Raw genomic sequence first — 55512 nt, 5'->3', positions numbered from 1 at the left:
GAGTTGGGACGGGTGGCTGGTCCCGCAGATCGCCGATGAGCTGCGGTGCAGTCAGAAGACGGTGCGCCGCTGGCTGCACCGCTTCAATCGCTTGGGGCTGGAGGGACTGGAGGATCTGGGCGGGCAAGGCCGCAAGCGAAGGATCACCGAGGCCGAGCGCTCGAGGATCGTCGGCCTGGTCAAGCTGACGCCGCCAGGTCGGCTGGAGGTTCAGCCGTCGAATGAGATGTGGGCGCCGGACGAGACCAGGCCGGCGGAGTGGACCCTGGACGCACTGGCCGCAGCCGCTCAGGAGCTGGGCATCCAGGTGGGCCGTTCCCAGGTGCGCAGGATCTTGCTGGCCGAGGGTGTGCGCTGGCGCCGGACGCGGTCCTGGACCCGGTCGAAGGATCCGGACTTCGAGGGAAAAGGACGCGGATCGTCGAGCTCTACACCAGCCCGCCCGACGGCGCGACGGTGGTCTGCGCCGACGAACTCGGCCCGGTGATCCCACGCGCCTTCCCGCCGGCACCGGGCTGGTCACCGGACGGACACCGCATCAAAAAACGAGATCGACTACTCCCGCGGACCGGAGAAAACCTGGGTCTACGGCGCCTTATGTGTCCGGGACGGCCACGAGGTCACGATGACGGCCACCTCCCGTAACAGTGTCTTCTACCAGCAGTTCCTCCAACTGGTCGAGGACGCCAACCCGCACGGGGACATCTACGTGATCACCGACAATCTGTCCTCGCACAACAGCGGGTCCACCCGCACCTGGCTGGAGGACCACCCACGCATCAGGCACGTGTTCATCCCGGTCGGCGCCTGCTGGCTCAACCTCCAAGAAGGCTGGTGGCGCACCTTCCGCAAGACCGCTCTGGCCGGACGCTCCTTCGGCGACCGCGACCACATCACCCACGCGACCAGCGTCGCCACCGACCAGCTCAACGCCCGCTCCAGACCCTGGATCTGGGGCAGACCCGCAGCACCCACCAGGCGCTTACGCCGCCGCTATGTGTACATCGTTTGAGGAATCCAGCACTAGCTCGGGGGGTTCGGTTCGGTGGCGCGTGCGGGTTGTCAGTGGTTGCTCGCGCAGTTCCCCGCGCCCCTTTGGGGCTCGGGGGCTTCGAAATGTGCGCGTACTCTCTCGTGGGCCTCTGTTTTCGCGCCCGTTTGGTCCAGGCCCAGTAGGGCCGCGCCCAGTACGGGGGACGCTGTGACCACCTCGGGGACGGCCTTTGGGGCTATGGTGGCCAGTAGGGCGCGTACTCGGGTGTTGAGGTGGGGGTGGCGGGCCGCCAGGACGCTGCCGCCGAGGAGGACGGGGGTCTCCTCCTCCAGCAGGTCCAGGCGGGTGAGGGCCACCGTGGCCATGGTGACCACCTCCTCGGCGAGGCGGTCGATCAGGGAGCGGGCCAGCGGGTCGCCGGAGGCCGCCGTCGCGAAGAGCACCGGGGTCAGCTCATGGCGGCGGGCGGACGGGATGCGCTCCAGGTGGAGGGCCTCGATCAGGGCGTACATGGAGTCCAGGCCGAAGTGGGCGGGCAGGGTCCGGGCGAGGGCGGTCGGGCCGCCCCGGCCGTCCTCCGCGCGGGCCGCGTGCCACATCGCCTCCTCGGCGAGGCCCCAGCCGCCGCCCCAGTCGCCGGAGACGCGTCCAAGTGCGGGGAAGCGGGCGGTACGGCCGTCGGGGCGCATGCCGACGCAGTTGATGCCGGCGCCGCACACCACGGCCACCCCGCGCGGCTCGGCCACGCCCGCCCGCAGGATCGCGAACGTGTCGTTGCGGACCTCGGCCGAAGCGCCCCACGCGCGCGTGTGCAGCGCGGCGGCCAGCCGTTCCTCCTCGACGGGGAAGTCGGCGTTGGCGAGACAGGCCGACACATGGTCGACCGCCTCGACGCCCGCCGAGGCGAATGCCGCCCGCACCACCTCCGCCAGGGCGTCCACGGCCGCCGGCACCCCCACCGCCGGCGGCCGGAACCCGCCCCCGCGAGCCGTGCCCAGCACCTCCCCGTCGGCCGCGATCACCGCCACGTCGGTCTTGCTGTTGCCCGCGTCGATCGCGAGGACACTCCCGGTCGGACCCGCGCTCACGCCCGCGCTCACCCCAACGCTCATGCCCACGCGAGGTGCTCCCGGATGTGCGCGATCAGCTTGTCGGTGAGGGCGTCGGCGTACTCGTACTGGCCGATCAGGGGGTGGGCCAGCAGCGCCCGGAACACGCGGTCCCGGCCGCCGCGCAGCGCCGCGTCGAGCGCCAGGTCCTCGTACGCGGTCACGTTCGCCATCAGGCCGGCGTACAGCGGGTCCACGGACGGCACCGGCAGCGGGGCGGCGCCCTCGCCGCTCACGGACGCCTGCACCTCGATCACCGCGTCGGCGGGGAGGAAGGGCAGCGTGCCGTGGTTGTACGTGTTCACCACCTGGTACGTGCTGCCGCCGCCGCCCAGCAGCGACGCGGCCAGGTCGACGGCGGCCTCCGAGTAGTACGCGCCGCCGCGCTTGGCCAGCAGCGCGGGCTTCTCGTCGAGCGCCGGGTCGGCGTACATCTGGAGCAACTCGCGCTCCATGGCGGCCACTTCGGCGGCCCGCGAGGGCTTGGTGCGCAGCTCCCGTACGACCTCGTCATGGGCGTAGAAGTAGCGCAGGTAGTAGGAGGGGACCACGCCCAGGCGGTCGAGGAGAGGACGAGGCAGCCGCAGATCGGCGGCGATCGTGTCGCCGTGGTCGGTCAGCAGCTGCGCGAGGACGTTCTCGCCCGCGGGGCCGCCGAGGCGGACTCCGGTCTCCCAGGTGAGGTGGTTGAGGCCCACATGGTCCAGATGCACCTCGGCCGGGGTCACGCCCAGCAGATTGGCGAACTTCCGTTGCAGTCCGATCGCCACATTGCACAGTCCGATCGCCTTGTGACCGGCCTTGAGCAGGGCGCGGGTCACGATCCCCACCGGGTTGGTGAAGTCGATGATCCAGGCGTCGGGGTTCGTACGGCGGACCCGTTCGGCGATGTCCAGGACCACCGGGACCGTGCGCAGCGCCTTCGCCAGGCCACCGGCACCGGTCGTCTCCTGCCCGACGCAGCCGCACTCCAGCGGCCAGGTCTCGTCCTGCTCCCTGGCCGCCTGTCCGCCGACCCGGAGTTGCAGCAGTACGGCGTCGGCGTCCGCCACGCCCGCGTCCAGGTCGGCCGTCGTCACGATCCGCCCGGGGTGCCCCTGACGGGCGAAGATACGCCGGGCCAGACCGCCGACCAGCTCCAGCCGCTCGGCGGCCGGATCGACGAGCACCAGCTCCTCGATCGGCAGCGTGTCCCGGAGCCGGGCGAACCCGTCCACGAGTTCGGGTGTGTAGGTCGAGCCTCCGCCGACCACGGTGAGCTTCATACAGATATCAACCCTTAACTCCGGTCAGAGTGACGCCCTCGACGAACGCCTTCTGCGCGAAGAAGAACACGAGGATCACGGGGGCCATGACCAGCACGGTCGCGGCCATGGTCAGATTCCAGTCGGTGTGGTGCGCGCCCTTGAAGGACTCCAGGCCGTAACTCAACGTCCAGGCGGCCGGGTTCTCCGACGCGTAGATCTGCGGGCCGAAGTAGTCGTTCCAGGCGTAGAAGAACTGGAAGAGGGCGACGGCGGCGATCCCCGGCTTGGCCATGGGCAGGACGACCCGCACCAGGGTGCGCAGTTCGCCGCAGCCGTCCACCCGGGCCGCGTCCAGATACTCGTTCGGGATGGTCGTCAGGAACTGCCGCAGCAGGAAGATCGAGAACGCGTCCCCGAACGCCATCGGGATGATCAGCGGCCACAGCGAGCCCGACAGGTCCCACTGCTTCGCCCAGAACAGGTACATCGGGATGACGACCACCTGCGGCGGCAGCATCATCATCGAGATGACCAGCATCAACGCCAGATTCCGGCCCCGGAAGCGGAACTTGGCGAGGGCGTACGCCACGGGGAGGGACGACACGACGGTGAGGACGGTGCCGAGGCCCGCGTAGATCAGGGTGTTCTTCCACCAGGTCAGGAAGCCGGGGGTGTCGAAGACCTGCCGATAGTTGCTCCACTCCCAGGTGTCCGGGACGAGGTCGCGGGTGAGGGCCTGCTGGTCGCTCATCAGCGAGGTGAGGACGACGAACACGAAGGGCAGTGTGAAGAAGAGCGCGGCGGCGACGCCGAGGGAGTGGACGGCGATCCACTCCAGGAGCACGCGCCGGCGCGCGGTGCGCTCACTCGCGACGGTGGCGTCCGCCAGTGCGGGCTTGTCGAGTACCTGGGTCATCAGTCGGCCGCTCCGATCAGTCCGCCCCGGCGCCGCATGAGCAGCGCCGTGAACACCATCGACAGGGCGAACAGCACGAGGGCGACCACGCAGGCGGCGCCGTAGTCGAAGCGCTGGAAGCCCAGGTTGTAGACGAGCTGGGGAAGGGTGAGCGTCGACTTGTCCGGGTAGCCCGGCTCGAACTGCTGCCCGGAGCCGCCGATGATCCCGGAGGCGACCTTCCCGGCCACCAGCGGCTGCGTGTAGTACTGCATCGTCTGGATCACGCCCGTGACCACGGCGAACATCACGATCGGCGAGATGTTCGGCAGGGTCACGAACCGGAACCGCTGCCAGGCCGAGGCCCCGTCCAGCTCGGCGGCCTCGTACTGCTCCTTCGGTACGTCGAGGAGTGCGGCCATGAAGATGACCATGAGGTCGCCCACCCCCCACAGCGCGAGCGCGGTGAGCGCCGGCTTGGACCAGGCGGGGTCGGTGAACCAGCCGGGCGTCGGCAGCCCGAGGCCGTCGAGGACGGAGTTGACCGGCCCGGTCCCGGGGTTGAGGAGGAAGACGAAGGCCAGGGTCGCGGCGACGGGCGGGGCCAGGTACGGCAGGTAGAAGAGGGTACGGAAGACGCCCGCACCCGTCTTGATCTTTGTGATGAGCAGACCGACGCCGAGCCCGAACACCACCCGGCAGGTCACCATCACCAGCACCAGCCAGAGGGTGTTGCGCAGGGCGGGCCAGAACATCGGGTAGTCGGTGAAGACGTAGGCCCAGTTGCCCAGGCCGCGGAAGACCGGTGTGCCGAAGCCGTCGTACTTCATCAGGGAGAAGTACACGGTGGACACCAGCGGATAGGCGAAGAAGACGCCGAACCCGATGAGCCACGGTGCCAGGAAGGCCACCGTTCGAAGCGCCGACCTGCGGCGCTTCGCGCGGAGAGTGTGCGTGGTCATCGGGACGCTACTTCGCCTGCTCGATGTCCGTGTCGATCTGTTCGGCGGTCTTCTCCAGACCGGCCTCGAGGTCCTTCACCTTGCCGGACTCGTACTGGTAGCCGAAGTCCTGGAGGGTCGTCTGGTACGTCGAGCCGTTGATGGACGCCGGCGGGGTGTTCGACTCCGGGTGCTGGGCGATGTCCAGGAACGTCTGGAAGCCCTCGTCCACCTTCAGGTCGGGCGACTTGAGAGCCTCGAAGGTGGACGGCACGTTGTGGATGGCGTTGGCGAAGGAGACGACGGCCTCGGTGTCGGTCGTCAGGTACTTCACCAGCTCCCAGGCCGCGTTCTGCTTCTCGCTCTGCGGGGCGATCCCGATGATCGTGCCGGAGAGGAAGCCCTTGCCGTACTCGGCGGCCTCGTCGTCGGCGACGGGCATCGGGGCGGTGCCGATCTCGAAGTCGACGCCGGCGTCCTTCGCCATCCCGAGACGCCACTCGCCGTCGAGCTGCATGGCCACCTGCCCGGTGTGGAACGGGTGCTTGGCCCCCCACTCGTCACCGAAGGTGTTCCGGTACTTCTCCAGCTTCCCGAAGCCGCCGAGCGAGTCCACCAGGCTCTTCTGGTACGTGAACATCTCCGCGAACGCCGGGTCCTTGGCGATGTTCGACTTGCCGTCGGCGTCGAAGTAGGCGTGGTCCCACTGGGACATGTAGTGGTCCACGACCGTCTCGTAACCGTGGTAGTTCGGCATGAAGCCCAGCTGCGAGTAGCTGTCCCCCTTGGCGACGGTCAGCTTCTTCGCGACCTTCGCGAACTCCGACCACGTCTTCGGCGGCGACTTGATGCTGGCCTTCTCGAACGCGTCCTTGTTGTAGTACAGCCCGTACGCGTCCCCCAGCAGCGGCAGGGCACACCGGGTGCCCTCGAACTGGGTGTAGTCCAGCATCGGCTTCGGGATGGTCTTGTCGAGGTCGAGCTTCGACTTCTCGATGAAGGGCTTCAGGTCGAGGAAGGCGCCGGAGGAACAGAACTTCCCGATGTTGGAGGTGGTGAAGGACGACACGACATCCGGACCGTTCGAACCACCGGCCCGCAGCGCCTGGTTGAGCTTGTCGTCGTTGATGTTCCCGACGACCTTGACGGTGATGTTCGGGTGCGCCTTCTCGAACCGGTCGACGTTCTCCTGGATGGCCTTCACCTCGGTGGGCGCACTCCAGCCGTGCCAGAAGGTGATGGTCGTCTTGGCGTTCGGGTCGTCGGAGGCCGCGGTGTCCGACTGTCCGGTGCAGGCGGTGACGAGGAGGGCGAGGAAGACGGAGGCGGCGAGAGCGATCGCCGCGTTCTTGGATATTCCGGGCATGGCGGGGTCTCCTGAGGGCAGGGATGGGTGACTTCGCGTTGGGGGTTGAGGGGGCGCGCCCCTTTAGGGGCGCGGGGAACTGCGCGACCAGCCACGGACGGCCGGCAGTTTTCAGACGGCCTTTCAGACGGCCTTCTCAGCGGAGCGTCAACGTGTCGAAGACTTCGTCACGAGTAGCGGCGAGCGCGCTCTCCAACGCCCCGCGCAGCGCAGGGCGTTCAAGCACGGCACCGAGAACCAGCCGAGGCCGGGAAGCTGCCAGCTCCCTCAACTCGGCCTGGACCAGCCCCCGAAGCGGCTCACCGCCGGAGGTCAGCGCGGCACCGCTGAGGACGATGAGTTCGGGATCGAGTACGGACACCAGCGCGGCCAGACCGGTCGCGAGCCCGGTCGCGTATGTTGCCAGAAGTTGTCGGTGTGCGCCGGAGCCGATGTCGGCGGCCCGCGCGACCAACGCCGCCGCGACCTCGGCGTACGGCCCGTCGGGGATGTCGAAGATGCCCAACTCGCGGGCCAGCCGGGGGATGACCTGGGACCCGGCGAGCTCCTGGAAGCCGCCGCTGTTGGCCTTGGTCACCTGCCGAACCAGCGGAGCGCCCGGTACCGGCAGGAAGCCGACCTCTCCCGCACCCCCGGTGAACCCCCGGTGCAGCCGTCCGCCCAGGACGACGGCGGCGCCGAGGCCGCCCTCGTTCCACAGCAGGACGAAGTCGTCGTGGCCCCTGGCCGCGCCCAGCCGTTGTTCGGCGAGGGCGACGAGGTTGACGTCGTTCTCGTACTCCACCGGCATCGGCAGCGCGGCGGCGAGTTCGTCGAGGAGGGTCGGGGAGTGCCAGCCGGGGAGGTGGGAGGCGTACCGCAGCCGCCCGGTGCCCGGGTCGAAGGCGCCGGGGGTGCCGATGACGAGGCGGCGCACGTCGGACCGTACGAGCCCGGCTGCCTTGACCGCGCCGTCGAGCGCGGTGGTGACCTGCCGTACGACGGGCTCGGCCGGTCGGCGTCCGGGGGTGGGGACGGCGTACTCGCCCACCGTGCGGCCGGTGATGTCGGCGACGGCGGCGAGGACGCGTTCGGGAGTGACGTCGAGGCCGGCGGCGTACGCGGCGGTCGGATCGACCGCGTACAGCTGGGCGTTGGGCCCGGGGCGGCCCTCGCCGACGCCGGTTCCGCCGGTGCCCGTGGCGACCACGAGCCCGGCGGCCTCCAGCCGGGCCAGCAGTTGTGAGGCGGTCGGCTTCGACAGGCCGGTGAGCTTGCCGAGCCGGGTGCGGGAGAGAGGTCCGTGCTCCAGCAGCAGATCGAGCGCGGCACGGTCGTTCATGGCGCGCAGCATGCGAGGGGTTCCTGCCATGGGTACGCCACTCCCCAACTGTTAGGAAACTTTCCTATCGGATGTCGATGGCAGGAAACGTAGGACTAGACCAGTCGTGCGTCAATATCCGGCCACGAAAAAGCCCCCGGGCAACGGAGTCGTTACCCGGGGGCGGTGCGCGCCACGAAGGCGGTGGTGTTACTTCACGTCGACGTAATCGGCGGCCGAGGTCTTCGCCGCGGTGGTGGACGTACCCGCGAACTTGTAGCGGTACGAGCCGTCCTTCGACGCCTTCACGGTGGTGGCCAGGGCTCCGCCCGTGCCGGAGGTGACCGTCTTGACGTCGGTGTAGGCGGTGGCGCCCTTGGCCTTGAACTGGAGGGGTGACCGTCTGGCCCTGGTAGCCGGTGAAGGTGCCCTTGGCCCAGTCGGCGCGGGTGAGCTTGCCCTTGACGGTCAGGGTCCTGCCCTTGACGACCGGCTCCGGCGTCGCGTTGGTACCGAGCCCCGCCTTGCGCTGCAGCTTGGCCGTGCCGAGGTTGACCCACGCGTCGACGCCGGTCTCGAAGCTGATGTGGCCGTCGGAGTCGTCCATGTCCGTGTACGAGCGGACGTAGACGGCGGCGGCCTTCCAGGTGGTGGCGTCCGCGGCGCTGAAGAGCTGCTCGCGCGGGTCGAGGGTCTGTCAAACGAGCGGCTCTGGCCCGTAGTCGGTGGTGACGCTGGGTGTCCGTCAGGGCAGGAGGATGCGGTGACGGAGGAGGTCGAATCCGGCGCGTCCGTGCATCTGTCTCATGATCCTCTTGGTGCGGGTGTTGACGCCTTCGGTGCGGCCGTTGTGGTAGGGCAAGGTGAGGCCGGCATCCACGGCGGACCGGTCGATTTCGAGTCCGTTGGTGAGGCTGCGCAGGTGGGGCAGGTCGACGGCGCGGGCGGCCGTGATCCACTCGGTGAGTTTCACGTCGTTGCCCTCGGCCGGTTTCAGCAGGGCGGCGAAGTCGCGTACGAGATCGGCGAGTGCGGTCATCTCCGGGCAGGCCGCGGCGACCTTCTCCAGCAGGGTCGTTTCCTTCGGGCGCAGATTCTCGGGGTTGGTGAGTAGGAGGCGGCTGGCGTGGCGCGGGGTGGTAACGGGGCGGTCGCCTTCGGCGCGACCCTGGTTGAGGTAGCGAACCAACAGGTTGGCGCTGCCGGTGTAGCCCCGTTCTCGGATCTCCCGCAGCAGTTGGGCGACGGGGACTGCGGGGTTGGCCGCACGGCGGGCGCGTAGATGGTCGCGATAGGGGTCGACGAGGGTCGGCCGGTAGGCGGGGGCGATGCGCAGGGCCTGAGGTTCGGGCATGCGGGCGTAGCGTTTGACAGTGTTCAGGGCCAGGCCGAGGCGGCGGGAGCAGTCGAGTAGGCCGACGCCCTGGCCGAGGAGATCGTGGATTTTGTTCCAGCGTTCGCGGGTGGTCTGCTCGCGTAAGCCGCCGGGCCGGGCGGGGTTCACAGCGGTGGCCCAGCAGGCGGCGTGGGCACGGACCTCGAGCAGGACTTTGTCGCACAGGTTGTGCCAGAGGTGCCATCGGTCGCTGACCTGCAACGCGTCGGGCAGGGCACGGCGGACGGCCTCGGCGTACGTGGCCGAGCCGTCCCGGCACACGACCTCGACACCAGGATGGTCGCGCAGCCAGGACTCCAACGTCATAGCCTCGCGGTCGGGCAGGACCGCGACGCGTCTGCCGGTCTCAGCATCCGTGATAATCGTGGCGTAGCGGTGGCGGCGGCGCAGGGCGAAATCGTCCACGCCTATTACCCGCGGGACCGCCTGTTGCGGCAGCGGCAGGCGCCTCAGATGGCGCAGCGCGGTGCTGCGTGAAACGGGCACGGCCAGCCAGCCGGCGAGGCGGGCGGCCGCCCGGCCGCATAACTCCCGCGCCACCTGGGATATCTGCCCGGCAAGCCGCACGGCGCGGCGCTGATGGCGTTCCAGCAATCCGGGAATCTGCTCGCGGAAGGTCTGCCGCCGACAGGCCAGGACCGGGCAGACCAGCCTCCGTATGCACAGGCGCACGACGACTTGGCGGCCGTCGACCGGCACGTCCGTCACCGTCCGGCCGTGGTACCCGTGCACCTTCGCCGTTGGCGTCCCGCACACCGGACACGGCACCGCGTCCTCCCGGGTGCGGGCCGTGACCACCACCGCGTCACCGCCGTCCGCCACGTCCTCGACGACCAGCGCCGACAGCCCGGAAAACACTGTCATCACAAGGGAGTTGACGTCCATCACAAGATCATGATCACGGATGGCTACTCGACGTCACCACCGACTACGGGCCAGAGCCATCTTTCTGACAGTCCCCACAAGGAGCTCCAGGCTGATCAGGACGGTTTCGCGGCCTGTGCTTCAGACCCGCAGATCTTTCACCATAACGGCGTACAGCGGGGAGTCGGCGAACGGTCGCTGCTCCCCCGCCTTGGCGTAGCCCCACGACTCGTAGAGTTCCTGCACCTTGGGGTGGGTCACGTCGACCAGGAGCACCGCGAGGTCTTCGGTGCGCTCCTTGAGTAGCGCTTCGTGCAGCCGCTCGGAGATGCCTTGCTTCCGCCACCGCGGGCGGACCATGACTTCTGAGACTGCGTAGGTGGAGGTGTAGCTGTTGCTCGGTTCGTAGTCGGTCGAGCGCCACCATTCCCTGCCCGGTTGAAGCGGGGCGCCGTAGGCGAATCCGGTCGGCTCTTCACCGTCGAATGCCACGACGCAGGTGAAGCCCTCCATGCCTGACCAGTGGTCGACGAACCAGGGGAAACGTTGGTTGAACTCCAGGTCCATGGCGTCGGCGTAGGCGTCGGCGTGCACTTCGATCAGCATCTGCTTGAAGTCGTCCGGGAGGCTTCCATGGCGGTAATGCCGCAGGTTCAGCACGCTGGTCACGCTCGACTCCATTCATCTCGCATACGGTCTGCCCAGTCTCGGGCGTAGGCCGTGGACGGCGCCAATCGGAAGAGGTCTCGGTGGAAGTCTCCGATCAGGGTGCGCATCCGTCCAGGTAGTGGGGCGCCGTCCATGATGGCGAACACGCTGGAGGCTGTGTCTGTCGCCTGCTCAGGCTCGCCTTGGCGGAGTTGGGCAAGGGCGAGCTGGCACGTGGTCAGGGCGCGGTTGCGGCGGAAGTCCGGTGGCATCGCGGCCAAGGCCCGATGCGCCATCGCCTCGGCATGGGCGAACTGCCCGTTGTGGTTGAGGATGATGGCCGCGAGATGGTTGAGCTCGGCCGCCCCGTAGAAGGCTGTCCAACGGGGGCGCTTGTCTTCGGCTGCCTTGCGGAGAGTGTCCTGCGCTGCACCAAGTGACCGCTGTGCCGCCCTACTGTCTCCCAGAGTTGCGTGGGCGAGAGCGACGCGCATGCGGCCCATGGAGCCGAAAAACGGGTCTCGGCGGGCGGCCACGGATGCTTCAGCCGCCTGTGCTGCCGCGAGCTGTTCGGGCCAGCTCCTGCGCTGGTAGGCGAGCATGGCCATGTTGACCCATACCCGCATTCCCGTGGGTGGGTCCTGGGACAGGCCGGCGAACGTCGTTGACTCGTGGAGGTATTTCTGGGCTGTATCGAGGTCGCGTAGGTCGATGCATGACCAGGCGGCGATGGTGGTGTACTCGGCTGCGAGGGCGTACAGAGCGCGGCGCACGCGCTCGCTGGCATTGCGCTGTTGAAGTTCCAGTACCTCGGCGCGGCCTTTGAGCGCGGCGGTTGCAAGGGTCGTGTGCCCGCCCTGGCGGTCGTCCGCCTCGACGAGTTTATTCATGCCAGCAACCACGCGTGCCACGTCGGACATGCCGACTGATCGTCGCTGCCTGACGATGGGAGCTGCAGCGGCCGCCGTTCCGGTGGTTGATGCGATGAAGTCGCGACGCCGCACGGGGTCCTCCGGAGGGTGCTGCATAGATCTTGGTGCGCTGAACCCTAATTCCTGCACCGGGCAGCCGAACACACGCTCAAGTGCAGCGCAGGTACGGCCGATTGGCCGGCTGCTCGTCCCGTTCAGCAAGTTACGGACGGTTCTGGACGAGATGTCCCCCGGTCGCCCAGTGATCCCAAGCAGCGCCTTGTTGAGCTGATCGGCTAACTCTTCCTGTGTAAGGCCGAGTTCCCTCATCCGGCTCTGAAGGATGCGGTTCGCTCCCATGCACCGACCGTAGCTCTGTTGTCACTGCATTGCCCGATGCCAGGTAGGGAGAACGCAAAGTTTTCCGGTCGGTGCGATGCGCGAAGCCGGGAGGCTTCCTGTTGCAGGCCTCAGTCAGCCCGTTGACTGGTCCTCAGCCGCTCAGCCGACGACCGGTGCGGCGTACAGAGGAGAGCCCGGCCCTGTGCCCCGTCAGGGCCGGGCGCCCCACGCCGGAGGGACGACCTTGACCATGACCGCCGCAACACCCCACGGCAGCGGCGTGCCCGGCTACACCGCGCTGCTGCCGTGCGAGCCTGAGTCAGTACAGCGCGCCAGACGCCTCGTGGCCAGCGCCCTCAGCGCGTGGGACATGAACGCACTGGCCAGCGACGCGGAGTTGATCGTGTCGGAACTGCTGACGAACACGATCGACCACACGCCCTGCCGCACAGCACGGGTGATGATCAAGCGCCTTCGAAGGCACCGGGTCCGGGTATCCGTCGCCGACACTTCTGCAGCAACGCCCTCACTCTCCCCGGCTGGCAGCACCGGTGAACGAGGTCGTGGCCTGATGCTCGTCGACGCGCTCAGCTCGCAATGGGGATACGACCGGCACCCCCACAGCAAGACCACCTGGGCGGAGCTGCATCTGCCGACTGCAGACCCGTCTTCGCCCACCGCTGCCGGCCATCCGGCGTCCACTACGGCGGACCACCCCACCAGCGCTGTGGGCATTCCCACCCGACGCACTGAACGCGAGGAGGCGGGCCGGTGACTACACGAGCAGTGGTGTGCCACAAGGAGTGGACCCTCCAGCCCGACCGGGAGCCGGACGCCGAGCCCACCACCTACGCGATGCAGTGCTCGGTCTGCGGCGAGAGCTCGCCAGCCAGCACCGATTTCGCCGAACCGCAGAACTGGGTGTTCGAGCACGGCGGCCGCAACCCGTCGCACCACACCTACCGCGAGATCATCACCCGGCCGTGGCGCGCGTGGTGGCAACCGTGATCGGCCGCATCGTGAGCTGGCTGGCGCGGTACACGGGCCCGCTGCTGATCGTGCTGATCTCCGCCTCCTGCGGCTTCGTCATTGGCGTCGCCGTCGCCACTGCCCCGGCCGCCCCTTGAGTCCCCGCCCCTGCCGGACGCAGCCGATCGAGAGGTTCCCCCACCCCGAGAAGCCCCGGCAGGGGCGGGTCGCAAGCCTCGCTCCGGGCGGATCAACCGCACGCCTTGGACAGGTCGAGCGCCGTCCGGAGCGGGTCCGCAAGGCCCCTTCGTCCACCGACCTCAGGAGGAGCAATGCCGAACAACACCGCCACCACTCCCACGACCGGGCCGGCCCAGGCCGGACTGATCAAGGCACGCCGCCGGATCCAGGCCGCCCGCGAGCGGGGCGTCACTCCGTCCGACGGCGGCAGCACCGGCCGCACCGACGGCAACGACTGATTAGGGAGGAGACGCGTTGTCGCCGCTGAATCTGGCGGCTCACCTGGGCCAGGACGAGTTCCTGGCCCAGGTGTTCCATCGCCACCACCGCCACGTCCCCGCCGCCCTCTCGGACCCGAGCCAGCTGATCTGCTGGGACGACGTCAACACCATCCTGGCCACCCACCGCCTGGAGCCGCCCCGCTTCCGCCTGTCCGCGGACGGCGAGATGCTGCCCGCCCACCGCTACACCGCCCCAGTCACGACCCGCCGGCATACCGTCTGGCAGCGCCTGCACCCCGCCGAGCTGCACGCCCGGCTCGCCGAGGGCGCCTCCCTGGTCATCGACGCCGTCGACGAACTTCACCCGCCCGTCGGCCGCGCCGCGATGGAGCTGGAGCGGTGGCTGCGCACGGGTGTGCAGGCCAACCTGTACGCGTCGTGGACTGCCCGTGAGGGCTTCGGCGTGCACTGGGACGACCACGACGTGGTCGTCATCCAGATCGACGGCGCCAAGCGCTGGAAGCTGTACGGTCCCACCCGCACCGCCCCCATGTACAAGGACACCGACGAGCCCCAGCCGCCGCCGGAAGAGCCGGTCGCGGAAGTGGTCCTGCGCCCCGGGGACGTGCTGTATCTCCCGCGCGGTTGGTGGCACTCGGTGGCCGCCTCCGAGGGCGAGCATTCTCTGCACCTCACCTTCGGCATCCAGACCGCCACCGGCGCCCAGCTGCTGTCCTGGCTCGCCGACGACCTGCGCCGCCACGACGTGCTGCGCGAGGACCTGCCCGTGCACGCGCCGGCGGCGCAGCAGGCCGCCTACCTGGACCGGCTGCGCAAGGAAGTCACCGCCGCGCTGGAAGATCCAGACCTCATCGGCCGGTACACGGCGATGCGCGACGGTATCGACCTCACCCGCCTGCGGCCGAGCCTGCCCCACCTCACCGGCGTTCCCGCGGACCCGGCGGTGCGTGTCAGGCTGACCACCGCACGCGCCCGCCTGGAGTCTGCAGCCGACGGGGCCGGAGTGGTGTTCCGGGCCTGCGACAACGAGTGGGAGATGGCCGCAGAGGCCCGGCCGCTGCTGCAGTGCCTGATGTCCGCCGCGCGCAGCGCGGTGTCGCTCGGAGAGCTGGCTGCGGCAGCACACATCTCCGTCGCGGATGCGGCGGCCGTCGTCTCCGAGCTGATGGACGGTCAAGCGATCACGGTGGAAGGGAGCGAGCGATGACGACGGCAGCCCTGGGGCTGGGCACCTACCGCATCCACCGCTCCGCACTGAACGCCGCCGTCGTCCGCGCGGCTGCCGACCCCGCCACCGCATGGATCGACACCGCGCCCAACTACCTCAACGGACAGGCCCAGCCACTGCTCGCCCCCGCTCTCGCCCGGCGCCCGGTCCCGGTCTCCACCAAGGTCGGTTTCCTGACCCACCAGGCCGCCAAGGACGCCGCCTTCGACGGTGCCCTCACCCGCGATGAGGCGGAACGCGGGCACTGCCTGAGCACCCCGTATGTCCACTGGCAGTGCGCCCGCAACCGCATCGAACTCGGCCGCGACCGCCTGGACCTCGTCTTCATCCACAACCCCGAGCACACCGACGGCGACCCGTACGAAGCCCTGCGCGCCGCCTTCATCGCCCTCGAAGCAGAAGCGGCAGCCGGAACCCTGACCGCCTACGGCGTTGCTACCTGGGACGGCTTCGAAACTGGAGCCCTGAGTGTTCCCGCCCTGCACCAGCTGGCCGTCGAGGCCGCCGGCACCCAGCAGCACCACCTGCGGGCCATCCAACTGCCCGTATCCCTCGTCACCGCAGCCGCCTTCGCCCAAGCCCTGGACGGAGAGGGCCCCATCGCTCAGGCAGCCGACCTCCGGTGGCAGGTGTACGCCTCGGCACCCCTGTTCGGCGGCGAACTGCCCCACCTGGCCACCCGCGAACTCACCGCCCTGCTGAACCCCGAACTCACCACCGCCCAGGCATGCCTGCTCGCGGCAGCCTCCTGCCCCGGGGTGACGCGGATTCTGCTCTCCGCCTCCACCCCGGCACACTGGGCCCAAGCCCAAGAGGCTCTGCGGCGCCCGGCCACCCCGGTCCCTACGCTGCGAAAGGTGCTGGATGTACTCGCCCCCCACTGACCCCACCGACCAGCAGCGCATGCGCCGGGCCTTCGCACGGTCCGCAAAGACGCTGGGCGCCACGATCACCGGCCCGCAAGTCTGGGGCTGGCACGGCCGCACCCTCAGCAGCCGCGTCCAGCATGCCGACCTGGGCGCCTGTTGGCTGAGGCTCCTCGGCGCGCCCGCAGACAAAGCGGCGGGAAAGATCTGGGAGGGCAACCGCCAGGCCGCTGCCCTGTTCGACGGACGCATCCACAAACCGCTGCTGCACGACACCACGGCCTCGAGCAGCGACGGCTACACGTACCAGGCCGAGCTGCACCAATACATCGCCGAACCCGTCGCCTCCCCCAGCCCCGTCCTGCATACGGACCTCAACCCCCCGGCCGCGTGGTGGGAGTCGCTGCGCACCGACCTGGAGCACGTCAGCAGCGTCCCCACCGACCGGGTGGCCGTGCGGCAGGAATGGGTGGACCGCACCGTCCCGCGCTTCCTCGGCATGCCCGGGCCTCGGATCACGGACTGGGCGACGGCCCACGGCGACCTGCACACCGCCAACCTCACCACCGCCACCCCCTACCTCCTCGACTGGGAAGGCTTCGGCATCGCACCGGCCGGATACGACGCCGCCATGCTGCTCGCGTACTCCCTCCTCGTCCCTCAATTCGCCCATCGCGTCCGCGACAGCTTTCCCGTGCTCAAGACAGAGCCCGGACGCGTTGCACAGATCATCGTCATCACCGAACTACTGCAGTCGGCCTCGCGCGGGGACCACCCCGAACTCGCCCCCGCATTGCGCGCCCTCGCAGCAGACCTGACATGAATCCGCGCTCGGCTCAGTCACCTTGTCACTGGTCATCGATGCATCTTCCTGACGCCCTCCGGCAGGCTCAGCCTGTACCTGGTAGGCGTCTGCACACATCCGCGCCACGCGCCGGTGTCAATCCCCTCGCAGCGTGGAGACGATCTATGCGGCCAGTCCCTCGGCGAGGGTGGCTCGGTAGTCATGTTCGTAGTCGATCGGGCTCTTGAACCCGCACACGCTGTGTAGCCGCCTGGTGTTGTAGAAGTCGGTGATCCAGGTGGCGATCTTGATGCGTGCCTCGGTGCGGGTACGGAAGGTGTGGCGGTGTACGTACTCGACTTTGAGGACGCTGTTGAACGCCTCGCTCACGGCGTTGTCGAAGCAAGATCCGACTCTGCCCATGGACTGGACCATGCCGAGCTTTCGGCAGGCCCGCCTGAACCGCCGCGAGCAGTACTCGCTGCCCCTGTCCGTGTGCATGATCACGCCGCGCACGTCGCCGCCGCGGGTGGCCGCGGCCATGTTCAGGGACGCGACGACCAGGTCGGCGTCGTGCCGCTCGGCCATCGCGTAGCCGAGCAGGCGGCGGGAGAACAGGTCGATGACCGTCGCCAAGTACAGCTTGCCCTCGCCGGTTTCGATCTCGGTGAGATCGCCCGCCCAGACGAGATCGGGTTCCTCGGCGGTGAAGTCCCGGCGCACGAAGTCCGGGGCGGCCGGCCGCTTGCCCGGCCTCGTCAGCGACCGGCGGCGGCGCACCTTCCGTCCGGCCAGCCCGAGTTCGGCCATGACCTTCGCGACCGTGTTCACCGATACTCGCCAGCCTCTGCGCGCCAGCTCGATGAACACCTTCGGCGAGCCGTAGGTGCCGCCCGAGCCGTGGAAGATCTCCTCGATCTCCTCGGCCGGCTGCTGCCGGCGCGCCTCACGCGCTGTCGGCGGACGATCCCGCCACTTGTAGAACCACGACTCGGACACCCCCAGCGCCCGGCAGGCGGTGCGGTGCGGAATCTTCTGCCCGGCCTTGCAGCTGCTGATCACCCCGACCGCGACGGCCGGGTCCGCCTCAGCTACTTCACCCACAAGGCCACGAATCGCTTGCACACATCACGCTCCATCTCCAGCTCGCGGATGCGCTTGTCCTTCTCCCTGGCCTCGGCCCGCAGCCGCTCCAGCTCAGCGCGCTCGCTCTCCCGCACACGACCGCCGGGCGACGGATCGGCCACCGGCCGGTCCGACGACGGCGACCCGTCGCGCCGCGCCCGCGACACCCAGCTGTGCAACGTCCCCGGGTGGATGCCCAGATCCTCAGCCACCTCCGGAATGGGCTTCCCGGTCTCCGTCACGATCCGTACCGCTCCCTCGCGGAACTCAGCGTCGTAGATGCGCTTCCTGGATGCCATGACCCCCAACTATCCCTCCGGTCACGGTCTCCACAGTAGGAGGGGAACCTCAGCGATCTCCTGCGGCGAACCGAGCCGACCGAACGGATCCGCTCGGTTCGCCGCAGCGAGCATCGCGACCACCTGATCGCCAGACGCGCCCCAAGGTCTCCGCGTCGGCGTCCCGAAGGCCACCAGCGCCCTGAGGACGACCGTCGGACGCGTCGTGAGACGGCTCGTTCCTAAGCGACCGTGAGCACGATCTTGCCCCGGATGTGCCCCCGGGCGATGCGCTCGTGTGCCGCCCGGGCATCCGCGAGCGGGAACGTGCTGTCGATCGCGACGCGAATCTTCCCCGCGTCGACCAAGCTCTCCAGTTCGGCGAGCTGCGCGCCGCTCGAGCGGACCGACACGGCCGTGACCGTGACACCCAGCTCCGCGTTCTCCTCGTCGTCGAACTGGCCGAAGTACACCGGGTAGAGGGACCCGCCGCGCTTGAGGGTGCGCAGGAAGCGTCTGCTGTTGGGACCTCCGACGGTGTCCAGGACCAGGTCGACGTCACGGACGACCTCCTCGGGCCGCTCCTTGGTGTAGTCGATGAACTCGTCGGCGCCGAGCTCGCGCAGGAACGTCTCGTGGGCGCCGGAGGCCACGGCGATGACGCGGGCCCCCTTCCACTTGGCCAGCTGGAGAGCGAGGTGCCCCACGCCACCGGCAGCGCCGTTGATGAGCACCGTGCTCTCGCTGTCGAGTGCCATCGGGCAGTGCTGGGCCTCTTGGAACGGCGAGGGATGATCGTGCCCGAGCTCGATCAAGAACTGCCACGCCGTCAACCCCGACATGACAAGGGCGGCGGCGTGCACGTGGTCGATGCCAGCCAGCTTGCGGGCGAGGTCGGACGCTGGCGCGGTGACATACTCGGCGTACGCGCTGCTCTGGAGAACGGTGGGGAAGCGCAGAAGGCCGATCACCTCATCTCCGACCGCGAAGCCGTTGACGTCGGCGGCGACCGCTTCCACGACGCCTGAGACGTCGGTCCCCGGAATCAGGGGGAGATGGAACTCGGGCCTGATCTCGGGGGGTATGTCGGGCATTCCCTCGCGCGCGTACCGGTCAGGAGGGTTGATGCCGATCGCGTGCACGCGCACGAGCACCTCACCCGGCCCCGGCACGGGAACCGGCACCTCCTCATGACGCAGCACCTCAGGGCCGCCGAACTCGTGCAGCCGGATCGCTTTCATGGTCTGTTTTGGCACAGCGCTCTTCCTGCGTCTCTCGCGGGGTAAATTAAGTGAATCAGTGGTCCATTTTTCCGGACCACTGATCCGAATATATGGACCACTGATCCGGAAGTCAAGAGGGGGCAGATACGGGCCGACGCCAGGAGGAACCGCGACCACCTGCTCGCCGTAGCGGGCACCGCCATCGCCGAGCAGGGCGTCGACATGTCGCTGCGCGACATCGCGCGCAGGGCCGATGTCGGACTCGCGACGCTGCTGCGTCACTTCCCGACGCTGCTCGATGCCCTGCTCCACACGAGCTTCGACGAACCGACCGCCAAGGCAGGCGCCCTCGAAACGTCCGGCTCGCCCAACGACGCGACCGCGCGGGGTGGACAACCGAGCATCAGGGCGCGGTCGTGCCGATGGCAGCCGCCATCGAGGACCCCGAGTCCGCACTCCACGCTTCGTGCGTCACACTGCACGGCACCGTCGCCCAGCTCCGCGCCGAGGCTACGGTGCCCGTTCGATTGTCTGGACCTTGCTCAGCTGTCCGTACCGCGCCAGCGTGTTCAGCCGGTTCACCGGCACCGGCGACAGATTCACCCGCTCCAGCCCGAACGCGGAGATCTCCTCCGCCCGCTTCATCGCACGGGCCATCGCCATGCCCGTTCGTCGGTGGCGTCCGCAGCCGCTCCAGCTCCGAGACCCGCCGGCCTTCCGGAACCTCCAGCAGTGCCCTCAGCGCCGACGCCGGTGTCCGGCCCGCCCTCCGCGCAGCCCTGGCCACCGCCTCGTGCAGCCGCCGCTCGGTCACCGTGCGGGCCTCCGACACCTGCCGGGCCAGCACCGAGACACCCGGCAGCAGCACCGGTACCGGCGCAGCCACGTCACCGCGCGGTTGGCCCCTCGACGTGCGTCCACGCCCGCCCGTGCAGGAAGATCCGCAAACCCCGCGACCACTTCCGGTCGCCGCAATCCCGGTACCCGAACCGCTCCCGGATCTCCTGCGCATGGTTGTACGGCGTCATCCGCCGCTCCGCGCACTCTTCCGCACGAGAAATCCTCGATCCCGAGCTGCCGGCCAGGTACCCCACGACCTCCCCACGGCATCGCCGACGAATCGCTCCCCAGGAGCGTGCCGATGTACCGCACGATGCAGATCTGGATCGCCACTCCCGGAAGCTCCCCCACCCGGGAAGGCTGCTGTCGTAACCGACCATGCTCAATCTTGGCGCCACTTCCTGTGCCTCAACTACTCACACGCGTGATCCGGACGCGCCCGAGCTGGACGAGGACGACGAGGCCAGCGGGAAGTAGGGAACGAACAAGATGCCCTGGGCCTCGAACTGTTCGTGCGCGCCGCCGTCGTCAGCCGCTTCGCGGCGGTCGCGGTCCGCTCCCGGGGAGCGCGCGGCTCGATGACGGTGCCTTTGACTGCCTTGGCGAACTCGGCCTTGCACCGCTCCTGCCGAGTTCGCCGGTCCGCAAGCGAGACGGTTTCATCTGCAGGCCCGAGGGCGACGTTCCTCGTCGGGCCTAACTGCTCCTTGCAGGTGTCAGAATCCCGCTCGCGACAACCTCGAAGAGGCGATCGGCGCATGGCGCGAGCGAGCGTTGATCGCCGAGCCGAGCGAGCGCCGCTGCCAGCGCAAACAAACCGGCATCGGCCCTGCGCGCGATGTCGCGCAGTGACACGTCGACGCGCTGCTCGGCGATGGCGGTGCCCACGGCGAGCAGGCGGTCGCGGTTCCTCCTGGCGTCGGCCCGTATCTGCCCCTCTTGACTTCCGGATCAGTGGTCCATATATTCGGATCAGTGGTCCGGAAAAATGGACCATTGGAACAGATCGGACCGCCGCGGATGAGCCCCCTTTCGGCCGTCACGCCGTCCGCCGCAGCAGCCGGGAGCAACGAGGCGCCCCGGCTGCAATCACCACCTGTTGAACCGGTGACGCATTGGGCGTAATCCACCGACATCAAGAAACAAGGACACCCCCATGAATCTGAAGCTCGAAATGATCGTGCTGCCCGTCTCCGACACCGACCGGGCCAAGGCCTTCTACGAGAAGGCCGGCTTCCGCCTGGACGTCGACTACGCGGCCAACGAGGACGTCCGGGTGGTGCACTTCACGCCGCCCGGCTCCGAGTGCTCGATCATCTTCGGCGAGGGGATGACCCCCATCGCACCCGGCTCGCTGCAGGGCCTGTACCTCGTCGTCTCCGACATCGAGGAGGCCCGCGCGGAGCTCACCGGCCGCGGCATCAAGGTCAGCGAGATCTTCCACGACGCAGGCGGCCTCTTCCACGGCCACGAGGGCGGCGACGTCACCCACCGCCGCCCCGGCCAGGAACGGCGGGCCGGCCTGCACCCCGAGCGTGCCTCCTACGGCTCCTACGCCACCTTCAGCGACCCGGACGGCAACGGCTGGGTGCTCCAGGAGATCACACAGCGCCTCCCCGGCCGCTGACACCCCCAAGCCACCGTCCAAGGGCTGCAACGGGCCGCGTCCGGCCCGGACGGCAGCCGGTCCGGCCCAGCGGTTCTCGCCATCCGGACCGAAGACCGGCACCGGACCGCCGGGCGAGCGCAAGGGTGGGTGCTCTCCGCCGCCCGGCGGTCCGGCTGCCACGGGGCCACGCCGGCCGAGCGGCCGCCGAGAGACGGCTTTGCCGCCGGGGCCCCCGGCGGCAGGGAACGGCGAACGCGGCCGGCAACGGGCCGCGGCCGCCGAAGTGTCCGACCGGGCCACGGAAGCAATGAGGAACGAAACAGTGAGGAACACAGCAGTGAGGAACACAGCAGTGAGGAACGCAGCAGTGAGGAACGAGACGACCCGCACCTACGACGTGATCGTCATCGGCGCAGGGCCGGTCGGCGAGAACGTGGCCGAACGCGCCCGCACCGCCGGACTCAGCACCGTGATCATCGAGCGCGAACTCATCGGCGGCGAATGCTCGTTCTGGGCCTGCGACCCAAGCAAGGCGCTGCTGCGGCCGGTGGTGGCACGTGCCGACGCCAGCCGCATACCCGGACTCAACCCGGCGGTGGCCGGCCCGCTGGACGTCGAGGCGGTCCTCGCACACCGCGACAAGATGTCCTCGTACTGGAAGGACGAGGACCAGGTCGACTGGCTGAATTCGGTCTCCGTCGACCTCATCCGCGGCCACGGCCGCCTCACCGGCCCCAAGCAGGTGGCCGTGCAGACCCCCGAGGGCGACACCATCGCCCTGACCGCTCGGCACGCCGTCGCCGTCTCCACCGGCACCCGCGCCGCCCTGCCCCCCATCCCCGGATACGACACCGTGCGCCCCTGGACCAGCCGCGAGGCCACCAGCGCCGACAAGGTGCCCGGCCGCCTCGCCGTCGTCGGCGGCGGTGTGGTCGCCGTCGAGATGGCCACCGCCTGGCAGGCCCTCGGCTCCCAGGTCACCATGCTCGTCCTCGAGAACGGGCTCCTGGAGCGGATGGAACCGTTCGCCGGCGAACTGGTCACTGACGGACTGCGCGAAGCAGGTGTCGACATCCGCTTCCACACCACCGTCACCTCCCTGGCCCGCGAGGACGGCGAGGTGCGGATCACGCTGTCCGACGGCGGGCAGCTGGCCGCGGACGAGATCCTGCTGGCGACCGGCCGCGCCCCGCAGACCCGCGACGTCGGCCTGGAGAGCGTCGGTCTCACCCCCGGCGACTGGCTGACCGTCGACGACACCTTCCGTGTCACCGGCGTCGCCGGCGGCTGGCTCTACGCCGTCGGCGACGTCAACCGCCGCGCCCTGATGACGCATCAGGGCAAGTACCAGGCCCGGATCGCCGGCACCGTCATCGGCGCCCGCGCCAAGGGAGAGCCCATCGACGACGCCCCCTGGGGCGCGCACGTCGCCACCGCCGACACGGCCGCCGTCCCCCAGGTCGTCTTCACCACCCCCGAGGTCGCCGCCGTCGGCCTGACCAGCCGCGAGATCGAACAGAGCGGCCGCCGCATCAAGGTGGTCGACTACGACCTCGCCCACGTCGCCGGCGCCCACCAGTACGGCGAGGACTACCGCGGCCGGGCCCGCATGCTCATCGACACCGACCGGGGCACCGTCGCCGGCGTCACCTTCGCCGGCCCCGGCGTCGGAGAACTCGTCCACTCCGCCACCATCGCCGTCGCCGGCGAAGTCCCCCTCGACCGGCTCTGGCACGCCGTCCCCGCCTTCCCCACCCTCGGCGAAGTCTGGCTGCGACTGCTGGAGACCCACCGCGGCTGAGCATGCTCCCGCCGGTATGCGGGGCGGTCCTGGCCTGCGCCGGGCGACCCGGCCATCCGCGGGCAAGAAGCGGACCTCCGACGCCCTGCCTTCTCGGGGCAATAGCCAGACCCTCTATCACCTTCTGGGGGCATAGCCAGACCCTCTGTCCGAGGGCGCAGACCAAGGAAAATGATCATGAATCACACGTTTGGACGACGGGCCACCACCATGGCCGCCACTCTCGCTGTCGCAGCAGCCACCCTGCCGGCAGTGGGCGGCACCGCATCGGCGACGTCCACCCCGGCCGTCGACCGCACTGCGGCCGCCTCCCACTCCTCCAGCATCGCCGTCCAGTACGGCGACAATCGTGGAGACGACCATGACAGCGACCACAACCGCGAGAGCAGCAACCGTCGCATCGACCGCGACACCAGCGACCGGTACGCCTACGACAGCCACCGCAAGTGGGAGCGGAACGGCAACAAGTGGCACCACAACGACGGCGGCCGGCGGCACTCCTACGACGGCCACCCCTTCCACCGCCGGAACGCCGATGAGCGGGTCATCGTGAGCGCCGAGGCACACGGCTCCAACGCCCCCCTCTCCCGCTGACCGCCGGAGCACAGGACAGGTACCTGCACATATGCCCGGACACGCGCGGGCACCGACGTCGGAGGGTGCGGGCGCACCACTGCCGGCTGCAGCGGTGCACCCGTCAGCCCGTGAACCTACGGCTGGAATCATGAGCAGTTGCATCGATCAATCTCTTTATACCGAGCTCACACTCACGCCGGACCAGAGGCTGAAGGTGCCGACCCGTCTCCTGTACGAACCGCACGACCCCTATGCCGTGCACATCGTCTTCTACGCCGATACCGACGAACCGGTCACCTGGGCGTTCGACCGCGATCTGCTGGCGCAGGGCATACTCCGGCCGAGCGGAGAAGGGGACGTGCGACTTTGGCCCACCCGCACAGGGCCGGATGCCGTGCTGAATCTCGCGCTGTCCCCTCCGCCCGGGGCCGCCCACCTCACAGCCTCCCTCTCAGTGGTGACGCAGTAGTTGGAGCGCACCTACCACCTGGCGCCGTCCGGGCGGGAGGGTGACGGCATCGACCTGAATGCCGAACTGTCCCGGCTGCTACACGGGACAGCCTGACGAGAAGACGTCCAGACCGCCGTCAGAGACCTCGTGTCACACCTGAAGTTGCCCCGTGATGGCAGGTTGCCGGGTAAGGCCAGCGCTCGTTGTTGGCACTGAAGGAGATGTCGCCGATGAGCTTCATCCCGGGTCTGCGGATGACACTCGCCTTGCCGCCCGCCGCCCGCCGCCCGCGCCACGAACTGTCCAGAAGGCCATCCTCCGGCGCGCCGCGAGCAAGCACCCTCGCCTGTGCTTGGAGGGGCCGTCCCCATCTCGACAGGGACCTCGGCCGTAGGGCGCACTCCGCGTCGATTGACGCATCAGCACGGACGGTAGTGACGGCCGTAGGGAGCGGCTCGCCCCTGCCCGCGCTGCACGATACTCTTATCCGGATCAGTGATCCATGTAATTGGACCACTGACCCGAATACATGGACCATCGATCCGAATACTCAAGGGGACAGATGCGGGCCGACGCCAGGAAGAACCGCGACCACCTGCTCGCAGTAGCGGGCGCCGCCATCAGCGAGCAGGGTGTCGACGTGTCCCTGCGCGACATCGCACGCAGGGCCAATGTCGGTCTCGCCACGCTGCTGCGTCACTTTTCGACACGCGAGGCGCTGCTCGATGCCCTGCTCCACACGAGCTTCGGCGAGCTGACCGCCAAGGCGGACGCCCTCGAGACGGACGACTCGCCTGGCGATGCTCTCGTGTCGTGGCTGCGCGACTGCGTCGGCTGGACCACCGAGTACCGGGGCGCGGTCGTGCTGATGGCGGCCGCCATCGCGGACCCCGACTCCGCACTCCACGCCTCGTGCGTCACCCTGCGCGCGGCCGGTGCCCGGCTCCTTGCCCGCGCCCAGGCCGCGGGCCTGGCACGGACCGACATCGACGGCGACGATCTGTTCGCGCTGGTGGAAGCGCTCGCCTGGCTCGGCGACCAGCGCTCGCTCGCGCCCCACGCCGACCACATCTTCGACGTGGTCGCCAGCGCGCTCCTGACCAGCACGGCGAACAGCGACGCCGAAGGGAGCAGCAGCTGAAATCGTCCCGCACACGGACCGGCGAACTCGCCCCGCACGCTCGGCAGGAGCGGAGCGGCGCCCAGTTCGCCATGGCGGCCAAGGTCGCCGGCGTCGAGCCGCGCGACACCCGGGAGCGGACCGCGACCACTGGGAAGCGGCCGACGAAGGTGCAGGCACGCCGGCCGATACGACGTCACCCACATGCTCTCCCGGGACGACCCTGTCCAGCATGACTTCCCGTCAACAGTGAATGGGCAGACGGGCAACCATGATGCCTGGTGCCCGATCGTCCAGGTACTTGCCGACAAAGGCCAGGTCGCTCGCCTCGGACCGAGGGTCGACGAGACGTACATCCACCTTCCGTCGAGGGTGAGCAGGTGTTCCGTGGCAAGACTCACGGCCCGGCCAGCGGCGCGTGCGCATGCCCCGCAGGCAGAGCAGGCGGCGCGGGCCTCCGCCGTACCGGCCAAGCACACAGGGGCGGGAGGCCCCACTGACATCCCGCGGCGTTCGGATGAGGCGGGGATCGCGTTCCGCCCTCCGCCGACAGCCCTGAAATGCGGCCGAGGCTCCCGACTGCTGTCGGGAGCCTCGGCCGCATCGACGTAAGTCGATCATAAATCTGCAGCTGAATGACTACGATTGATATCAGTGACTGATTTTCTCCGACGAGCACATCGGATTACTGTACGGAGGTAGCCCTGCCGCTGGCTTCATACAAGTTTTCGTAATTCATGCCAGCAAAGAAACGCCACCCGCCGCCGCAGATGTCGTCGTTCAGCCCATACTGCTGGTTGTAGCAGAAAGGCCAGCTCCTCACCGAACTCGCCTTGCGGTACATGTAATCGGGCAACCGTGCCTGATTACATCCTCCACTCGAAGCAGTCTCCGTTGTAGTTAACCTCGGTGAAGATTTGCGCATAGCCCGCCATGCCGTAGTAGTAGCAGTTTCCTGCCGCGCTGGCGTTGGGGGCGGTCACCATCAGGCCGGCAATGGCCACGATGCCCGCCGTGGCGGCCACTCCAGCCTTGCGTCGTATGTTCTTCATCATTGAAAGCACTCCGAACTTCAAGACAGTTGCGCATTTAACGGAATCGGCCTGTAAGCCGACCTGCTCCGGTACCGGGCGGTCGAATGTGACGGCCGGGGCAGCCTTACCTGCGATTGCCGCGATCGCTACCTCATTCGACCTACCCCGAAGATTGGCATTTCTGAAGAACCGCCCAGATGGTCATGTTCTACCGCCCATATCCCACGGGCCGCCGGCCCTGGCCCGGACAGATACCCAAGAGCCAGGCCTTCTTCTGAGCCGTCGAGGAGTGCCAGACCGAAAGCAGAGATGCTGCGAAGCGCCGTGTTTCTGTGCCGTATTGTTCGAATGAGTCGAGCTTCGCAAAGAACGTTGCACGCTCGTCGGCGGTGGCAGGCGCCATGCCGGCCACCGGACAGAACCGCGCTGCGCTTCTTGCTACGGCTGGCTCCTGCCGGCGCTTCCCCTCGTGAGCAGGGCCGGCAGATAGAGTGTTAGGTGAAAGCCCTGGTAGAAGCGGATTCAGTCGATCTTCGCGAGTGTCCGGAGGCCCCCGCGATCGGCGCGGAGGTGCTTTCACATAACCAACGACAACGTGCTTCTCCTCCTCGACGAGGAGGGCCGGATAACCCGGTGGGAGCACTCAGCAGAGGAACTGTTCGGTTGGTCCGCCGCCGAGGCAGTCGGCCGATCCGCGGAAGCGCTCGTCCGCAGCCTCTGCACCAACAGTGGAAAGCCCCGCGAAGGATGTCCGGACCCCGGTGCACTGTTGATCAAGCCGGCACTCCAGGACCATTCTCTGGTGTGGCGAGTACTCGCGGCGGAGGACGATGCGACGGTGCAGGACGCAGCCGTCTTGCGGACGCTCGTCACGCGTGCCCCCATGGCGCTCCGGGTCTTCGACGATCAATTGCACGTCGTGCGCGTGAGCCTCCCCGCAGGCCGACTACGTGACACACCGACCGGGCCTTCGCCGGGCGCGCCCTTCAGCGAGGTATGCGGTTTCGCCGCCCCCAAGGAGGAGGCCGCGGCGGCGCGCGGTGTCCTGGAATCCGGAAAGCCGCTGGTGAATCGGCTCGTGCAGAGTGCCGAGAGATCAGCCAAGCTCGGCCGTCATGTCCTCTCCGCCTCCTACCTGCCCATCAAGGACCTGAGCGGCACAGTGCGCGGACTGGTGACATTGACTGCCGACGTCACCGAACGGGAACGAGCGCTAGGGTCCCACGCGCTGCTGGAAGAAGTGCGCACCCAGATGGGGCACCGGCTCAGCCTCATCGATGTCTGCCAAGAACTGGCCCAGGCCGTGGTCCCTGCCTTCGCGGACACCGCGGCCGTGGAGCTGGTGGACAGCGCGGTCCGCGGCGAGGCCCCTCCCGCAGCGCCGGTCGGACCAGGTGTGCTGCTGCGCCAAGCGGCCATCCATGGGCTCCGGCCTGCGACCCAGGTCGGAGCCGTGCACCCGCTGCCGACCGATACCCCGTTCTCACACGTCCTCTCGGACCTCCAGCCCCGCCTCGTACAGGTCGACACCGGCGGCACGTGGCCGGCCGACGACCCGGCCAGGGCCGACATCATCGAGAAATCCACGGTGCATTCCCTGATCGTGGCACCGCTGGCGATCGGCGACGAGATCCTCGGCATGGTCAGCTTCTACCGCCACACCCCCCAAGAGCCCTTCGCCCAGGACGACCTCACCGTGGCGTCGGCCGTGTGCGCCCACGCGGCCCTCTGCGTCGACAGGGCACGCCTGTACATGCGCGAGTGGATCACCATGTCCACGGTCCAGCGCAGGATCCTTCCTGGCGAACTGGCCGATCAGCCCACCGTGGAACTCGCCTCCCTGCACGTTCCCGGCGAAGAAGGCGGTGGCGCATGGTCCGACGCGATCGCGCTCCCCGGCGCGCGGACCGCCCTCGTCGTCGGCGACGTGGCGGGAGAAGGCATCCCGGCAGCCATCACGATGGGGCTGCTCAGGACAGCCGTCCACACGCTCGCCGCCCTGGACCTGCAGCCCGACGAGCTCCTGGCCCGACTCAGCGACACCACGGCCCGCCTCCTCGCTGGACGCGCCGCGCTGCCGCCCATGGACCCCCTGATCCATGAGCCGCTCACCGCCGACTGCGCCATCGCGATCTACGACCCGGTCGAGCTCACCTGCACCATCGCCCGTGCCGGACTGCCGGAACCCGTCCTGATCCTCCCGGACGGCACCTCGTCCACCCTCCCCGTCCCTCCCGGGCCACCGCTGGCCGCCGTGGACACCGCTCCCTTCCCTGCGACCACCGTCTCCCTGTCCGAGGGAAGCACGCTCGCGATGGGTACGACTGCCCTGGCGGAGGAGGTCATGGCGCCCACAGGTGTGCTGCGTCCCCTCCTGGACGACGTCGGCGACAGCCCCCTTTCCGGCGTGCGCGACGGCATCGCGCATGCCTATACGCGGCGCGGCCGCACGGGCGAGACCCTGCTGCTGCTCGCCCGCACCAGGATGCTGCCCGCTGAGCGGGTGATGACCTGCGGCCTGTCGGCGGGCCCCGAAGCCGCACCGATCGCCCGCAGAGCCGCCCGCCGACAGCTCGAGGTCTGGGGCCTGGACGACGAAACGGCGTTCACCAACGAACTCGTCGTCAGCGAACTCGTCGGCAACGCGACCCGCTACGGCGCTCCTCCCCTGCAACTGCGCCTCATCCTGGACCAGATGCTGACCTGCGAGGTCAGCGACGCCGCGCCCGCCGCTCCGCACGTCAAGCACGCCCGCACCATCGACGAGTCGGGCCGAGGGCTCTTCATCATCGCGAGCCTCGCCAAACAATGGGGCACCCGATACACCGCCTCTGAAGGCAAAATCGTCTGGGCGGAACAGTCAACTGGGTCAATGAAAACAAGCTGAGCACCCTCGCGTGCGACTGCCCTGGCAGCATGCGCGGCGTTGTGGCGACCCCATGCGTCCCGCAGCGTGCCACGCGAGCTGATACCCAGCTTCGGAAAGGTCTGGCGGAGGTAGCCCCACGGTTCTAGCCCGTCAACGGCGCCACCGTCACCGATGGCTCCGCCCAGATCACCAACCCCTACGCCACCGCGGTCAGCTCGGCCACCCCCGACGACCGGAACCTGGCCGACGGCTTCTACTGGCTGTACAGCCCGAAGACGGGCCGCCACACCGTCACCACGACCGCCCCGCGGTACGCGACGGCCGAAGCCGACGTCACCGTCTCCGACACCGTGTCGGCCCACCACCCCGCGCTGCAGGCCGGGCAGTTGAAGGTCACGCCCGGCAAGCTGTCGCTGAAGACCGCGCTGGGCGGCAGGGCGAGCCAGGACCTCACCCTCACCAACACCGGACGCGCACCTCTGAGGTCACGCTCGCCGAGCAGAGCGCCGCTACGGCTGGGACCGCACCGACGGCGGCCCCGACAACGATCCTCGGCCTGGACCGCCTCGCACCCCCACCCAACGACCTGCTCTGGGCTTGGCTCCACACCCACACCAAGCCCCAACACCCCGGACCCGGCCGCCTATAGAACGGCCACTACACCTGAACAAAAACCCAGAACACCCGCACACACCTGGACAACTCACCCAACCTGAAAAAACGCCACGTCACCGCCACAACAGAAGCCAGCAGACCCCATCCACCAACCCCCGAACACCACACGACGGCAACCCAACCAGCCCCCACCCAGCCAACCAACCTGAACACTGAGCTGCCCCGAGTTTCGTAGAGTCCGGCGGTCTCGTTTCAGGCGGACTGCGGGGTGGCTTCCTGTTGTCGCCACCAGTCGCGGTCGTACTCGGCGGGCGGTACGTAGTCGAGTGCGGAGTGCAGGCGTTCTTCGTTGTACCAGGTGACCCACTGGAAGATCGCCCGCTCGACCTGGTCGACGTCCCGCCACGGCCCTTGCATCTCGATCAGCTCGGCTTTGAAGGTGCCGTTCAGCGCCTCGGCCATCGCGTTATCGTACGAGTCGGCCACGGAGCCGACCGACGCGGAGGCGCCGATGCCAGCGAGCCGGTCGGTATATCGAATTGACACGTATTGAGACCCCCGGTCGCTGTGATGAATGAGGCCGGAGCCTGCCTTGATCCGGCGTCTCCACAGAGCCATCTCCAGTGCGTCCAGGGGCAGTTCAGTCCTCATATGGTTCGCGACCTGCCAGCCGACGATCATCCGCGAGTACACGTCCAGGACGAACGCCACGTATGCCCAGCCCGACCACGTCCTCACATAGGTCATGTCGGCGACCCAGAGCTCGTCCGGGCGGGAGGCTGTGAAGTCCCGGTCGACCAGGTCCGGCGGCCTCGGCGCCGACGGTTCGCAGATCGTGGTGCGGCGCCGCTGTCCGCGGATGACACCCTCCAGGCCCAGCTCGGCCATCAGGCGCTCGACGGTGCAGCGGGCGACGTCCACCCCCTTGCGCTTGAGGGCACGGGTGATCCGGCGGGCTCCATAGGTGCCGCCCGACTCGGCGTGGACCGACTCGATCAGAGGCATGAGCTGTTCGTCGCGGAGCTGGCGGGCCGACTTCGGCCGCTTCTTGCGGGCGAAGTACGTCGACGGCGACAACTCCAGCACCCGGCAGACGGGATCGACCCCAAGGCCCTTCTCGCGCAGATGGTCGATCACCTGCTCGGCCTCGTCCGGGGACGGTCGATCTCCTGGGCAAAAAACACCGACGCGGCCTTGAGGATCTAATGGGCGGTGAAGGGCGGGGCACCGCGCCTCGTCCGGCCCGATCGTGCTGCACCATCCAGCGGGGCGGCACGGGAAGACGTGGGGCGGGTGACGGCATACCCATTTCAGGATCAGGCCCGAGCCTTCGAACGAGACCGGTGGCCTGTCAATCCCGCCCCACAGGCCACTCTGCTGCCCGAGGATGGTCCGTGGTCCGAGCCGCCGCCGGGAGACACCTCTCGCCCCGACGCGAGCCGTGAGCTCCGTCCCAGACCGAGGACCCCGGCGGTCGCTGGGGTCACGAACGGCCAATGGGATGCCGGGCCTTGAGCCCTTCCATTAGAGCGCCCGCGTGCCCTGCACCGGCCCTGGCCAGCCATCACGCGCGACCGATGAAGGAGGCACAGTGTTCTGCGGCATCGACTGGGCGGAAGACCACCACGACATCGCCCTGGTGACCGACCACGGCAGCCTGGCCGCCAAGCTCCGCATCACCGACGACGTCGAGGGCCTCAACCAGCTTCTGGCTCTGCTCGCCGAACACGGCGACACCCCCGAAGACCCCATCCCGGTCGCGATCGAGACCTCCCGCGGGCTGCTGGTCTCTTGCCTGCGCGCCACCGGCCGCCCCGTCTACGCCATCAACCCGATGGCCGTGGCCCGCTACCGCGAGCGGCACTCGGTCGCTCGCAAGAAGTCCGACCACCTCGACGCGATGACCCTGGCCAACATCTTGCGCACCGACATGGCCACCCACCGGCCACTGCCTGCCGACTCCGATCTGGCCCGCGCCGTCGCGGTACTCGCCCGCGCCCAGCAGGACGCCGTCTGGGACCGCGTTCAGGCCGCCAACAAGCTGCGCTCCCACCTGCGCGAGTACTATCCCGCTCTCCTCGCCGCGTTCGCCGGCACCCGCGAGGGCATCTGCGCACCCGCAGCCCGAGCCCTGCTGGCCGCCGCTCCCACCCCCGCGCAAGCCGCGCGCCTGACCGCCGCCCAGCTGCGAAGCATGCTCAAACGGGCCGGCCGGACCCGCGGCATCAATGCCGAGGCTCAGCGTCTCAAGGCGATCCTCCGGGCCGACTACCTGCACCAGCCGCCGCTGGTCGAAGACGCGATGGGCCGCCAGGCCCTCGCCCTGCTGCGGCAGCTCGACGCCGCCTGCACCTCCTGCGCCGACCTGGAGACCGCAGCAGTCGACAGCCTCGACCAGCACCCCGACGCCGAGATCCTCACCAGCTTTCCCGGTCTCGGGAAGCTGACCGCAGCCCGCGTACTCGGAGAGATCGGCGACGACCGGTCCCGCTTCGCTGACGCCCGCGCGCTCAAGGCATACGCCGGAAGCGCCCCGGTCACCCGCGCCTCCGGGAAGTCCACGTTCGTCATACACCGCCGCGTCAAGAACCAGCGCCTGGCGGCTGCCGGCTACTCATGGGCCTTCTCCGCCCTGACCGCCTCACCGGGCGCTCGCGCCCACTACGACCGGCGACGCGAAGCCGGAGACCGCCACATCGCAGCCCAGCGCAACCTTTTCAACCGGCTGATCGGATGCCTTCACCATTGCCTGACGACCCGACAGCTATACAGCGAGACAATAGCCTTCCCGAACCCGACAACCGTCCCTGACACCCAGGCCGCTTGACGCCAACGGCGCATGGGATGTCTCGTTCGCCCGCCTCAACTCCGCTACTTCTTTGCGGAGTTGCCTGAGCTCGTCCTGCTCGGCGGTGGTCAGCCGGTCGTCCCGGTCGCCGGCATCGGTCTCGGCCTGGCGGACCCAGCCGCGCAGGGCTTCGGGATGGATGCCGAGATCCCGCGCGACATGCGCGACGGGTCGGCCGGTGGCCCGGACCTCACGGATCGCGCGCTCGCGGAGCTCGTCCGGGTATTTACGGGGTGCTGCCATGGTGCTGGTGGATCTCCTTCGCCAGGATCGTAACCCTGGCATCAGGGACTCCACGAAACGGGGTGCAGCTCAAATCGCCCACAAAGGCATCGAGTCCAGTGAACGATTAGGGCGACGCCGCTGGGTCATCGAACGGACCATGTGGTCGTGTCCCTTCTCGTGCAACACCGTTGCTTTAGGCCGGTCTGGCGCTTTGTCAAGTGCGTGAACGAGAGGGCGGGACCCCTGGTAGATCCCTGTGGTGTCGAGCCCAGAGATCGTCGTACCGGAGGTCCCGTTGTCGCGGCATTCTGCCACCGCGCCACCCGTGGCGTCAGCTCACGATGTGTACGCACCCGGCCACTTGGGCGAGTTGACGCAGGTCATCGACCCGAAGCTGGTCGACGCGGTGCTGGAGGAGACGGGCTCGCGTGAGCGGCGCGTGCGGCTGCTGCCGGCACGGGTGGTGGTGTACTTCGTGCTCGCCCTTGCCTTCTTCGAACGCTCCTCTCACCGAGCGGTGTGGGACAAGCTCGGAGCGGGGCTGCACGGGATCGCGGTGGCCCGGCCGTGCGCCTCCTCCCTGTCACGTGCCCGCCGCCGACTGGGCAGCGCCCCGCTGCGCCGTCTGTTCGAGATCCTCGCCGGTCCGGTGGCCGGCCGGGCACAGTCCGGTGCCTTCTACCGCGGCCTGCGGGTGGTCGCGGTAGAAGGCACCACCCTGAGCGTCCCCGACGAGGAGGCGGTGACCTGGCACTTCCCCAGACACATCGGATCCGTGAAAGAGTTCGGCTATCCCCTCCTGCGCCTGGTGACACTGGTCGAGTGCGGCACCCGCGCCCTGCTCGGCGCGGCCTTCGGCCCGGACACCACCGGCGAGCTCGGCTATGCACGCCGCCTGCTGGACCGCCTGGACGCCTCGATGGTGCTGCTGGCCGACGCCTACTACGACGCCTTCGACTTCCTCCAGACGGTGACCGGCACCGGCGCTTCCTTCCTGCTGCGCTCGACCCGCAAGCGGCGTCCCACCGTGCGCCGCCTCCTGCCGGACGGCTCCTACCTGACCACCATCAGCGCCGGAAAATACCGGGCGGGGCGCGGCTACGGGCGGCTCGAAGTACGGATCATCGAAGCCCGGATGACCGTCACCCTGGCCGACGGCACCCGCCGCAGCGAGCTGTGGCGCTGATGACCACTCTCCTGGACCCCGAGCGCCACCCCGCCCATGATCTGCTCGCGCTGTATCACCGCAGGTGGCAGGTAGAGACCTGCTACTTCTCGTTGAAGTCGACCATCCTCGACGGACGGGTACTGCGCTCACGAACCGTCCCCGGCATCGAGCAGGAGGTCTACGCACTGCTCACCGTCTACCAGGCACTGGCACGCACCGCGGACGACGTGGTCACCGCCCATCCGGACCTATCGGCCGAGCGCATCAGCCTCACCGTGCTGTTGAATGCGGCCGCCGACCAGATCGTGGCCGCCCGGAACATCGCACCCACCGGCCCGGCGCCCCTCGTCGGCGCGATCGGCCGGGCCGCTCTGGCTGGCCTCCTTCCGGCGGGACACCGCTGGCGCCTGAAGGCGCGCGTCCGCCAGCGCAGCAGCAAGTACACGTTCACCGCCAACAAGCACCCACGAACGTCCCAGACGTACGCCCTCGACTTCCAGATGATCAAGGAAGGAACGCTTGACAGAGACAACAAGACGTAAACGCAACGGTGTTGCACGACAAGGGACGCCATCGACCATGTCGTGGCTGTCCGGCTATCGCCGACTCAGTCCCGCTACGAACGCAATCCCCGCAACTACCTGGCATTTCTCGGGCTCGCTGCAGCCATCTGCTGCTACAAGCGACTCGTCCGCCTCACCACGTAGGACACGGGCATAAACGCAGTCGGTACACCGCTGCGCTTCCCTGGCTTGATTGGTCAGGCAGCTTGTCTGCCCAGTCGCGCGCGACCCGCCGCCGTCGCGCGTGAGGCGCGCCTGATCCTCTCGCCCGTCTGAGCGGTCGGCTGTGGCCGACGCAGTGGCCCGCTTGGAGTTGGGAGCAGCCGGACTGTGACGGGTTCGGCATGCATGGTGCCCTGCAGTGGGCCCTGGTGCCGGCGTAGTTCCTACACGGTGAGGTGCAGGAATACAGCGGTGCAGATCCGAGGGCCCTATGGAGGAACAACGTGGCTGACGCGGGTGGGGGCTTCATTCCGGTTGACTGCCTGGGCTGCCGACGGCTCGGGGATGCGGCGGCGGAAATGTTCGTGGAGGTACAGCGGTCGGACACGAAGGCGACGACGTTGTGCGGCGTGACGGGCGGCTTGCTGACGGTGGACGCTGCGGCGCTGTCGACTGTGCCGTGGTCCAGGTGGCTGCCAGTAGCTGCACTGGCGTGTGCTGCAGCCCTCCTTGGCATGGCGCTCGTGGTTGCCCTGTTCGCGATCCGCCCTGTGCTTCCGCGCCGCGGTGGGCTCAGAACATTCGCAGGGCCTGTCCCGGAACAGGGCGGGGCTGAGGACATCGTATCGGCCTTCTCGGCGATGGGTTCTGGCCAGCGTGTGCTGGCGGAGGCGGAGCAGTTGGTGTTGTTCGCCAGATTGGCTCAGCGGAAATTCCGTGCCGTGAGGTGGGCGGTCGATCTCACGGCAACTGCCGTAGGCATGGCCGGAATTGGCTTATTGAGCGCATACATCACTGCTTGAGAACATCTTGGCGTGATGGGCACCACATTCGGGGGGTTTATGTATCAGCCGCATGTCTCGGTCATCGGTGATGACCTTTGGTCGCAGTTAAGTCAGCTGGCTCCGGCTCGTGTACGCCCGGCCAGAAGCCTGCTGTTACGGCAGGGGGATCCGGGCACCCACGTCATCCTGCTGGTCTCCGGATCAACCTTGATCACGCTCACCGGATCGCATGGCGAACGGACGCTGCTGGCGGTACGCGGCGCAGGTGAACTGCTGGGGGAGCTGGCGGTGTTGGACAACCAGCCACGCACCGCGTCGGTCATCGCCGCGGAGGACTGCCGGGTGCACATCATCCCTGCCCCTGACTTCCTGGCCTTCGTGGACCGCCACGATCTACAGGCCGCGCTGCTGCGTCACGCCATCGCGCGGGTACGCGAAGCGGAGACCGTACGCCTGGAGATGGCCACTTCGGCCGTGCCCGTGCGCCTGGCCTCGGCGCTCGGACGGCTGCTCCAGGCCGCGTCGGCGGGCGGCGCCGAATGCTTCGTGCGGCTGACGCAGCTGGAGCTGTCACAGCTGATCGGCGCGTCCCGCAACGCCGTGGGAGCGGCCTTGAAACCGTGGCGCGAGCAGGGATGGCTCGCCACGGAGGCCGCTGGCGGACTCATCATCCGCGACATCACATCGATCCAGTCACACGCTCACGCGCAGACGTGACCGACCGCACCGGCGCGGTGCCCAGCACTGGGCACCGCCGTCGCCCGGGCCCGTCCAGCATGAGGCAGCACACCCACTCGGATTTCCCCGACACGATGGAAAGGCTGCTGCCCATGCCCTCTCTCGTCCCGTCCGACGTCACCGATGTGCCGCCGGAGCATGCTCTGTTGACCGTCGACATGAAGGAGTACAGCAAGCTCCCCGAGGCGAAGATGGCGCCCGCGCGGGCCGATCTGGACAGCATGCTGACGACGGTGTTCGCTCAGTGCGGGATCGGCAACGCGACGCTGCTCGGCGCCGTCAAGGACCGTGGAGACGGTGCCATCTTCGTGCTGCCGGCCCGGCACGCGGCACGGCTGATCGACCCTCTCCTCGTCCACCTCGGTCAGGCACTCGAGCGGCGCGAGCAGACCCGGCTGGCCAGCGCGCCGACAATCCGGCTGCGGGCCAGCGTGCACGTCGGTCCCCTGGCGCCGCCGGAGCACCGGGGGGACGCGGCCAACGACGCCTGCCGGCTGGTCGACAGCGACGCGGCCCGCCGGGCCATGACCGCCGCGGTGGACCACGGAATGCTGCTGGCTGCCGTGGTGTCGGACACTGTCTTTGGCCGCACGGTCGCCGCGGGCCGCACGCCGGCTCTCAAGGAGCAGCACTTCCACCGGGCCACCGCCCGCGTCGAGGGCAAGCCGGGCTTCGAGCAGACCTGCTGGCTCTTCGTCCCCGGGCTGGTCCCCTCGGTACTCGCCCCCTACCTCACACAGGCCAGCGGCACCGTACCCGACGGCCGCCCCAGCCAGACCGCTGAGCGCAGCACAAAGGCCACCACCGCGAACGAGAGCAGCGGCGCCGTACGCCAGAAGGGCAAGGCCAGCGGCAAGGCCCGGCTGATCCAGGTCGGACGCGACTACATCCCCAGCCAGGAGCAGTCATGACCGACGCCGAGGGCACCGCAGCGGTGCAGCAACAGATCGAAGCGTCCGGCCAGGCACAGGTGACGCAGGTCGCCGGCGACTACGAAGAGCACCACCACCAGTACGTCCGGGGCTGGCAGTACCTGCGCAGCGCCAGTGTCGACGACGGCGAACTGGACCTCGCGGAACACGCGTTCGTTGATCCTCCCGGGCCGCAGGGATCCGGCCAAGTGGCGCAGGCCGTCAGTATGCTCAGCCGCCCCTACGGCAAGAGCCACGTCCTGGTGCTGTGCGGGGAGGCTGGCACGGGACGGCGCACGGCCGCGCTGCATGCGCTGCGCAAGGCGGGGGTGCCCAGGAAGCAGATCGGCTGGCTGGTCCTGGACTGGGACCAGCCGCGCATCGAGCAGATCCCGCACGCAGAGGGGCGCGCCTGCATCCTGGACCTGACGGACTACCGCGATCTGTCGGAGGACTTCTACACCGGACTTGCCGACTACCAGAAGCAGGCCCAGGCCGCCGACGCCGTTCTGGTCATCCTGGCTGATCCGAACGGCTGGACCCCCAAGGCCCTCGCGACCGTGCCGACCGTGCACCTCGCGCGCCCCTCGGCCGCAAAGGTCGCCGAGGCCCATCTGCGCCACCTCGCTGCCGGCCGGGTGGACTGGCTGACGCACGATCCGCTCAACGACCTGCTCGCCCCCGAGGCGCCGGCATCCGACGGCGCCCGGCTGGCCCGGCTCATCGCCGAGGCCAAGGACGACGGCCAAACCGCAGTCGGCAAGCAGTTCACCGACTGGCAGAAGCATCTGGAAACCTGGTTCGAGCGGCACTCCGCGCCGGGAGACCTGCAGGAGCGCGCGCTGCTGATCGCGGCCGCCCTGCTGGATGGGGCTCCGGCCGCCGTCGTACTGGGGGCCGCGGACCAGCTGTTCACGCAAGTCGGTGGTGAGCTGCCGCGTGGCGGTGCGCTGTCCGGCCGTGACCTGGACAAGCGGCTGGACGCGATCGACGCCTCGTACACGGATGACGAGGGCATCTCCCTGGAGGAGAAGCAACGTGGGCTGTCCGGGGCTGCGCTGAAGTATGTGTGGCGGCAGCGGCCTCAGCTGCGGCCCGTGCTGCTGGAGTGGGCCTCCCAGATCAGCGCACCCAACAAGATCGCCGTTCGTCATCTGCAGCGCATCGCCGACTGTCTGGTGCCGCTGTCGTTGCTGCCCGGCGGCTCGACCGTGCTGTCCGTGGCCAGGCGGTGGATCGAGACCGACCGTGTGGCGCACCGTCAGCTTGCCATCCACATCCTGGAGATCATGGCGCTCCATCCGGTCGCCGGCGTCGCCGTACGTAAGCAGTTGTACGACTGGGCCCAGCAGAAGACAACCAGCGAACAGCTGATCGCCGCGGTCGCTGCGGTCTGCGCGGGCGAGCTGGGCCAGCGGTATCCCCGGGTCGCCCTGACCCGGCTGCGGTTGCTGGCATCCCGCGATGACGACCAGGCCCGGGACGCCGTCGCCGACGCGGTGCGCACCCTGGTGAGTACTCCCGAGCAACGCATCCTGGTGCTATCGGAGATCGTGGAATGGGCCGAATCCAGCGACAGCACCATTCGTAAGGCCGGAGCGGGCACGTTCCTGGCCCTGACCGACATCACCAGCGACATCCTCCTGCCGCTGCCCTCGAACCAGGAGAGCACCGGCGAGGCCGTCGACGCTCCCGATGTGCTGGCCGGTCAGCTGTTCGTCCGCGGCTGGCGCGCGGCCCTGCAGGAGCCCACGGCAGCGCAGGCGGCGTACCGGCATCTGGCGGCCTGGCTGGACTCGCCCAAGCTCCAGGACGACCAGGTCCTGCCCCTCGCGGCGCAGGTGCTGCGCGGTTATCTGGGCCAGGAAGGCCCCTCCGGCCTGCTGGTGGGCTCGCCCGACAGCTCCGACCTGGGACGGGCCCGGCGCGCACAGCTGTTCGCCCAGCTGATCTCCGAGGTGGCCTCCCCTGCCAGCCCCAGCGCCATGGCGCGGTCCGGCGGTGACGGCGCCGCCGTGACGGCGTGAGTCTGCTGCGCCGGCGCAGCAGACCGGCCCAGCTCGCAGGAGATGCGGCAGGCGGAGGCACGGCTCATCCGCTCGTGCTGAGCGACGAGCGGATGGCCAGCCGCATCAGCAGTGTGCGCTTCACCGTCCGCATCACCGGGAGCTGGCAGTGGACGCATCCCGGTGACACGGGCCAGGGCGACCTGGCGATGCCGGCGCGTGAGCACCTGCGCCGGCAGGCCGCAGGAATCCTGTGCCAGCACTCCGTTCTGGATCTCGCAGCGGCCCACGACGCCATCAACTCATCCCTGACACAACGCGGTTGCCCCATGCCCGGGCTGGAGGTCAGCGGCATGGCCGAGCTGAGCGTCGCGGCAGCGGACCGCGCCCTGGCCGAGGAACATGCCCGCCGGCAGCAGGCAGCAGACCTCGAACACGGCGAGGAGCTGCACCGCCTGGCCCAGCTGCAGCGGGTGCTCGCCGACCCGGACCTACGCCGCGTGTGGTGGATGGCCCAGTTCCCCGACCGCTTCAACGACCTCGGAGACCTTGCCCAGGCCCTGAAGGGGCTGCCTGCGCCGCAGGCGGCGCAGGACGACGACCTGCGCGGTGACATCCGGCGTTTCACCGACGACCTCGTCACCACCCTGCACACCCCGCAGCAGCGCGAGGTCTTCGTCCAGGCCCTCGTCCAGACCCTCACGGTCCTCGGCCACCACCACCTGACCACCGCCGCCGCCCTCCGGCACCGCCCTCACGATCCCGGGAGCACACCGGCATGAACCTCCACACCGCACGCTGGCTCCTGGCCCCTGTGCGTCAGCTGCGCACCCGCCGCCTCATGGCCCGACACGGGCCGACGCTGACGTACGACACCGCCTGGGCCCTGATCACCCTGCACAGCGCACCAGACGAAACCACCCTCGTGCGCGCCTGGGCCCGCGAGAACCCCGGCGCTGCCCCCGGCATCCACTACGACCACTGGCACACACTGAGCCAAGCCGAACAGCAACGCCGCCTCAGGTGGCTGCGCAGACACGGGCACTCCCCCATCCAGCTCCTCCAACTCGACGCCGGCCTCATCCACAGCACAGGCCTCCAGGTCCTGGACTGGGGCCGCCCGCCGATCCCTGCCGACCAGCACCATGCGGCGCCACCTCCCCCGTCACAAACCCGCGAACAGCCCTAGTGCCGCATCAGACAACCTTTGCCCCGTAGTAACGTGACGCGCCGTTCGGATGCTGGTCCGGACGGTGCGGTGCCGCCAGGCTGTCCGGGTGGCAGAACGAGTACGCGTCCGCGAGATCGATGACGACGAGGGGCAGCGCCTGTTGCGGATCATCCGTAGGGGCACCGGGTCGGTGGTGACCTGGCGGCGGGCCCAGATGGTGTTGCTGTCCGCGCAGGGCATGCCCGTGGCGAAGATCGCCGAGGTGTCGTTCACCAGCGCGGACCGGGTCCGGGACGTGATCCACAACTTCAACGCCGACGGCTTCGACTCGCTCTATCCGAAGTACAAGGGCGGCCGGCCCAAGACCTTCACCCTGCCCGAGCGCCGCGAGATCAAGAAGATCGCCAAGTCCAAGCCTGCCGAGCACGGTCTGCCGTTCTCGACCTGGAGCCTGGCCAAGCTGGCCGACTTCCTGGTCGCCGAGGGGGTGGTCGACGACATCAGCCACGAGGGCCTTCGGGCCCTGCTCCGCGAGGAGGGCGTGTCCTTTCAACGCATAAAGACCTGGAAGACCTCCCGCGACCCCGACTACGCCACCAAGAAGGCCCGCGTCGAACACCTCTATGCGCTCGCGGACGGCGAGGTCATACCCGAGGACGAAGAACCCGAAGTCATTTTCTGCCTGGACGAGTTCGGCCCGCTCAACCTCCAGCCCCACCCCGGACGGCAGTGGGCCGAGCGCGGCGGGAAGCACAAAGACCCCGACCGGGAGCCGAGGCCCCGTAGGCGGGCGACCTACACCCGCCCGCACGGCGTCCGGCACCTGCTCGCCGCCCTGGACCTGGCCAAGGACAAGCTCTACGGCCACATTAAGCCGAAGAAGAACCGCACGAGGTTCCTTGAGTTCTGCCGCTACCTGCGTAGCCTCTACCCGCCCGAGATCCGCATCGCGATCGTGCTCGACAACTTCTCCCCCCACCTGTCCACGAAGAAGGACACCCGGGTCGGCGACTGGGCTGAGGCCAACAACGTCGAACTCGCCTACACGCCGACCAACAGCTCCTGGCTGAACCGCATCGAGGCCCAGTTCACCGCTCTGCGCTACTTCACGCTGGACGGCACCGACCACGCCAGCCATAAGGAACAGGGCAGCATGATCCGCCGGTACATCATCTGGCGGAACAAACACACCGCCGATATTCGCTTGCGCACCCTCGTCACGCGGGCCAACGTCGCCTGACATCCGACGAAGGCAGAGAAGATGACCACGCAGACCCACCCCGTCGACCACGAACTGATCGAAGCCGCAGCCCACGTCGCGCGCACACGCTGCCGGGGCGACAACCACACCATGGCAGCCGCAGCCCGCGCCAGCGACGGCCGGATCATCACCGCGGTGAACGCCTACCACTTCACGGGAGGCCCCTGCGCCGAGCTGGTCCTCGTCGGCGCGGCAGCCGCCCAGAGTGCCTACGAGCTGGACACAATCGTCGCCGTGGGCGACCGCGACCGAGGGGTTGTTCCCCCGTGCGGACGGTGCCGTCAGGTCCTTCTCGACTACTTCCCCGCCCTCAAGGTCATCGTTGGCGGAGACGACCGCATCCGGACCGTCCTCATCACCGACTTGCTGCCCGAAAGCTACGTCTGGGCCGACCACCAGTTTGAGGCTGAGTAAACCCGCGCCACTCAGCACGGGCTGACACCGCCAGCCAACAACAGGGCGAACGTTGCCTGATGCGGCACTAGCAATCCTCTGCACATGCATCGCTCCGACCAGCACGGCAGACGACAGGGTCCCCTTCGAAGCGACGGCCGTCGACGAGCAGAGCCTGGCGCAGCTCGACGGCCCCTCCATGCAGCATGGGGGTAGTGCACCCATGCCCGGGAAGCGGGAGAGGATCGAGGACAGAGTTCCGCTGATGTGGCAGCATCGCCCGACCGAGAGCGACTCCCCCGCATCGTCCCTGTGCCACAACCCCAGGCCGCGTGCCGCAGTTCACATACCCGCAGGCCCCAACAGGGGAACACACCCAGGCAGTTCGCCGTTCTTCTGCACGTGGCTGCGGAGGGGACAGTGTCCCCGGGCCTCACCTATCGCCCATGGGGACGATTGTCCGGCTGAAGCCCCATGGAACCTTCCGCCGAGAGGCGACCGCCCTCCGCTCGCCACCACCAAACGGCCCCGGCTGGCCTCCCCCGTCCAGCCGGGGCTCTCCTGCGCACTGCCGCGGGAGGGGGGACCGAGCGCGCACGACGCCGACCCCCTTCTAGAAGATCCGCTCCCCAGGCTCCAAACGAGCCCCGGACCAGACGTCCGGGGCTCTGGTATCTCCCACAACTCTCTCCGCATCCCCGCTATCTGTGTGCCGACCCGGTTCTGCAGGCTCTGCGTGGCAGACGGCAAAGGCCACCAGTCTATAGCGACTTCGCCGGAACGGTGGAGCAGCCAGTATCGCCTGATGCTGTAACTCGGCCCAGCTGTCAGCGGCGCGGGCCGGGCTCTGCGTCCACTTCGTGATCTGCTGGTGCCTCGCCGATCCGGTGCCCCCCGGTTTCAGGCCCCGGCAGCAGCGGGAGGCTGCGGCAGCGCCGGTGGATGGGGTCGGTTCTGGCCGGTCGGGGTGCCGTCGGGGTGGTCGTGGATCCAGGACAGTCCGCCCAGGTCGAGGCGCCAGCGGGTACGGGTGACGGCGACGTAGGCCAGACGGGCTTCGGCGTCGTCGACAGGGTCGAGGGGCCTCGGAGTGCCTTGTTCGTAGTCGGCAGCGTCGTCATCGGAGCGAGCGAAGTCGTCAGCGATGAGCACGCGGGGCCATTCGCGTCCTTTCGCCTTGTGGGCGGTGGAGACGGTGACCTGAGCGTGGGGCTCGGGGGCGAGGCGGGCGACGGCCCTGAGGATGGCGTCGGTGCCGTGGGTGTCGACGAGGTGGACCAGGGGTTGCAGGTCCCGGCCGGCCGGGTCGTGGGCGGCGTAGTCCTGCAGGTCTCCCCAGCAGGGGAAGAGAATTAGTTCGGGGTGGTGAGTGCGGCGGCCTTCTTTCAGGTCACGTGCTGCGAGGGCCAGGGCTTGCAGGCTGTCTCCTCCCCCGGCGAGGGAGACTCGGTGTCCGGCGGCCATGAGCGTCATGACCTGTGCCATGGCGCCGACGTTGGTGCGGCACAGCACGGCGTCGGGCTGGGTGACGGGGCCGAGTTCGGTGTCCAGGGCGGGGGTGCCGGTGAGGCGGATGGGGGCGTCGGCGAGGTGCAGCCAGCGGTTGGCTTCCGCGGCAAGGTCGGGGCCGAAGCGGAAGGACTGGGACAGGGCCAGCTGGGTACCGTCGAAGCCGGTCATGACGTCTTTGGCGCCGCGCCAGTGGTAGATGGCCTGGGCGGAGTCGCCCACCATGACCAGCTGGGCGTGGTCGCGCTGGGCGAGAAAGATCTGTTCGACGACGGGGTTGGTGTCCTGGGCCTCGTCCAGCAGCAGGAAGTCGGCCTGGATGAGTGGTCGGGTGAGGGCCCAGATTTTCAGGTAGTGGTCGTGGTCGAAGCGAACGCAGCCGTCGTCGGGGTGTTGCAGGTCGGCCCAGGCTTTGCGGGCGAACGGCACGATGTGCGCGGCGAGTTGGGCATGGAGGTCGGTGTCTTCCAGGCCGCGCAGGCGGGGTACGTGGTGGCGGGAGATGGCCTTGGCTTTGTATCTCAGTACGGGAGTCGTTTCGAGGTGATGCCGGAAGTCACCTTCTGACCGGGTTTGCGATGTCGGTTTGTTTTGACGTCACCTGAGGGCTTGCGGTGGGACGGTGGATTGTGCTTCTACCGCTGGGGGCCTTATGGGGACGTCGCAGTCGAAGGTTGATCTGTACGCAGCGATCCGCCGTGACCATCAAGCGGGCATGTCGCAGCGGGCGTTGCAGCGCAAGCACAACGTCACGTGGCGGACGGTGCGGCGGGCGCTGGACGGTCAGTGGCCGAAGCCGCGCAGGCAGCATCGGCGCCGTGAGTCGCGGCTTGATCCTTACAAGCTGCTGATCGACGGGATCTTGCGGGCGGATCTGGACGCGCCGGCCAAGCAGCGGCACACCGCTCAGCGAATCTTCGACCGGCTGGTGGACGAGCACGGCGCCGACACCATCTCGTATCCGATGGTCCGCACCTACGTGAAGGACCGGCGTCCGCAGATCAGACGGGATGCAGGGATCGGCCCACAGGCCATGTTCGTGCCGCAGACGCACCTGCCTGGGGCCGAGGCGGAGGTCGACTTCGGCGAAGTCAGCGCGGTCCTGGCCGGTGAGATGACCCGGCTCTACCTGTTTTCGCTGCGGCTGTCGTACTCGGGCAAGGCAGTGCACCGGGTGTTCGCCACCGCAGGTCAGGAAGCCTTCTTCGAAGGACACGTGCACGCGTTCCGGGTCCTGGGCGGCATCCCTCGCCGGCACATCCGCTATGACAACCTGCGGGCCGCGGTCGAGCGGGTGCTGGGCTTCTACCGGGGCCGGGTGGAGGCGGACCGCTGGACTGCGTTCCGCTCGCACTGGGGTGTCGAAGCGTTCTACTGCCGGCCCGGCATCGAGGGCGCCCACGAGAAGGGCGGGGTCGAGGGACAGATCGGCTACTACCGCCGCAACCACTTCGTTCCCGTTCCGGAGGTCGCCTCGCTCACCGAGCTGAACGCGATGGTCGACCAGTGGGACCAGGACGACGAGGCGCGGCGACTGCGGGGCCGCACCCGGACCGTCGGGGACTACTTCGCAGGCGGACAGCACCTGCTCAAGCCACTGCCGACCGAGCCGTTCGAGACGGGCCGCTGGTTCACCCCCAGGATCAACCGGTTCAGCCAGATCAGCGTCCGCGGCAATGCCTACTCGGTTCCGGTCCGCTTCATCGGATGTCAGCTGCGCGTCCTGCTGCACGCCAACGAACTGATCGTCTACGACGGCCGGACCGTGGTCACCCGGCACGGGTGTCTCGGCGGACGCAACGACTCCCGCCTGGTCTTGGACCACTATCTGGAAGCACTGCTGCGCAAGCCGGGTGCTTTCCCGGGGTCGACGGCGCTGGAACAGGCCCGGTCCGCGGGCAGGTTCACCCCCGTCCACGACAAGTGGTGGGCGGCGGCGAAGGCCGCGCACGGCGACGCGGCCGGCACCCGGGCCCTGATCGAGGTGCTGCTGCTGGGCCGGCACATGGACCACGAGCAGGTCGTCGCTGGTCTGGCGGCCGCATACCGGGCGGGTGCTCTGACTGCTGACGCGGTCGCGCTGGAGGCACGCAAGCTCGCCGAATCGGACGGGGAACCGGCCCCGCCGGCCCGTTCTGGGCCCGATACGGCGGCGGAGGAGGACGAGGGGCCGACCGCGTCGGTGACCTTCCTCGCCGACTGGCGGCTGTCCCACCTGCCGCCCGACAACCGGCCGCTGCCCTCGGTGGCCCACTACGACCAGCTCCTGCAACGGCCCGGCCGCACGGCCGGCAAGAAAGAAGGATCATGACGCGCAAGCGTGGACTCACCGAGGAAGCCGCCACCGCCTCCATCGACCAGGCGTGCCGCATGCTGCGGCTGCCCACCATCCGCCAGCAGTTCAAGGACCAGGCCGACGGCGCCGCCCGCGACGCGAACAACTTCTCCATAGCGAAGTGGCTCACCGAGGGCGGCACCGTCTTCCTCATCGGTGAGGAAGAGGAAGGCAGCTCTCTCGCTCCGATCATGGCCGCTTTCAGCCGGGCCATCCTGGACACCGCCAAAGTGATCGCCGCCAGGATGCCCAACGGCCGGCTCGATCCGCCGCTCGCGCTGCTCGGCGACGAGCTCGCCAACGTCGCCCCGCTCCCGCAGATCCCATCCCTGATGTCCGTCTCCGGCAGCCAGAACATTTTCATGGTCGCCGTGCTGCAGAACCTCGCACAGGCTCATGAACGCTGGGGCGAACTCGGCGTGAGGAAGATGTTCGCGGCCGCCACTATCAAGGTCATTTTGGGCGGCGTGTCAGACGAGCAGGAGCTCAAGACCTACTCGGCGCTGGCCGGTGAGTTCGAGGAGGACACCGAGTCGATCAGCGACAGCGGCGACAACGTCTCCGTCAGCGTTTCCACCCGGCGCAGGGCCGTACTCGAACCTGGTGACATCCGGCAGATCAAGGAGCGGGAAGGCCTGGTCGTGCACCGCCGCACACCGGTGACCCGGGTCAAGTTCGAGAGGATCCACGAAGGCCCGCGCGCCAAGGAGATCGCAGCAGCGACCAAGGAAGCCCTGGCAAAGGTGAACAGTCATGCGGCCTGACCAGCTCGGAGGAATCATCCGGTCCGGGCATGGTGACCGCGCAGCCCGAAGGTCAGCCGTCCGTCCGCCGACGGATGCCCACGACGCCGACACCAGGTTCGACCGCGAGCATATGGGTGTCTCACGATCCGCCTACCTGCCTCGCTGGCTGACGCCGGTGCTTCGCGCGGTCCGCGGACGGCACCGGGGAGAGGCGGTACGTGATGCCTGATCCGCTCGGACCGCTCTTCGACGCACTTGAGTCCATCAACAGTGAACTCACCTCGTTCGCCGCGCGCTTGGCCCGACTCGAGGATTCCGGCGCTGTCCGCAACGGCCCCAAGGCGGGCGGGACCGGAGCGGACGGAGATGGCGAAGGCACTCGCGTTCCCGGTGCTCCTGTGGTGTGGCACCAGGTCGGCGAGGAAGAACGCGAGGCACTGTGGGGCGAGTTCGCCCAGTGGGTCGTCCGTATGGCCGATACCTACGAATTGACCACCGAGCAACTGCCGCATGCCTGCTGGTGGGAGCACGGTGCCGTAGTTGCCGAGCTGACCGCGCTGTGGACGGGCTGGGAGTCGGCGTACGGAAATGAAGAGGACGCGGCGGCGGGCCCGTACCTGTGGCACGACGCCTGGTCTCGCGGCATCGAGCGGATCGGCAGGATGTGGCTTGGTGAGTGCACCAACGGCTACCACAACCAGAAGTCCCGCACTGTATGGGGCACCGATCCTGCTTACCGCAAGAAGATCCTCGAGGCTGGCCCCCCGGGCATCGTGTAGCGTCTCAGAAATGAGTGACCAATTCTGAATCTGATGGCCGATGTCTGACCAATTGGCCACGGATGTGAGACGGATTTGTGTCAATCCCCGCGTGGCGTGGATTCCCGTGATTACAGGGGAAGTTGGGATTCATGGGGCCCAAGCAACGTACGCATGACGCCCAGTTCCGTGAAGGCGCTGTACGCATCGTGGTCGAGACCGGGAAGCCGATCCCGGAGGTCGCCGAGGAACTCGGCGTCAACCTTGGCACGCTGCACAGCTGGGTCTCGCGCTGGCGCCGCTACGGGTCGGCGACGTCCAACTGCCCCGCAGAGGCGGGCGGCCGGCGGGTGGCTGTACAGGGCGGGAGCATGTGGAGCTGGAGCGGCAGCACCGGGAGATGGCGGTGAAGAACAAGCGCATCCGCTACTTCGGATCCGGGAGGTGACAGGTGGAGGCATGCACAGCACGTAAGACCGCGGTCTGCTCGTCACGTCTCAGTCGCTTGCCGGCATCCCGTCCGCGAAGCTCGACAGTAGGTGTTCCGCGAACTTGGTTCTACGCGAACGTTATCGGGTGAAGGGGGGTGTTAGCCGCAGACAGTACGTGACAAGATCGGGTCACTCGCGGTGAGCTTAGGCCTGCAGGGGGTTGGACATGGCTGAGCGGGAACCGGATTTTGAGGCGTCGGCGTCAGCGCTCGGCTACGTCTACCAGTTGCGTGAGGCCCTCCATCTATGCGTGAGCCGCCTCGGAAACCTTGACTGGGCGTTGGCCATCGAGGCGGGAGACGACATCGAGGAGGTCCGCCGAGACGGACGGACGTACTACCAGCTCAAACACCGTGCCCCGGGCACGAAGATGACCAACGCAAGTGCGGATTTGTGGAAGACCCTGCGCATCTGGGCCCACGCGATCCACGGTGGGCAACTCGACCTCGACCAGACCGATCTCATCCTGCTCACCACTGCGGAACTGCCCAGTGGGTCCGTGGGCAGCATGCTGCAACCAAAGGGTTCCCGGCAACGCGACGAGCAGAAGGCCTTGGAAGCGCTGAAGGCCACCCGCAGAACCTCCAAGAGTGACACCCTGGCGAAGGCATTCGCGGCATTCGATCTCCTGAAGCCTCCGCAGTTGGTACGCATGGTGTCCAAGATCCAGGTGATCGGCAACGCTCCCGACGTAGATGCCGTCGAGCAGATGCTGCGGCAGGCGGCGATCACGGCCGTGGGACGTGAGCACGCCACATCGTTCCTCGTCCGCCTGGAGGGATGGTTCTTCCGACGCAGCATCCAGCAACTGCGCGCTGGCGGCTTGGACACGATCACTGGGCTGGACTTCGATGCGGTCTTTTCCGATCTGCGCAATCAGTTCGGACGGGCGAACCTACCCATCGACGAAGACATCGCCGAGATGGAAGCCGACCTTGCCAAGTACTCCGGCCAGGCTTTCGTACGGCAGCTGGAGCTCATTGAGCTGGGATCACGGCGCGTGAACCGCGCGGTGCGCGACTACATGAGAGCTGTCACCCAACGTTCGCGGTGGCTGAACGAGAACCTGTTGCTGCCCAGAGAACTCAGCCGCTATGAGCGACGCCTGGTCGAGGAGTGGGAAGAGCTCTTCGATGACATGGTTGACACTCTCGGTGTGGAGGCGGCTGAAGCAGAGAAGATCGCCGCAGCCACGAGGATCTACCGGTGGGCGATGACCGAAGCGCAGCAGCGCATTCGCCCCGAGTGTGATGAGCCGTTCGTCGCCAAAGGGTCGTTCCACATCCTGGCCGACGACTACAAGGTCGGCTGGCACATGGACTTCGTCGCTCGCCTCATGGCCGTGCTGGAGCCTGTGGAGACCACGTCTGTATGAGTGAGTTCAGCACTCTCAGCCGCGATGAGCGCGCCTTGTACAACCCCGCTTTCACGGGCTTGGCCGCGGCCCGCGCGGTGCAAGGCCACCAAACGGAGTTCGGCATGCCGTGCCCGGTCGTCATCGCGACGCTCGCTGCGGTCATGGCCCTGCAGCCGACGATCCGCACCGCGTTGCCGCGCTCGACCGCGAGCGGACTGCACCGCTGGGTGCAGGAGCATCCGGCGGTGCGCGCGTCGATGACCCTGAACGCGACGGCAATCGCCGACGTTGTCCGTCCCGGTCTGCTGATGGCCCTGCAGACACGGACGCTGGCGTGTGATGCACAGGGTCGCCTCCACGTGCCCAACAAGGCTTTGAAGAAGGCGATCACCGGCGGCAGCGATGATGTCATCGCCGTTCAGAAGGCCGCGCTGCTGTTGGGGCGTTGGCTGCCCAGTGCCGGCAGTACAAGCACCGTCATGACCATGCTGGGAGTTCGGCCTTGACGTTCCAGATCCGCGCCATCTCCATCTACAACCGGGATGGGGAGATTCGCACCGTTCCGTTCCAGACAGGCTCGCTCAACATCATCACGGGGGACTCCAGACGCGGAAAGAGCGCCATCTTGACCATCGTCGACTACTGCCTGGGCAGCGACGATTTCGTCATTCGGGGAGCGGCACTCCGCAACTTCGTGCACGTCTTCGCGCTCACCATCGTCAAGGGCGACGAGCAGCTGTTCGTGGCACGCCCCGCACCCGTCGGCAAGGCGGCAACCAACAGCACCTTGTGCGTCATCTCCCAGGCGCACGAAGCGCCCCCGCCTGACTACACGAATTTGACCTTCTCCATGCCGTTGGACGTCGCCAAGAAGGTCTTGTCTAAGTTCACCGGCATCGACCCTTCCGTGCAGCTGCCCGTGGCACGCAGCCCCCGCCAGCTCTCCCCGTCCGTGCGGCACGGCTTGTTCTTCTGCCTGCAGGAGCAGAACGAGGTCGCCAATCAGGACCTTCTGTTTCACGGACAGATGGACGACTTCCACCGCCCCGCCCTGCGAGCGATGCTCCCGTACTTCCTGGGCGCCGTGGATCCCGAACGCGCCCAGCTTGAACACCGCCTCAGGCTTCTACGCCGACAACTGACCGAACAACAGGAGCGTCTGGCGGCAGCCCGACCCTTCCAGCACGCTTCAGGGACGGCGGCCGGGCTGCACGGGGAAGCCGTCGAAGTCAACCTGCTTACCCCCGCCCCTGCAGGACGTCTCCTGTCCAACGACGAGATCGTCGACCGACTGCGCCAAGCCGTTGAGACGACCGTCCCTGACGTGGAGCCATCCGCGGGCGAGGACCCGCTGTCTGCTCTCAACGCGACGCGGCGCGACCTGCGTCAGGCGTACTCCCAGACCCGCGTTCGGATTTCCAACCTCAAGACCATCGCCAGGGAGAAGGACGACTTCCTCGGCCAGGTACGTGAGCAGCATGCCCGGCTCGCCACCCTCGGCCTTCTACGGCGTGCTCACCTGGAGACGACGCCTCAAGACGAGCTATGCCCGGTGTGCGGCAGTCACGCGTCCGACGCCGGGCAAGTAGCCCAGACCATGCGGCGCGACCTTGAGCGCCTGGATGCTGAGATGTCCGCGATGGGAGAGGCGACGCCGGACATCAATGCGCGCATCGCGGAGGAGGAGGACGCTCTTGCGGATCTGCGGTCAGCGCTGGCCCGCAATCAGGAGGAGATCGAGGTCCTGAGTGCTGGCCAGCGGGCAGCTGCTCAGGATGATCCGCAGCACCGGGCAGCTGTCGTCCAGGGACGGATCAGTCTCTTCCTGGACACTATGGCCCGCCATGCCCAGGCTCCGGTAGAGGACCGCAGGGAGGAGCTCGCTATGGAGATCGCCGCGCTCGAAGAACAGCTCGGCAACAGCGCTCAGGAGGACCTGCTCAGCAGCTATTTGTCCCTCGTCAACCAGAAAATCCAGTCCAAAGCTGTTGCTCTGGAACTGGAGCACCATGGCGACCCCATCCGCCTGGACCCCCGAGCACTGACTCTCATCGCCGATACGCGACGCGGGCCCGTCAAGATGCCGGAAATGGGCAGCGGGCACAACTACTTGGGCTACCACATCGCGACCATGCTGAGCCTGCACGAGTGGTTTAACGAGATCCACAGCCCGGTCCCGCGTTTTCTCATTCTCGATCAACCTTCGCAAGCAGGATTCCCCGATGAGACTCGCGGCGGCGGGTTTGGATCCGCCCGCGCCACGCTGCTCAACCTCTACGAGACGATCCACTTGAGCATCGAGTCTCTCGCCGGCGCCTTCCAGGTAATCGTTCTTGAACACGCCGACCTGGACGACGAGCCGTTCCGCAGTGCTGTTCGTGCACGATGGAGGCGAAGCAACGGAGAAGCCCTCGTCCCTGAGCACTGGATCACCTACGACTCGGACGAGTGATCTGCTGGGAAGAGCCGCATAGCAGGGACTACGGACACTGGCGTCAATTGCGTAGCCTCCGGAACCCTCGTCGTCGCCTCGGCCAGCGGCGGCCCCCTGGGCTTCGTCCGCTCCGGCGGGCCCCGGCCCACAGGGTGGCTACTCGCCCCCGGCAGCACCGACGACCTGCACGCCACGTTGCTGAGCGCCCTCGCCCACCCTGAGGAGTTCGCACGCCGGGGACGCAACGCCCGTGACTTCGTCGTCCAGCACTACAGCTGGCGCACCATCGCCGACAGGTATGCGCAAATGTACGACCGCGTCCAGACAAGCGCCCGCGCATGGAGACCACGGCCTCGTGCAGCTGGGCCGGGTCCGTCGAGATCGACGCCCTCCGGCCGGTGCGGCAACCACTCATGACTGCCGAACGGGCCGGAGGACTTAAGGTCACGAGCCGCGTACTGTCCTGCGGCCCACACTCATGTAGGTGAAGCCGAGTGAGCCCATCCGCTTTGGTTCGAGCAGATTGCGTCCGTCGAAGATCAGCGGGCGAGCCATCGCGGCCGCCGCCCGCTCCCAGGCGACGTCCCGCAGCTCCGGCCACTCCGTCACGATAATCACCGCGTCCGCGCCGGTCATGGCTTCCACAGGCGTGGCACAGCGAGTGGTCGACGACCACGGAACGGTATCGAGCGTGCGGGCGAGCGGATCCCAGCAGCGGACCGCAGCCCCCTCGGCCAGGAGCCGGGAGGCGAGGATCGTGCTCGGGGCCTCGCGTACGTCATCCGTTCCCGGCTTGAACGTGATGCCCAAGAGAGCGATGGTCCGGTCCCCGAGAGAGCCGTCCAGCTCGTCCTTCAACCGTTGAATAGCTCGCCGCGGCTGGAGGTCGTTCACCTCGATCACGGAGCTGAGCATCTGAAACGAGTACCCGGAATTGCTGGCCATGGCCCGCAGCGCCCGGGAGTCCTTGGGGAAGCAGCTGCCGCCCCACCCGACACCGGGCTTCATGTAGTGAGGACCGAGCCGGTGGTCGAGGCCCACCGCATGAACGACGTGCTCAACGTCGGCTCCGGTCGCCTCGCAGATCGTCGCGATCTCATTGGCAAAACTGATCTTCGTGGCCAGGAGTGCGTTGGCGGCCAGCTTCACCATTTCCGCCGACGGAACGTCCATCTCGACGACCGGTCCGTCCACACCCTCGTGCAGCTGCGCGACCAGCTTCGCGATCTCGGGATCATCGGCACCGATCACCACCCGGTCCGGGTGCATGAAGTCGCGCACCGCCTGTCCCTCTGCGGTGAACTCGGGGTTCGAGGCGTACCCGACGTGCTGGAGTCCCGCGCGGTCCATCGCGGCCCTGACCCGCGCACCGGTACCCACGGGAACCGTGCTCTTGACCACCACTGCGGCCAGATGACGGGCCTCGCGCAATGTGTCGATGACCTGCCAAATCCTGGACAGGTCGGCATCTCCGGACGGTGTCGGAGGGGTGTCCACGCACACGTACACGACGTCCGAATCCCGGACGGCTTCCTCAGCGTCGAGGGTGAACCTCAGACGGTCGGCGTTCTCCGCGATCAACTCGCCCAACCCGTCCTCATGGATCGGGACACCGCCGTTCTGGAGAATGTCGATGCGCTCTTTTTGAATGTCACGAACGACGACGTCATGCCCGAGCCGCGCGAAGCAAGCGCCGGTCACGAGGCCGATGTAGCCCGCGCCGAAAACAGCGACTCGGCGTTTCTCCAGCATTGGTCCGTTCACCCTTCTGGCGTCGAGATCCCCTGCCCCTCAGCCGCATCCGACCATAGAGCATGCTGCGAGCGTGTTTGTCAGGCCTGTGAGCCGGCGCAGTGCCAGCGCCAGCTGCGCGCGTACGTACGGACCCCCTGAGTACAAAGCGGCGGACGGCGGGATCAGGGTTGCGGTGGCGCTGATGAAGGCGCACGACGCTGCCCTGCTGCGTTCGGCCCGCAAACTCCTCGCCCGACGTGCGGACGGAAAGCGGCCGCCCCGGCGGTTGCCGCAGCCCCGCGTCCTGCCCGGCGGTTACGCGCCCCCATGGTGGATCAACAGCATCAACGCCTCGTACGTCGGCATCTGGCGGGCGATCCCGTCCCCGGACCGAGCTCCGGCTCGGCGACCCGGACGACCCGCTGGTGCAGGAGGTCGCCAAGCAGGCGCGGCTGCTGCAGGCCAGCCGCGTGGGCCACTGAGGGCGCTATGACCTGTACGAGGCGTACCACCCCGACGGCACACGCGAGGGAGGTGAGCCGGTGCCGCCGATCCGCGGCCTGAACCCGGAGGCGAGCCGCCGCGCCAACCTTCTCCTCGGCCGCGGCAGCGGTATCCGTGTCCAGCCCGGCCAGGACGAAGAGTTCGACCAGCTGCACACCGACTACTTCGCCGTCTGGGACCGATCCCGCGCCTACGGTGCCGCCGTCCTCGCCCTCCTGCAGGCCCACGCGATGGAACTCGGGCCATCCTGAAGCGACTTCACTCAGAATCCGCGCGCGCCCAGGGCGGGTGTGGCACCTTTGGCTCTGGCCTGGTCCGTCACTCCCCCCGTGGTGGCGGACCAGGCCTCATTACGTGCCAGTGGCCAGCGCCCGCTCCGGCGGCGAGTCCTGGGCGAGGACCTGCCGCAGATCGACGTACAGACGCAGCCGCACGCCGGGCTGGCCAACATCCCGGGTGGTGCGGTCGGCGGTCGAGGTCCCCCATGTTCGGGCGATCGCGTTCTGGAAGGCGAACACGCTTTCGTCGTCCAGGCCTGCCACTTCTCTGAACTACCAGAGGCTGATGGGTGCTTGGGCAGCCGGGACGGGCTGCGGGCGCGTGTAGTTGTCAACTGCGGCTAAAAGTCGACGGATTGTGCCAGTCGGTAGCGTGTAGTGTTCGGTGGTGTGCTGGCCGAACGACGACACCAACTCATCTTGCAAGCCCTGCGTTCGGGCGGCACTGCCTCCGTGGGCGATCTCGCCGAGCAGCTTGATGCCAGTGCAGCGACCATCCGCCGTGACCTCCTCAAGCTGGAGGCGGACGGGCGGCTCGCCCGTGTCCATGGCGGAGCGGTAATCGAGGAGGATCAGCCGCCCTTCAATGAGGCCGCCGAGGTTCAGGTGGCCGAGAAGGATGCGATCGCCGCTGAGGCGGCCACAATGATCGAGGACGGTCAGTCGATCATTCTCGACAGCGGCACAACGGTCCACCGGCTGGCACTTCAACTGCACGGTCGCCGACTCACCGTGATCACCAACAACCTTGCCGTATATGACGAACTCAACGATGCCGAGAACATCGACCTGATGTTGCTCGGGGGCATGGTCATCCGTGAGTCACGCATGCTGGACGGGTTCATGGCCGAGGACAACCTCCGCCAAGTTCACGCCGACTGGCTGTTCATGGGTGCCTGTGGCCTCCGCCCCGGGGGCCAGGTCATGGACACCACCGTGGCCGAGGTGCCCGCCAGGCGCGCGATGATTACCGCCAGCGACAAGGTGGTGCTCTTGGCCGACAAAAGCAAGTTCCCCGGAACCGGCATGGTGAAGATCTGCGGCCCCGAGGACCTGGATGCGCTCGTCACCAATGCATCGGAAGACGATGCGACCTGTAGGACCCTGAGCGAGGCTGGCGTGAGGGTGATGCTGACAGCTTCAGCCACAGTCAACAGCTATTGATCCGAAACTCAAAGGGTTCTATTCGAGGATGTAGCGGACGTGTGGGCCGCCGAAGTAGCCGCGGACGACGTGCGGCTGACGTTGGCGT

At 68.2% G+C, this 55512-nt stretch carries 56 protein-coding genes and 6 pseudogenes; 39 read left to right on the top strand and 23 right to left on the bottom strand.

The genetic code is table 11. The annotated features are described in order from the left end of the window. Both ACFV7R_RS39610 and ACFV7R_RS39605 read left to right on the top strand, forming a co-directional pair. On the top strand, positions 1–487 hold a 487-nt coding region (locus ACFV7R_RS39610), incomplete at its 5' end, for a helix-turn-helix domain-containing protein (protein WP_385273247.1). 63 nt (positions 488–550) lie between these two features. After that, a complete protein-coding gene (locus tag ACFV7R_RS39605; protein ID WP_385273267.1) occupies positions 551–1012 on the top strand; it encodes a transposase in 462 nt (153 codons plus the stop codon). A 50-nt stretch (positions 1013–1062) separates the two neighbouring features. Here ACFV7R_RS39605 and ACFV7R_RS39600 read toward each other — a convergent pair whose 3' ends face one another. From ACFV7R_RS39600 to ACFV7R_RS39555, 10 genes and pseudogenes are all read right to left on the bottom strand, one after another. Further along, positions 1063–2106 carry an N-acetylglucosamine kinase gene (locus tag ACFV7R_RS39600; RefSeq protein WP_385273244.1) on the bottom strand — a complete coding sequence of 348 codons (1044 nt, stop codon included), beginning with the start codon at positions 2104–2106 and terminating at the stop codon, positions 1063–1065. Further along, positions 2103–3368: a 6-phospho-beta-glucosidase gene (locus ACFV7R_RS39595; RefSeq protein ID WP_385273241.1), complete on the bottom strand. Its 1266-nt coding sequence runs from the start codon at positions 3366–3368 to the stop codon at positions 2103–2105. Before ACFV7R_RS39595 ends, ACFV7R_RS39600 begins: the two co-directional genes overlap by 4 nt. Before the next feature lie 7 nt (positions 3369–3375). Beyond that, entirely contained in the window at positions 3376–4266 is an 891-nt protein-coding gene (locus ACFV7R_RS39590; RefSeq protein WP_385273238.1) for a carbohydrate ABC transporter permease, read from the bottom strand. Then, positions 4266–5207 carry a carbohydrate ABC transporter permease gene (locus ACFV7R_RS39585; RefSeq protein ID WP_385273235.1) on the bottom strand — a complete coding sequence of 314 codons (942 nt, stop codon included), beginning with the start codon at positions 5205–5207 and terminating at the stop codon, positions 4266–4268. The genes ACFV7R_RS39590 and ACFV7R_RS39585 overlap by 1 nt, the downstream gene beginning before the upstream one ends. A 7-nt stretch (positions 5208–5214) precedes the next feature. Beyond that, a complete protein-coding gene (locus tag ACFV7R_RS39580) occupies positions 5215–6552 on the bottom strand; it encodes an ABC transporter substrate-binding protein (protein WP_385273232.1) in 1338 nt (445 codons plus the stop codon). A gap of 136 nt (positions 6553–6688) precedes the next feature. Beyond that, positions 6689–7903 carry an ROK family protein gene (locus ACFV7R_RS39575; RefSeq protein ID WP_385273229.1) on the bottom strand — a complete coding sequence of 405 codons (1215 nt, stop codon included), beginning with the start codon at positions 7901–7903 and terminating at the stop codon, positions 6689–6691. Positions 7904–8062: 159 nt separating this feature from the next. Beyond that, positions 8063–8546: pseudogene (locus ACFV7R_RS39570) on the bottom strand (hypothetical protein); the annotation flags it as partial. 51 nt (positions 8547–8597) lie between these two features. Further along, a complete protein-coding gene (locus ACFV7R_RS39565; protein ID WP_385273265.1) occupies positions 8598–10106 on the bottom strand; it encodes an ISL3 family transposase in 1509 nt (502 codons plus the stop codon). Positions 10107–10253: 147 nt separating this feature from the next. Beyond that, entirely contained in the window at positions 10254–10781 is a 528-nt protein-coding gene (locus ACFV7R_RS39560; RefSeq protein WP_385273226.1) for a GNAT family N-acetyltransferase, read from the bottom strand. Continuing rightward, positions 10778–12031: an XRE family transcriptional regulator gene (locus ACFV7R_RS39555; RefSeq protein ID WP_385273223.1), complete on the bottom strand. Its 1254-nt coding sequence runs from the start codon at positions 12029–12031 to the stop codon at positions 10778–10780. The genes ACFV7R_RS39560 and ACFV7R_RS39555 overlap by 4 nt, the downstream gene beginning before the upstream one ends. A gap of 232 nt (positions 12032–12263) precedes the next feature. Here ACFV7R_RS39555 and ACFV7R_RS39550 point away from each other — a divergent pair, with 232 nt between their 5' ends. The 7 genes from ACFV7R_RS39550 to ACFV7R_RS39520 all read left to right on the top strand — a co-directional run bounded on the left by ACFV7R_RS39550 (position 12264) and on the right by ACFV7R_RS39520 (position 16381). After that, on the top strand, positions 12264–12788 hold the full coding sequence (locus ACFV7R_RS39550; protein WP_385273262.1) for an ATP-binding protein: 525 nt from the start codon (positions 12264–12266) through the stop codon (positions 12786–12788). Then, a complete protein-coding gene (locus ACFV7R_RS39545) occupies positions 12785–13021 on the top strand; it encodes a hypothetical protein (RefSeq protein WP_385273220.1) in 237 nt (78 codons plus the stop codon). The genes ACFV7R_RS39550 and ACFV7R_RS39545 overlap by 4 nt, the downstream gene beginning before the upstream one ends. Then, entirely contained in the window at positions 13018–13140 is a 123-nt protein-coding gene (locus ACFV7R_RS39540; RefSeq protein WP_385273218.1) for a hypothetical protein, read from the top strand. Before ACFV7R_RS39545 ends, ACFV7R_RS39540 begins: the two co-directional genes overlap by 4 nt. A gap of 174 nt (positions 13141–13314) precedes the next feature. Further along, the gene (locus ACFV7R_RS39535; protein ID WP_385273215.1) at positions 13315–13461 is read left to right on the top strand and encodes a hypothetical protein; all 147 of its coding nucleotides are present in this window, start codon (positions 13315–13317) and stop codon (positions 13459–13461) included. 16 nt (positions 13462–13477) lie between these two features. Beyond that, positions 13478–14671, top strand: a complete 1194-nt coding sequence (locus ACFV7R_RS39530; protein ID WP_385273212.1) for a cupin domain-containing protein — start codon at positions 13478–13480, stop codon at positions 14669–14671. Beyond that, positions 14668–15576, top strand: coding sequence for an aldo/keto reductase (locus tag ACFV7R_RS39525; RefSeq protein WP_385273210.1), 909 nt, complete (start codon positions 14668–14670; stop codon positions 15574–15576). Before ACFV7R_RS39530 ends, ACFV7R_RS39525 begins: the two co-directional genes overlap by 4 nt. Then, positions 15557–16381, top strand: coding sequence for a phosphotransferase (locus ACFV7R_RS39520; RefSeq protein WP_385273207.1), 825 nt, complete (start codon positions 15557–15559; stop codon positions 16379–16381). The genes ACFV7R_RS39525 and ACFV7R_RS39520 overlap by 20 nt, the downstream gene beginning before the upstream one ends. Before the next feature lie 144 nt (positions 16382–16525). On the opposite strand, the gene ACFV7R_RS39515 is transcribed toward ACFV7R_RS39520, so the two are convergent. The 3 genes from ACFV7R_RS39515 to ACFV7R_RS39505 form a co-directional block, all read right to left on the bottom strand. Next, the gene (locus ACFV7R_RS39515) at positions 16526–17446 is read right to left on the bottom strand and encodes an IS3 family transposase (protein ID WP_385273204.1); all 921 of its coding nucleotides are present in this window, start codon (positions 17444–17446) and stop codon (positions 16526–16528) included. Continuing rightward, positions 17434–17766, bottom strand: a complete 333-nt coding sequence (locus ACFV7R_RS39510) for a transposase (RefSeq protein WP_385273201.1) — start codon at positions 17764–17766, stop codon at positions 17434–17436. The genes ACFV7R_RS39515 and ACFV7R_RS39510 overlap by 13 nt, the downstream gene beginning before the upstream one ends. Before the next feature lie 221 nt (positions 17767–17987). Beyond that, positions 17988–18986 carry an NADP-dependent oxidoreductase gene (locus tag ACFV7R_RS39505; protein ID WP_385273259.1) on the bottom strand — a complete coding sequence of 333 codons (999 nt, stop codon included), beginning with the start codon at positions 18984–18986 and terminating at the stop codon, positions 17988–17990. 126 nt (positions 18987–19112) lie between these two features. Here ACFV7R_RS39505 and ACFV7R_RS39500 point away from each other — a divergent pair. Continuing rightward, a pseudogene (locus tag ACFV7R_RS39500) lies at positions 19113–19480 on the top strand (TetR/AcrR family transcriptional regulator); the annotation flags it as partial. On the opposite strand, the gene ACFV7R_RS39495 reads toward ACFV7R_RS39500, so the two are convergent. From ACFV7R_RS39495 to ACFV7R_RS39485, 3 genes and pseudogenes are all read right to left on the bottom strand, one after another. Continuing rightward, positions 19479–19631, bottom strand: a complete 153-nt coding sequence (locus ACFV7R_RS39495; RefSeq protein ID WP_385273198.1) for a hypothetical protein — start codon at positions 19629–19631, stop codon at positions 19479–19481. The pseudogene ACFV7R_RS39500 and the gene ACFV7R_RS39495 overlap by 2 nt on opposite strands. A gap of 224 nt (positions 19632–19855) precedes the next feature. Beyond that, entirely contained in the window at positions 19856–20188 is a 333-nt protein-coding gene (locus ACFV7R_RS39490; protein WP_385273195.1) for a DUF4158 domain-containing protein, read from the bottom strand. Between the two features lie 424 nt (positions 20189–20612). Next, positions 20613–20738 (bottom strand): annotated as a pseudogene (locus ACFV7R_RS39485) (TetR family transcriptional regulator); the annotation flags it as partial. Between the two features lie 226 nt (positions 20739–20964). On the opposite strand from ACFV7R_RS39485, the gene ACFV7R_RS39480 reads away from it, so the two are divergent. From ACFV7R_RS39480 to ACFV7R_RS39460, 5 genes are all read left to right on the top strand, one after another. Further along, positions 20965–21435 carry a VOC family protein gene (locus ACFV7R_RS39480; protein ID WP_385273192.1) on the top strand — a complete coding sequence of 157 codons (471 nt, stop codon included), beginning with the start codon at positions 20965–20967 and terminating at the stop codon, positions 21433–21435. A 349-nt stretch (positions 21436–21784) separates the two neighbouring features. Next, on the top strand, positions 21785–23218 hold the full coding sequence (locus tag ACFV7R_RS39475) for a dihydrolipoyl dehydrogenase family protein (RefSeq protein ID WP_385273189.1): 1434 nt from the start codon (positions 21785–21787) through the stop codon (positions 23216–23218). 177 nt (positions 23219–23395) lie between these two features. Next, the gene (locus ACFV7R_RS39470) at positions 23396–23812 is read left to right on the top strand and encodes a hypothetical protein (protein ID WP_385273186.1); all 417 of its coding nucleotides are present in this window, start codon (positions 23396–23398) and stop codon (positions 23810–23812) included. A gap of 130 nt (positions 23813–23942) precedes the next feature. Further along, positions 23943–24263 carry an SsgA family sporulation/cell division regulator gene (locus tag ACFV7R_RS39465; protein ID WP_385273183.1) on the top strand — a complete coding sequence of 107 codons (321 nt, stop codon included), beginning with the start codon at positions 23943–23945 and terminating at the stop codon, positions 24261–24263. A gap of 544 nt (positions 24264–24807) precedes the next feature. Continuing rightward, positions 24808–25386 (top strand): TetR/AcrR family transcriptional regulator, encoded by a 579-nt coding sequence (locus ACFV7R_RS39460; RefSeq protein ID WP_385273180.1) that lies wholly within the window; start codon positions 24808–24810, stop codon positions 25384–25386. 845 nt (positions 25387–26231) lie between these two features. On the opposite strand, the gene ACFV7R_RS39455 is transcribed toward ACFV7R_RS39460, so the two are convergent. Continuing rightward, positions 26232–26420: a hypothetical protein gene (locus ACFV7R_RS39455; protein WP_385273177.1), complete on the bottom strand. Its 189-nt coding sequence runs from the start codon at positions 26418–26420 to the stop codon at positions 26232–26234. A gap of 574 nt (positions 26421–26994) precedes the next feature. Here ACFV7R_RS39455 and ACFV7R_RS39450 point away from each other — a divergent pair. After that, a pseudogene (locus tag ACFV7R_RS39450) lies at positions 26995–27096 on the top strand (PAS domain-containing protein); the annotation flags it as partial. Between the two features lie 105 nt (positions 27097–27201). Continuing rightward, positions 27202–29286, top strand: a complete 2085-nt coding sequence (locus ACFV7R_RS39445; protein WP_385273256.1) for a SpoIIE family protein phosphatase — start codon at positions 27202–27204, stop codon at positions 29284–29286. 235 nt (positions 29287–29521) lie between these two features. Here ACFV7R_RS39445 and ACFV7R_RS39440 read toward each other — a convergent pair whose 3' ends face one another. Together ACFV7R_RS39440 and ACFV7R_RS39435 are read right to left on the bottom strand one after the other, a co-directional pair. Then, positions 29522–29728 carry a hypothetical protein gene (locus tag ACFV7R_RS39440; RefSeq protein WP_385273174.1) on the bottom strand — a complete coding sequence of 69 codons (207 nt, stop codon included), beginning with the start codon at positions 29726–29728 and terminating at the stop codon, positions 29522–29524. Positions 29729–30135: 407 nt separating this feature from the next. Next, entirely contained in the window at positions 30136–31020 is an 885-nt protein-coding gene (locus tag ACFV7R_RS39435) for an IS3 family transposase (RefSeq protein WP_385273171.1), read from the bottom strand. Positions 31021–31474: 454 nt separating this feature from the next. Here ACFV7R_RS39435 and ACFV7R_RS39430 point away from each other — a divergent pair, with 454 nt between their 5' ends. Beyond that, positions 31475–32710 carry an IS110 family transposase gene (locus tag ACFV7R_RS39430; protein WP_385273168.1) on the top strand — a complete coding sequence of 412 codons (1236 nt, stop codon included), beginning with the start codon at positions 31475–31477 and terminating at the stop codon, positions 32708–32710. On the opposite strand, the gene ACFV7R_RS39425 is transcribed toward ACFV7R_RS39430, so the two are convergent. Next, entirely contained in the window at positions 32648–32974 is a 327-nt protein-coding gene (locus ACFV7R_RS39425) for a transposase (RefSeq protein WP_385273165.1), read from the bottom strand. The two genes, ACFV7R_RS39430 and ACFV7R_RS39425, sit on opposite strands and share 63 nt — an antisense overlap. A 307-nt stretch (positions 32975–33281) precedes the next feature. On the opposite strand from ACFV7R_RS39425, the gene ACFV7R_RS39420 reads away from it, so the two are divergent. From ACFV7R_RS39420 to ACFV7R_RS39370, 11 genes and pseudogenes are all read left to right on the top strand, one after another. Continuing rightward, on the top strand, positions 33282–34142 hold the full coding sequence (locus ACFV7R_RS39420) for an IS4 family transposase (RefSeq protein WP_385273162.1): 861 nt from the start codon (positions 33282–33284) through the stop codon (positions 34140–34142). Next, positions 34037–34666 (top strand): transposase, encoded by a 630-nt coding sequence (locus tag ACFV7R_RS39415; protein WP_385273253.1) that lies wholly within the window; start codon positions 34037–34039, stop codon positions 34664–34666. The genes ACFV7R_RS39420 and ACFV7R_RS39415 overlap by 106 nt, the downstream gene beginning before the upstream one ends. A 31-nt stretch (positions 34667–34697) precedes the next feature. Next, positions 34698–34831: pseudogene (locus ACFV7R_RS39410) on the top strand (IS5/IS1182 family transposase); the annotation flags it as partial. Positions 34832–35133: 302 nt separating this feature from the next. Next, positions 35134–35652, top strand: coding sequence for a Pycsar system effector family protein (locus ACFV7R_RS39405; protein WP_385273159.1), 519 nt, complete (start codon positions 35134–35136; stop codon positions 35650–35652). A gap of 15 nt (positions 35653–35667) precedes the next feature. Next, positions 35668–36351, top strand: a complete 684-nt coding sequence (locus ACFV7R_RS39400) for a Crp/Fnr family transcriptional regulator (RefSeq protein ID WP_385273156.1) — start codon at positions 35668–35670, stop codon at positions 36349–36351. Positions 36352–36464: 113 nt separating this feature from the next. Next, complete coding sequence (locus ACFV7R_RS39395; protein WP_385273153.1) at positions 36465–37283, top strand: hypothetical protein; 819 nt, start codon at positions 36465–36467, stop codon at positions 37281–37283. Then, positions 37280–39310 carry a hypothetical protein gene (locus tag ACFV7R_RS39390; RefSeq protein ID WP_385273150.1) on the top strand — a complete coding sequence of 677 codons (2031 nt, stop codon included), beginning with the start codon at positions 37280–37282 and terminating at the stop codon, positions 39308–39310. The genes ACFV7R_RS39395 and ACFV7R_RS39390 overlap by 4 nt, the downstream gene beginning before the upstream one ends. Continuing rightward, positions 39307–40071, top strand: a complete 765-nt coding sequence (locus ACFV7R_RS39385; RefSeq protein ID WP_385273147.1) for a hypothetical protein — start codon at positions 39307–39309, stop codon at positions 40069–40071. The genes ACFV7R_RS39390 and ACFV7R_RS39385 overlap by 4 nt, the downstream gene beginning before the upstream one ends. Continuing rightward, positions 40068–40478 carry a hypothetical protein gene (locus ACFV7R_RS39380; protein WP_385273144.1) on the top strand — a complete coding sequence of 137 codons (411 nt, stop codon included), beginning with the start codon at positions 40068–40070 and terminating at the stop codon, positions 40476–40478. The genes ACFV7R_RS39385 and ACFV7R_RS39380 overlap by 4 nt, the downstream gene beginning before the upstream one ends. A gap of 88 nt (positions 40479–40566) precedes the next feature. Next, positions 40567–41700, top strand: coding sequence for an IS630 family transposase (locus ACFV7R_RS39375; protein WP_385273141.1), 1134 nt, complete (start codon positions 40567–40569; stop codon positions 41698–41700). 21 nt (positions 41701–41721) lie between these two features. After that, positions 41722–42135, top strand: coding sequence for a cytidine deaminase family protein (locus ACFV7R_RS39370; RefSeq protein WP_385273138.1), 414 nt, complete (start codon positions 41722–41724; stop codon positions 42133–42135). Between the two features lie 879 nt (positions 42136–43014). Here ACFV7R_RS39370 and ACFV7R_RS39365 read toward each other — a convergent pair. After that, positions 43015–44133 (bottom strand): annotated as a pseudogene (locus tag ACFV7R_RS39365) (UvrD-helicase domain-containing protein); the annotation flags it as partial. Positions 44134–44275: 142 nt separating this feature from the next. On the opposite strand from ACFV7R_RS39365, the gene istA reads away from it, so the two are divergent. From istA to ACFV7R_RS39325, 8 genes are all read left to right on the top strand, one after another. Then, positions 44276–45934: an IS21 family transposase gene (istA, locus tag ACFV7R_RS39360; RefSeq protein WP_385273135.1), complete on the top strand. Its 1659-nt coding sequence runs from the start codon at positions 44276–44278 to the stop codon at positions 45932–45934. Continuing rightward, positions 45931–46722: a type IV secretory system conjugative DNA transfer family protein gene (locus ACFV7R_RS39355; protein ID WP_385273132.1), complete on the top strand. Its 792-nt coding sequence runs from the start codon at positions 45931–45933 to the stop codon at positions 46720–46722. Before istA ends, ACFV7R_RS39355 begins: the two co-directional genes overlap by 4 nt. Positions 46723–46925: 203 nt before the next feature. Further along, positions 46926–47483: a hypothetical protein gene (locus tag ACFV7R_RS39350; protein ID WP_385273129.1), complete on the top strand. Its 558-nt coding sequence runs from the start codon at positions 46926–46928 to the stop codon at positions 47481–47483. 131 nt (positions 47484–47614) lie between these two features. Next, positions 47615–47872, top strand: coding sequence for a transposase (locus ACFV7R_RS39345; protein ID WP_385273126.1), 258 nt, complete (start codon positions 47615–47617; stop codon positions 47870–47872). A gap of 247 nt (positions 47873–48119) precedes the next feature. Then, the gene (locus tag ACFV7R_RS39340) at positions 48120–49328 is read left to right on the top strand and encodes an ABC-three component system protein (protein WP_385273123.1); all 1209 of its coding nucleotides are present in this window, start codon (positions 48120–48122) and stop codon (positions 49326–49328) included. Then, positions 49325–49816, top strand: a complete 492-nt coding sequence (locus ACFV7R_RS39335; protein ID WP_385273120.1) for a three component ABC system middle component — start codon at positions 49325–49327, stop codon at positions 49814–49816. Before ACFV7R_RS39340 ends, ACFV7R_RS39335 begins: the two co-directional genes overlap by 4 nt. Continuing rightward, entirely contained in the window at positions 49813–51762 is a 1950-nt protein-coding gene (locus ACFV7R_RS39330; protein ID WP_385273117.1) for a DUF3732 domain-containing protein, read from the top strand. The genes ACFV7R_RS39335 and ACFV7R_RS39330 overlap by 4 nt, the downstream gene beginning before the upstream one ends. A gap of 18 nt (positions 51763–51780) precedes the next feature. Next, positions 51781–52161 carry a glycosyltransferase gene (locus tag ACFV7R_RS39325; protein ID WP_385273250.1) on the top strand — a complete coding sequence of 127 codons (381 nt, stop codon included), beginning with the start codon at positions 51781–51783 and terminating at the stop codon, positions 52159–52161. A gap of 27 nt (positions 52162–52188) precedes the next feature. Here ACFV7R_RS39325 and ACFV7R_RS39320 read toward each other — a convergent pair whose 3' ends face one another. Beyond that, entirely contained in the window at positions 52189–53496 is a 1308-nt protein-coding gene (locus ACFV7R_RS39320) for a UDP-glucose dehydrogenase family protein (RefSeq protein ID WP_385273114.1), read from the bottom strand. Positions 53497–54020: 524 nt separating this feature from the next. On the opposite strand from ACFV7R_RS39320, the gene ACFV7R_RS39315 reads away from it, so the two are divergent. Then, entirely contained in the window at positions 54021–54233 is a 213-nt protein-coding gene (locus ACFV7R_RS39315) for a hypothetical protein (protein WP_385273111.1), read from the top strand. A 99-nt stretch (positions 54234–54332) separates the two neighbouring features. On the opposite strand, the gene ACFV7R_RS39310 is transcribed toward ACFV7R_RS39315, so the two are convergent. After that, complete coding sequence (locus ACFV7R_RS39310) at positions 54333–54524, bottom strand: DUF6207 family protein (RefSeq protein ID WP_385273108.1); 192 nt, start codon at positions 54522–54524, stop codon at positions 54333–54335. A 126-nt stretch (positions 54525–54650) separates the two neighbouring features. Here ACFV7R_RS39310 and ACFV7R_RS39305 point away from each other — a divergent pair, with 126 nt between their 5' ends. Further along, the gene (locus ACFV7R_RS39305) at positions 54651–55424 is read left to right on the top strand and encodes a DeoR/GlpR family DNA-binding transcription regulator (RefSeq protein ID WP_385273105.1); all 774 of its coding nucleotides are present in this window, start codon (positions 54651–54653) and stop codon (positions 55422–55424) included. Positions 55425–55512 lie beyond the last annotated feature (88 nt).

Source organism: Streptomyces sp. NPDC059866 (assembly GCF_042731325.1).
In the GTDB taxonomy this organism is placed as follows: domain Bacteria; phylum Actinomycetota; class Actinomycetes; order Streptomycetales; family Streptomycetaceae; genus Streptomyces; species Streptomyces flavusporus.
This window is presented reverse-complemented; position numbering and strand designations above follow the sequence as displayed.

Bases quoted from the DNA above. Each gene is read 5' to 3' on its own strand.
- ACFV7R_RS39510 (WP_385273201.1), bottom strand. From the start codon at position 17,766: ATGGCATCCAGGAAGCGCATCTACGACGCTGAGTTCCGCGAGGGAGCG.
- ACFV7R_RS39345 (WP_385273126.1), top strand. From the start codon at position 47,615: ATGGGGCCCAAGCAACGTACGCATGACGCCCAGTTCCGTGAAGGCGCT.
- ACFV7R_RS39395 (WP_385273153.1), top strand. From the start codon at position 36,465: ATGCCCTCTCTCGTCCCGTCCGACGTCACCGATGTGCCGCCGGAGCAT.
- ACFV7R_RS39535 (WP_385273215.1), top strand. From the start codon at position 13,315: ATGCCGAACAACACCGCCACCACTCCCACGACCGGGCCGGCCCAGGCC.
- ACFV7R_RS39600 (WP_385273244.1), bottom strand. From the start codon at position 2,106: ATGAGCGTTGGGGTGAGCGCGGGCGTGAGCGCGGGTCCGACCGGGAGT.
- ACFV7R_RS39575 (WP_385273229.1), bottom strand. From the start codon at position 7,903: ATGGCAGGAACCCCTCGCATGCTGCGCGCCATGAACGACCGTGCCGCG.
- ACFV7R_RS39585 (WP_385273235.1), bottom strand. From the start codon at position 5,207: ATGACCACGCACACTCTCCGCGCGAAGCGCCGCAGGTCGGCGCTTCGA.
- ACFV7R_RS39495 (WP_385273198.1), bottom strand. From the start codon at position 19,631: ATGGCGATGGCCCGTGCGATGAAGCGGGCGGAGGAGATCTCCGCGTTC.
- ACFV7R_RS39555 (WP_385273223.1), bottom strand. From the start codon at position 12,031: ATGGGAGCGAACCGCATCCTTCAGAGCCGGATGAGGGAACTCGGCCTT.
- ACFV7R_RS39480 (WP_385273192.1), top strand. From the start codon at position 20,965: ATGAATCTGAAGCTCGAAATGATCGTGCTGCCCGTCTCCGACACCGAC.
- ACFV7R_RS39390 (WP_385273150.1), top strand. From the start codon at position 37,280: ATGACCGACGCCGAGGGCACCGCAGCGGTGCAGCAACAGATCGAAGCG.
- ACFV7R_RS39525 (WP_385273210.1), top strand. From the start codon at position 14,668: ATGACGACGGCAGCCCTGGGGCTGGGCACCTACCGCATCCACCGCTCC.
- ACFV7R_RS39425 (WP_385273165.1), bottom strand. From the start codon at position 32,974: ATGGCAGCACCCCGTAAATACCCGGACGAGCTCCGCGAGCGCGCGATC.
- ACFV7R_RS39470 (WP_385273186.1), top strand. From the start codon at position 23,396: ATGAATCACACGTTTGGACGACGGGCCACCACCATGGCCGCCACTCTC.
- ACFV7R_RS39355 (WP_385273132.1), top strand. From the start codon at position 45,931: ATGACGCGCAAGCGTGGACTCACCGAGGAAGCCGCCACCGCCTCCATC.
- istA (WP_385273135.1), top strand. From the start codon at position 44,276: ATGGGGACGTCGCAGTCGAAGGTTGATCTGTACGCAGCGATCCGCCGT.
- ACFV7R_RS39590 (WP_385273238.1), bottom strand. From the start codon at position 4,266: ATGACCCAGGTACTCGACAAGCCCGCACTGGCGGACGCCACCGTCGCG.
- ACFV7R_RS39335 (WP_385273120.1), top strand. From the start codon at position 49,325: ATGAGTGAGTTCAGCACTCTCAGCCGCGATGAGCGCGCCTTGTACAAC.
- ACFV7R_RS39580 (WP_385273232.1), bottom strand. From the start codon at position 6,552: ATGCCCGGAATATCCAAGAACGCGGCGATCGCTCTCGCCGCCTCCGTC.
- ACFV7R_RS39595 (WP_385273241.1), bottom strand. From the start codon at position 3,368: ATGAAGCTCACCGTGGTCGGCGGAGGCTCGACCTACACACCCGAACTC.
- ACFV7R_RS39380 (WP_385273144.1), top strand. From the start codon at position 40,068: ATGAACCTCCACACCGCACGCTGGCTCCTGGCCCCTGTGCGTCAGCTG.
- ACFV7R_RS39465 (WP_385273183.1), top strand. From the start codon at position 23,943: ATGAGCAGTTGCATCGATCAATCTCTTTATACCGAGCTCACACTCACG.
- ACFV7R_RS39550 (WP_385273262.1), top strand. From the start codon at position 12,264: ATGACCGCCGCAACACCCCACGGCAGCGGCGTGCCCGGCTACACCGCG.
- ACFV7R_RS39520 (WP_385273207.1), top strand. From the start codon at position 15,557: ATGTACTCGCCCCCCACTGACCCCACCGACCAGCAGCGCATGCGCCGG.
- ACFV7R_RS39350 (WP_385273129.1), top strand. From the start codon at position 46,926: ATGCCTGATCCGCTCGGACCGCTCTTCGACGCACTTGAGTCCATCAAC.
- ACFV7R_RS39400 (WP_385273156.1), top strand. From the start codon at position 35,668: ATGGGCACCACATTCGGGGGGTTTATGTATCAGCCGCATGTCTCGGTC.
- ACFV7R_RS39490 (WP_385273195.1), bottom strand. From the start codon at position 20,188: ATGGTCGGTTACGACAGCAGCCTTCCCGGGTGGGGGAGCTTCCGGGAG.
- ACFV7R_RS39340 (WP_385273123.1), top strand. From the start codon at position 48,120: ATGGCTGAGCGGGAACCGGATTTTGAGGCGTCGGCGTCAGCGCTCGGC.
- ACFV7R_RS39455 (WP_385273177.1), bottom strand. From the start codon at position 26,420: ATGATGAAGAACATACGACGCAAGGCTGGAGTGGCCGCCACGGCGGGC.
- ACFV7R_RS39505 (WP_385273259.1), bottom strand. From the start codon at position 18,986: ATGAAAGCGATCCGGCTGCACGAGTTCGGCGGCCCTGAGGTGCTGCGT.
- ACFV7R_RS39320 (WP_385273114.1), bottom strand. From the start codon at position 53,496: ATGCTGGAGAAACGCCGAGTCGCTGTTTTCGGCGCGGGCTACATCGGC.
- ACFV7R_RS39460 (WP_385273180.1), top strand. From the start codon at position 24,808: ATGCGGGCCGACGCCAGGAAGAACCGCGACCACCTGCTCGCAGTAGCG.
- ACFV7R_RS39370 (WP_385273138.1), top strand. From the start codon at position 41,722: ATGACCACGCAGACCCACCCCGTCGACCACGAACTGATCGAAGCCGCA.